The 57,671-nt window shown below is 52.3% G+C and carries 34 protein-coding genes (1 of these 34 running past the window's edge); 21 read left to right on the top strand and 13 right to left on the bottom strand.

Features of this window, described 5'->3' with window-relative positions; genetic code table 11:
• Positions 1-158 carry the beginning of a uridine kinase gene (udk, locus tag ACAN56_RS22615; protein ID WP_038584819.1) on the bottom strand. Its footprint begins 484 nt before the window's first position, so 158 of the gene's 642 nt are visible here — the first part of the coding sequence; it begins with the start codon at positions 156-158; the stop codon falls past the left edge of the window.
• 192 nt (positions 159-350) lie between these two features.
• Between udk and ACAN56_RS22610 the strand changes: the two genes are divergently transcribed.
• Entirely contained in the window at positions 351-1,442 is a 1,092-nt protein-coding gene (locus tag ACAN56_RS22610) for a threonine aldolase family protein (protein WP_379145829.1), read from the top strand.
• 158 nt (positions 1,443-1,600) lie between these two features.
• On the opposite strand, the gene ACAN56_RS22605 is transcribed toward ACAN56_RS22610, so the two are convergent.
• From ACAN56_RS22605 to ACAN56_RS22585, 5 genes are all read right to left on the bottom strand, one after another.
• A complete protein-coding gene (locus tag ACAN56_RS22605; protein WP_379145827.1) occupies positions 1,601-2,917 on the bottom strand; it encodes a glycosyltransferase family 2 protein in 1,317 nt (438 codons plus the stop codon).
• A 423-nt stretch (positions 2,918-3,340) separates the two neighbouring features.
• Positions 3,341-4,876 carry a lipopolysaccharide biosynthesis protein gene (locus ACAN56_RS22600; RefSeq protein ID WP_038584826.1) on the bottom strand — a complete coding sequence of 512 codons (1,536 nt, stop codon included), beginning with the start codon at positions 4,874-4,876 and terminating at the stop codon, positions 3,341-3,343.
• Complete coding sequence (locus ACAN56_RS22595; RefSeq protein WP_379145826.1) at positions 4,866-6,008, bottom strand: polysaccharide pyruvyl transferase family protein; 1,143 nt, start codon at positions 6,006-6,008, stop codon at positions 4,866-4,868. Before ACAN56_RS22595 ends, ACAN56_RS22600 begins: the two co-directional genes overlap by 11 nt.
• Positions 6,005-7,060: a glycosyltransferase family 2 protein gene (locus ACAN56_RS22590; RefSeq protein ID WP_038584831.1), complete on the bottom strand. Its 1,056-nt coding sequence runs from the start codon at positions 7,058-7,060 to the stop codon at positions 6,005-6,007. The genes ACAN56_RS22595 and ACAN56_RS22590 overlap by 4 nt, the downstream gene beginning before the upstream one ends.
• Before the next feature lie 30 nt (positions 7,061-7,090).
• Complete coding sequence (locus ACAN56_RS22585; protein WP_038584833.1) at positions 7,091-7,996, bottom strand: glycosyltransferase family A protein; 906 nt, start codon at positions 7,994-7,996, stop codon at positions 7,091-7,093.
• 335 nt (positions 7,997-8,331) lie between these two features.
• On the opposite strand from ACAN56_RS22585, the gene ACAN56_RS22580 reads away from it, so the two are divergent.
• Positions 8,332-14,634, top strand: coding sequence for a cadherin-like beta sandwich domain-containing protein (locus tag ACAN56_RS22580; RefSeq protein WP_379145917.1), 6,303 nt, complete (start codon positions 8,332-8,334; stop codon positions 14,632-14,634).
• A 146-nt stretch (positions 14,635-14,780) separates the two neighbouring features.
• Here ACAN56_RS22580 and ACAN56_RS22575 read toward each other — a convergent pair whose 3' ends face one another.
• Entirely contained in the window at positions 14,781-15,656 is an 876-nt protein-coding gene (locus ACAN56_RS22575) for an aldose 1-epimerase family protein (protein WP_379145825.1), read from the bottom strand.
• 215 nt (positions 15,657-15,871) lie between these two features.
• Between ACAN56_RS22575 and ACAN56_RS22570 the strand changes: the two genes are divergently transcribed.
• The 4 genes from ACAN56_RS22570 (at position 15,872) to ACAN56_RS22555 (ending at position 20,893) form a co-directional block, all read left to right on the top strand.
• Entirely contained in the window at positions 15,872-17,098 is a 1,227-nt protein-coding gene (locus tag ACAN56_RS22570) for a Zn-dependent hydrolase (protein WP_379145824.1), read from the top strand.
• A 315-nt stretch (positions 17,099-17,413) separates the two neighbouring features.
• Complete coding sequence (gene ald / locus ACAN56_RS22565; RefSeq protein WP_379145823.1) at positions 17,414-18,547, top strand: alanine dehydrogenase; 1,134 nt, start codon at positions 17,414-17,416, stop codon at positions 18,545-18,547.
• A gap of 245 nt (positions 18,548-18,792) precedes the next feature.
• Positions 18,793-20,061 (top strand): PucR family transcriptional regulator, encoded by a 1,269-nt coding sequence (locus ACAN56_RS22560; RefSeq protein ID WP_052091746.1) that lies wholly within the window; start codon positions 18,793-18,795, stop codon positions 20,059-20,061.
• 109 nt (positions 20,062-20,170) lie between these two features.
• Positions 20,171-20,893: a protein-glutamine gamma-glutamyltransferase gene (locus tag ACAN56_RS22555; protein WP_379145822.1), complete on the top strand. Its 723-nt coding sequence runs from the start codon at positions 20,171-20,173 to the stop codon at positions 20,891-20,893.
• Between the two features lie 5 nt (positions 20,894-20,898).
• On the opposite strand, the gene ACAN56_RS22550 is transcribed toward ACAN56_RS22555, so the two are convergent.
• A complete protein-coding gene (locus ACAN56_RS22550) occupies positions 20,899-22,524 on the bottom strand; it encodes a response regulator (RefSeq protein WP_379145820.1) in 1,626 nt (541 codons plus the stop codon).
• On the bottom strand, positions 22,499-24,352 hold the full coding sequence (locus ACAN56_RS22545; RefSeq protein WP_038584849.1) for a cache domain-containing sensor histidine kinase: 1,854 nt from the start codon (positions 24,350-24,352) through the stop codon (positions 22,499-22,501). Before ACAN56_RS22545 ends, ACAN56_RS22550 begins: the two co-directional genes overlap by 26 nt.
• Before the next feature lie 148 nt (positions 24,353-24,500).
• On the opposite strand from ACAN56_RS22545, the gene ACAN56_RS22540 reads away from it, so the two are divergent.
• The 11 genes from ACAN56_RS22540 to ACAN56_RS22490 all read left to right on the top strand — a co-directional run bounded on the left by ACAN56_RS22540 (position 24,501) and on the right by ACAN56_RS22490 (position 44,427).
• A complete protein-coding gene (locus tag ACAN56_RS22540) occupies positions 24,501-25,967 on the top strand; it encodes an ABC transporter substrate-binding protein (protein ID WP_379145818.1) in 1,467 nt (488 codons plus the stop codon).
• A 401-nt stretch (positions 25,968-26,368) separates the two neighbouring features.
• Positions 26,369-28,453: a collagen-like protein gene (locus ACAN56_RS22535; protein WP_379145817.1), complete on the top strand. Its 2,085-nt coding sequence runs from the start codon at positions 26,369-26,371 to the stop codon at positions 28,451-28,453.
• Positions 28,454-28,664: 211 nt separating this feature from the next.
• Complete coding sequence (locus ACAN56_RS22530; RefSeq protein ID WP_038584853.1) at positions 28,665-29,651, top strand: ABC transporter permease; 987 nt, start codon at positions 28,665-28,667, stop codon at positions 29,649-29,651.
• A 23-nt stretch (positions 29,652-29,674) separates the two neighbouring features.
• On the top strand, positions 29,675-30,568 hold the full coding sequence (locus ACAN56_RS22525) for a carbohydrate ABC transporter permease (RefSeq protein WP_038584856.1): 894 nt from the start codon (positions 29,675-29,677) through the stop codon (positions 30,566-30,568).
• A gap of 55 nt (positions 30,569-30,623) precedes the next feature.
• Entirely contained in the window at positions 30,624-32,174 is a 1,551-nt protein-coding gene (locus ACAN56_RS22520; protein WP_052091748.1) for an ABC transporter substrate-binding protein, read from the top strand.
• Between the two features lie 140 nt (positions 32,175-32,314).
• Positions 32,315-35,836, top strand: a complete 3,522-nt coding sequence (locus tag ACAN56_RS22515; RefSeq protein ID WP_379145815.1) for a carbohydrate-binding domain-containing protein — start codon at positions 32,315-32,317, stop codon at positions 35,834-35,836.
• Between the two features lie 184 nt (positions 35,837-36,020).
• On the top strand, positions 36,021-37,748 hold the full coding sequence (locus tag ACAN56_RS22510; RefSeq protein ID WP_379145813.1) for a glycoside hydrolase family 3 protein: 1,728 nt from the start codon (positions 36,021-36,023) through the stop codon (positions 37,746-37,748).
• Complete coding sequence (locus tag ACAN56_RS22505; RefSeq protein ID WP_052091749.1) at positions 37,735-38,805, top strand: glycoside hydrolase family 88/105 protein; 1,071 nt, start codon at positions 37,735-37,737, stop codon at positions 38,803-38,805. Before ACAN56_RS22510 ends, ACAN56_RS22505 begins: the two co-directional genes overlap by 14 nt.
• 60 nt (positions 38,806-38,865) lie before the next feature.
• Positions 38,866-40,581: a DUF8769 domain-containing protein gene (locus ACAN56_RS22500; RefSeq protein ID WP_379145811.1), complete on the top strand. Its 1,716-nt coding sequence runs from the start codon at positions 38,866-38,868 to the stop codon at positions 40,579-40,581.
• A 40-nt stretch (positions 40,582-40,621) separates the two neighbouring features.
• Positions 40,622-43,414 (top strand): alpha-mannosidase, encoded by a 2,793-nt coding sequence (locus ACAN56_RS22495; RefSeq protein ID WP_379145810.1) that lies wholly within the window; start codon positions 40,622-40,624, stop codon positions 43,412-43,414.
• Complete coding sequence (locus ACAN56_RS22490; protein WP_379145808.1) at positions 43,411-44,427, top strand: HAD family hydrolase; 1,017 nt, start codon at positions 43,411-43,413, stop codon at positions 44,425-44,427. Before ACAN56_RS22495 ends, ACAN56_RS22490 begins: the two co-directional genes overlap by 4 nt.
• Before the next feature lie 579 nt (positions 44,428-45,006).
• Here the strand turns inward: ACAN56_RS22490 and hflX are convergent.
• The gene (hflX, locus tag ACAN56_RS22485; RefSeq protein ID WP_379145807.1) at positions 45,007-46,275 is read right to left on the bottom strand and encodes a GTPase HflX; all 1,269 of its coding nucleotides are present in this window, start codon (positions 46,273-46,275) and stop codon (positions 45,007-45,009) included.
• 706 nt (positions 46,276-46,981) lie between these two features.
• Between hflX and ACAN56_RS22480 the strand changes: the two genes are divergently transcribed.
• Positions 46,982-47,776 (top strand): hypothetical protein, encoded by a 795-nt coding sequence (locus ACAN56_RS22480; protein WP_379145805.1) that lies wholly within the window; start codon positions 46,982-46,984, stop codon positions 47,774-47,776.
• 24 nt (positions 47,777-47,800) lie between these two features.
• On the opposite strand, the gene ACAN56_RS22475 is transcribed toward ACAN56_RS22480, so the two are convergent.
• The 3 genes from ACAN56_RS22475 to ACAN56_RS22465 are packed head-to-tail and all read right to left on the bottom strand — an operon-like array spanning position 47,801 to position 52,597.
• Entirely contained in the window at positions 47,801-47,935 is a 135-nt protein-coding gene (locus ACAN56_RS22475; protein ID WP_379145803.1) for a hypothetical protein, read from the bottom strand.
• Positions 47,928-50,966: a DEAD/DEAH box helicase gene (locus ACAN56_RS22470; protein WP_379145801.1), complete on the bottom strand. Its 3,039-nt coding sequence runs from the start codon at positions 50,964-50,966 to the stop codon at positions 47,928-47,930. The genes ACAN56_RS22475 and ACAN56_RS22470 overlap by 8 nt, the downstream gene beginning before the upstream one ends.
• Positions 50,963-52,597, bottom strand: coding sequence for an SWIM zinc finger family protein (locus tag ACAN56_RS22465; RefSeq protein WP_038584881.1), 1,635 nt, complete (start codon positions 52,595-52,597; stop codon positions 50,963-50,965). Before ACAN56_RS22465 ends, ACAN56_RS22470 begins: the two co-directional genes overlap by 4 nt.
• A gap of 181 nt (positions 52,598-52,778) precedes the next feature.
• Here ACAN56_RS22465 and ACAN56_RS22460 point away from each other — a divergent pair, with 181 nt between their 5' ends.
• The 3 genes from ACAN56_RS22460 (at position 52,779) to kdgT (ending at position 57,453) form a co-directional block, all read left to right on the top strand.
• Positions 52,779-55,097, top strand: coding sequence for a helix-turn-helix domain-containing protein (locus ACAN56_RS22460; protein ID WP_379145799.1), 2,319 nt, complete (start codon positions 52,779-52,781; stop codon positions 55,095-55,097).
• 255 nt (positions 55,098-55,352) lie between these two features.
• Complete coding sequence (locus tag ACAN56_RS22455; RefSeq protein ID WP_231578447.1) at positions 55,353-56,285, top strand: tripartite tricarboxylate transporter substrate binding protein; 933 nt, start codon at positions 55,353-55,355, stop codon at positions 56,283-56,285.
• A gap of 163 nt (positions 56,286-56,448) precedes the next feature.
• Positions 56,449-57,453 (top strand): 2-keto-3-deoxygluconate transporter, encoded by a 1,005-nt coding sequence (gene kdgT / locus ACAN56_RS22450; RefSeq protein ID WP_076113900.1) that lies wholly within the window; start codon positions 56,449-56,451, stop codon positions 57,451-57,453.
• Positions 57,454-57,671: the final 218 nt, after the last annotated feature.

Raw genomic sequence — 57,671 nt, 5'->3', positions numbered from 1 at the left:
ATTGCTCCGCGCTCAGCCATGCTGAGGTAAGAATGGTCTTTATAGTAGTTATCCTGAGATATGAACGTCACTTTGTCTGTTCCCAGACGGTCAATGACGGAGCGAGCTACTGTCGTTTTGCCGGAACCGGTCCCGCCGGCGATACCAATAATAAGCATGGTGTTATAATAAACCTCCCTAAGCGATTGCCTTTGCAATTTCAATATTGTAGCACAGCGGTCAATTTATTTCATCTCGGTACGGGGAATAAAACGTGAACATTCAAAAAATTCAGGAGTTTTGGCCTGAAATGATATAATTTAAGGTATTCGATGCAGATGTAGGTATAGATGAAGGGAGAATTTACCGGGATGAGTGAGACAAAATCACTGCTTGAAGCCTTTAACGCCACGGCTATGAAGTTGGCCGGACACGGGAAACGCGAGATTGAAGTGTTGAAAGAGGCCTTTGCCGGAGTGGATGGACAGACGGACAGCGATATTTACGGAGGGGGCGGGCTGATCGAGGATTTCCAGGCCGAAATGGCGGAAGTTCTCGGGAAGGAGACGGCGGTCTTTTTTCCCAGCGGGACCATGGCCCAGCAAATTGCTCTAAGAATCTGGTGCGACCGTAAGGGAATGAAGACGGTAGCATATCATCCTTTATGCCATCTGGAGATTCATGAGCAGGACGGGCTTAAAGAGCTGCATCATATCGAGCCGCTGCTTCTTGCGGATAAGGACAGCTTAATTACACTGGATGATGTGAAGAACATCGGAAGGGACATTGCTTGTCTGCTGCTGGAGCTGCCGCAGCGCGAAATCGGCGGCCAGCTGCCCGAGTATGCCGAGCTTGAAGCCATCTCCGCCTATTGCCGCGGGCAGGGCATTATTCTGCATCTCGATGGCGCGAGATTGTTTGAGGTGCTGCCGTATTACGGGAAGACGGCGGCTGAGGTATGCAGCCTGTTTGACAGCGTATATATCTCCTTCTATAAAGGGATTGGCGGCATCGCCGGTGCCATTCTCGCGGGCAGCAGGGAGTTTACAGAGGAATCGAAGATCTGGAAACGGCGGCATGGCGGCGACTTGGTCAGCCTCTACCCGTACATTGTCCCGGCCCAATATTATTACCGGCAGAGAGCCGGCAAGATGGGACAATACTATGAGGAAGCCAAGGAGCTTGCTGCTTTGTTGGGTGGCTGCCATAAGGTGTCTACACTTCCGCAGCAGCCGGTCTCGAACATGTTCCATGTCCATTTTGCCATGGCCAAGGAGCAGCTTGAGCCGATACTGGTTACAGTGTATGAGCAAACCGGAGTGGGGCTGACTGCATCGCTGAGGGAAACAGGGGAAACCTCCTGCTTTTTTGAGATGCATATCGGTGACCGCTATGGCAGTATCCCCAAAGCAGAGCTTGGCGCAGCGGTAGAACTGCTGGATCAGCTGATAAAACAAGCGTAACAAGGTTCAAATGGCATCCTCCCGATGAAGGAGGGTGCTGTTTTTTGTCTTGCAATAGTTTGTTTTTGTCTTATACAGGGTATTGGTTACACGAAAAAAAGACACCCTGTGAGGTGTCTGGTTACTACGTTACTACATTAGTATGGGCGCAGTCGAAGTTACCGGTTGAGCAGCGAACGAACGAAGGATACCCGCAACAGCTGCTTTTTCATCAGCTTGGTGCGGAATTGGCGTTTCAGCTGGCTGTAAGCTTTGGGGGAATGGCTGCTGGCCCAGTTATACATGAACTTAAAGTCGGTATGACTTTTGGCCGAATTCATCAGGTAGTAAGAGATCGTGTCATACACATTGTGGTTGAACCACTCGTTCATTTCCTGCTTATTGTAGCCGTAGCGTTCAATCGCCATATTGCGGATAAGCCGCTTCTCCTCCAGGTTCTCGATCAGGAACGACTGGCTGAGATGAAAGGTGATGTTATTGCCATGAATCCGGTACACCCCGGCCAAACAATCAATGAACCCGGCATCGCCGATCAGCAGGGCACGCAGGTAAATCGACGCATCGTTGACCATGTTCATGCTCAGAATGTCCATGCTCATCAGCGCTTCGCGTTTGAAGACTGTGGTTAGTGTAGAGGCAGGCTTGGGATAACCCTTCTGCTCGAAATTCATGAAATAATCCTTTTTGCCGGTAATGCTGGCCAGCTGCAGGCTGGAGATCGTGAGCTTCCGGCTTTTGGAGTATTCCAGAAATACGTTTGCGGCCACAAATGATGCCTCAGGATGCGTCAGGTGAAAATTCACAGCTCTGCTTAAATAACTGGAGTCAATCAGATAGTCGTCATCATCGAGGAACAGAATATATTCACCGTCTCCATGAGCGGCAAAAGCCTTGCGCCGGTTATTCCCCGGCCCGCTGTTGGTTTCATTCTGCATGAAGATGACACGCGGGTCACCGCCAAAATTCGTGTGCATCATCTCGTCCGTGCCATCGCTGGAACAGTCGTCAATGACGGTAATTTCTTTATGGGGATAATCCTGCCGCAGAATGCTCTGAATCGCCTGATGCAGGAAGTCTTTTCTATTATAAGTAGTGATAATGACGCTGACCTTCGGATAAACAGCCGGATCGGCGGATTCAGGCAGCAGGTTCTCTGTTTCTCCGGTTCCGCTGCTGAGTCTGGCAAGCTGCGTAAGCAGTCCCTCAATCGTATTCAATTCAATATGAAATTGGCGCAATAAATAGTACTCCAGCGCATCCTCAGCCGCTCTCCCCGCCAAATAAGCCTCGATCACTTCAGTCAAGGTTGCCAGATGTTCCTGGATCGCGGGTGCGCTTTCCTTGCTGCTAATCTCCCGGCCCCGGCGTACAATGGCTTCGCGTGACAGCTCTTCGGCGGAAAAATGCTGAATATCGTCATGGAGCTGATGCAGTAATCGGTAGCCGGCCTGTTGCAATTCCTCGCTGTGATCCATATTCAGCCCTCCTCAAAGTTTTGTTAGCATCTGCTTCATTGATGTACTTCGTGCAAAACTTGCTACGGAAGCATACGCTTATGTTTTGTCATAAATATCGAACCGGAGGATAATCCTGCAGCGCCGCCGCCGTCTGTATAAGTGTATTTAGTGCAACTATAGGGTGCTTACACAGGGACTTTTGAGTAATAACTGCATTTTGTGCAGTTAAAACTAGCGATGCGGTTCGTTTTACCCGAAGTCAGTCTATTTAAGTGTACGGAATACAACTACTTCTCTTTTCGCCCCAAAATACCCGATTTTAGTTGTATAAAGTGCGATTAAAGCGTGGCATTCAGTAAATTAGCGCTCATCTTACGCAACTCCCGCATCCTGCGCGTCCCCACACATCACACATCACACATCTCATACATTCCACTCTGCTTAAGCCTGCCCGGCTGTAACTTTACGCTTCAGCTTGAGCTTCGTACGGAAGCCTTTGAGATAACCCCAGGTATAAAGGAATACCTCGCGTTCCATCAGCGATCCGACCAGGAAATAGATGGGCAGGATGATGATGCCGAGCAGCACGGCCCACAGAATCACACCGGTGTATGAGGTAATGCTGAGGTTGAGCTTGGTGGTGACAAAAACGATGGCAGCGAAGACCGCAACATTGGTCAGCCATCTGCGGAAAGTGATCCATGGACTGCGCTCCAGCAATACCCGGCTGGCATAGACGACAATATCAATGGAACGGTACAGCAGCGCGGCGATGGTGCCCATCAGCACGCCATAAATTCCGAAGAAGATGACGAAAATGATCGAAGCCCCCAGATTGATCGCCGACTCCATAATAGAGCGGAACTGGGTGTTTCTGAAATGTCCGGCAATCGTAATGATATTGTTGGAGGTGGTGCGGGCATTGGTCAACAATTTAATCACCACGAATAGAACCGGCAGCCAGGCATTAATATAGTTCACATCGTTGACGCCGGCCGTGTACAGTTTCATGAACGGCAGGATGATGATATAGACAACGGTCAGAATGGCAAAGATGAGACCCATGAAATAGACCTCGTAAGCATCATAGAACTTCACGAAGGCCTCTTTGCCCTCATGGTAGCTTTGGCCCAAGGCGGCCTTTATGCTTCCGTTGACCGTCTGGACGATATTGTCGACAATGGTGAAGATCATGTTGTACATCACGTAGATGCTGACGATCTTCAGGTTCGTAAATATAGTCAGAATCAACACGTCCGTATTGCGGAAGATGAGATAGGAAATCTCATGCACCATAACCGAATTCTTCTGGCCAATGGCTGCAAAATCCGGCTTGTGGCTGAGGTCGATCCACTTATAATATTTCTTCGAATAGAAATAGAAGGCGACGATCTGCAGCAGGGTGAGCACGAAGAACGAAGCCTGCACGGCAATGATGTTCACGCCCTGCAGCAGCAGGATGATCCGCACGACATTGTTCAGAATATTTGCGATGGTGACGATGGACGTCTCCACATAGCTTTTACCCTCGGCGATCAGCAGAATTCTGAATTTGCCCTGGAAGTAATAGTTGATGGCTCCGCCCAGACCCGAGAATAAAATAATCGCCATGATGCTCACTTTGTTGATCTCCGAGTGGATGACCAGCGGATAAATGACTGCAAGCAATACGACGGAGATAAAATAGTACATTCCCGTTTTTTTATAATAGCTGGAGGTTGCCGCGAGAATCGAATTGATATGACCCCGGTCATTGTTGGCTATCGGCTTATACAGAGCCTGCAGCGAAGCTGCACCGACCCCGGCTTCAAGCAGGGCGAAGTAACTGATGATCTGCACGATGGATGCAATGAGACCATTGGCTTCGGAGCCGTAGTTGACCATAATCAGTCTTGGAATGAAGAAGCCGAGAATAATTGTGATCACCTGGCTGGTAAGGCCAAAGCCGAGGTTCAGCAGACTCCGTTTAGCTTTCATAGCTTCTTCTCCCTTCCATCAACGGTGCCGGTGACAGATAAGCGTCCAATTGTTCAAAATGCTTTTCTGCCTGATTTGCCTGCAGCGTCACGTCAAGCCGGTTAGTGGCCATGCTGTCATACACCTCTTCCGGCGTAAGCTCGGCCAAATGGGCGAAATCGGTGTATTTTCCGGTAAAATAGGCATCCTGCATGACATTGACCATCTTGCTGCTGTAGGCCACCGGGAACACAGGCTTGTCAAACACCCAGCCCAGAATCATCGCATGGAACCTGGAAGCGACAATACAGCTGGCACCTGCCAGCGCGGCGAGGATGTCATCTATGTTTGTTTTATAGAGGTGAACATGGGTCTGCTCCTGAAATTCTGCCGGAATCAGACCGATAATCTGCCCAATGGCTTCCTGGTCGCCTTCATGCTGGCAAAATGACATGAAATGCACGGCATAACCCTGCTTGATGAAATAGATTGCAACATCTTTCATTTTTTCATAATAGAGGTTGTCAAAACCGCTTAAGTTCTTGGACGACGGCTTAATCACCGAAATCGCAATCGTTTGGCCCGCTGGAGGTTTTTGTCCGGATGAGGTTTCGTTTGCGTTATATTTCAGCTGGAAGATAATATCCGGAGCCATTCGGACATTGCCCAAATCCTTAAATAAATCATAGGAGTATTGCTCTCTGAAAGAGACGTCGGTATATTCCGGAAAAATCCGCCGGTGCACCTGGTAATACTCATCATCCGTAAAGGGACCGAAATTGGCGCCCATCAAATAATACGGCTTGCTCTTGTTGCGCATGGCTTCCGCGTTCGCCACATATTCCGCCCAGTGTTCTCCCTGCATAAAAATAGACCCGCCGATATGTACGGTTCCATCTGACTGATCACCCAGAAATCTCTGCAGAAAGTTGTTATGCAGCTTTAATTTTCTGAAGACATAATTAATTCCCCGGAACAGGACGGAGTCCGAAGCGTAGACCTTGAGGTTCTTGATGTCCTTGAATACCAGCTTGTATAGACGGGGAGCGATGATCATAAACCGGGTATCCGGATACCGTTCGCAGAGTACCTTGATAAACAAATCATCGCCCAAATTGAATTCTGTATATGCGCTTATCATCATCTTCTTCATATCTTAATTTCCTTTCTGGTGATCATGGTTTTGAGCTTATGTTTGAACTGGAGCCAGCTTCTGTCCATGTGGATCAACCGCGCATATAAAGGCGGGGAAATTAAGAAGGCTTTGATTCTAAAAGCGAGCTGTCTGTCATCCCCGCTGTAGCGTTTCATAATGAGCAGCATCTCGTGGTTCAAATGAGGGTAGGTCTTCTCAATGTCATGAAGCAGGTCACGCATGCGGATTCCCGAGGTGCCGTTCAGGCAGGTCTTGAGATTGTAAAAGTAGTTCTCCGTCATCTCCCGGGTCAGGAGGAGCTCCGAGATGGTGCTGGCCTCACTGAAGGGATGGGCTTTGAAGTATTCATCCACCCGCTTGAAGGCAGCGACGACATCAAATTTGTTCACATTATACGTGCCTGTAATGGATGACGTCCTTTGCACATAATAGGATAATACGTCGGGGATCGAGATCACCCGGGACGCTCTGGATAAGGCTTTATAGATAAATTCCTGATCCTCTCCGTTCACACAGCGCTCCGTGTAGCGGATGTCGTTCTCCAGGAGAAAGCTCCGCTTGAAGGCAATGCTTCCGGTCCAGATTCTCAGGCTTTTGTGTACAAAAATATTCTGCAGCGCCTCGCTTCCCGTAGTGTCGGACTGACCGGAAGTGAAGCTTACAATTGTCGACTGATCCTCCCGGACGAGGTTGTAGCCCCAGCAGACCACATCGGGATCCGTGGTCCGCGTGGCGCCCTCAATACTCAGCACCAGGCTGCTGTCGGCGTAATCGTCTCCGTCCAGGAACAGCACGTAATCTCCTGTAGCTGAGGCCAAACCGGTGTTTCTTGCGGCGCTCACTCCGGAATTGGGAGTGCGGATCAGCTTCGAACGCAGATCAGGATGCTTCTCCAGGAAGTCAGCGGCCACCTCATACGTCCGGTCTGTTGAGCCGTCATCGACCATAATCAGCTCGAACCTCTTCCCGCTCTGTTCCAGGAGTGAGAGCAGCAGAGGTGTTAAATAACGTTCTAAATTGTACATGGGCACTACAATGCTCACACTCATGCGGCCACTCCCTTCCTGAGGTTTGATGGATTAACCGGCGGTTTGCCTGGAAAATATTTCTCTCAGCCCTTTTTTGTAGCCGCTGATGGCAGCTGTATTCTTCTTGGGCTGTTCCCGCAAAATCAGATAGAGCGTCGTCCAGACCAGGGCGAGATAACCGACAGGTCCCGAACGTTTATCCTTGAGCAAATGCACATGGTTCAGCACTCTCATATAAGCTACATTCTCAAGATTGTCTCTGGAGGCCGGGGACTCATGATGCAGAAGTTTAAGTTCGGGATTGATATAAAGGGGGCCGGAACCTTGCGCGATCCGGGACATAAGAATGTCTTCACCGACGCTGTAGCTTTGGAGCCAGGGGACGGGTTTGAGGTCTTGAATGGCCTCTTTCTTGAAGGACATGTTGCAGCCGTGCTGGAACTCTGTCTTGAAGATCTTCCGTGCCTTATGCCAATTGTACATGGAGCCGGCCTGGCCGCTTAAGGAAAGCTTGCCGCTCGATAGAGATTGCTGGAAGGAGAGCAGACAGCGGATCGTGCCGAGGAAGCTGTTGCGCATCCCGATGGCGACCCCGCCGACACCTGCGCAGTTCGGATGGTCGAGGTAGGTTTGGATTAAAGTGGCCAGATAATGATCGGGGATTTCGACGTCGTCATCAAGGAAGAGGATCTTGTCCATAGTAGACAGCTCCACCGCCTTGATTCGGGACAGCCATAATCCCCGTTCAGTTTTGCTGTGGTACAAAAGGGGATAACCGCAACCGGCCAATAAGGCTTCGAACCCCTTGAGGGTTCCTTCGGGAATCTCTCCGTCATCAATGATAATGACCTCTATAGGATACGTCCGGCCTATGCTTTGTTTAGTTATAGAATGAATGCACCGTGTCAGGTCCTGTACCCGGTTCCTCGTGCAGATAGCCACTGACAATCCTTGCATATACTCCACTCCCTTATCCGATTCTCCCATCTATATTAATCATAATAATCTTGGGATTATAAGCTAACTTAAGCTTACTATTGGCAGAGAAAGGTTGTATATACTACTTTAGTTTACTTATTGACCACCATGGAGCAGTAACAATTTTTTGAATTTAACAATAAATTCTATAAATTCGACATAATCAGCGCTACCTAAAATTCCGATATATTAGATTATAAGCGTTTTCCAGACAAAGCCAGGGAGGGCAGAACAGACATAGTTGAACAGCAAGGACATCTTAGAAAAATGGGGCTGAATTTGTGGGAATAAAAAGAGGATCAAAACACTTGATCATGGCTTTGGTTGTCATCCTGATCATTAGCAATTTTTACGGTATACCCTATGTTGCTCAGGCACAGACTTCAATACCGCTGGATACCATTCTCGAGGACACGCTGGAACCTGCGGGGAAAAACATTTCAGATTTAAATCAAAGCGGAGTTGGCATCACCGAGGTGGATAACACCAACGGGCAATGGCAGTACAAAAACAACTCGGGCGTATGGCTGTCGATTGTAGCTCCTGATCCGGGCAAGATTGTTGTGTTAGGCAGCGGTGTAATGATCCGGTTTGTTCCGAAGAAGGATTGGAACGGAACTGTAGGCATCAAGTACCGCGACTGGTTGATTCCAGCGGAATCCAGCGGAAATCCTCCAAACTATGTAAATGTGAATGAGGCCTATACAGGAAAAGAATCGGCTTTTGGGGAATTTGAGGAAACCGCGCAGGTCAAAGTGCTGCCTGTTAACGATACTCCTTATATTTCCGAGTCTGGGGGCAATGATTACCTTGATTTTGACGGAAGGGGATACGTAACCCTTCCGGATCTGGACATATATGCTAATTCCCTCACGATTGAAACGTGGGTGAACGCCAGCAGTGCTCCGTCATGGGGGCGTATCTTTGATACCTCTCACGGTCCTGATAACTTTAATTTGCATTTTACGTTTGAAGGAAATACAGGGAGAATAGCACTTGAAGCGTTGCCGCAAAAGGGTACCAGAGTTAAAGCTTACCTGGTGCGGACAACGGAGCGATTGCCCTTGAATCAATGGGTCCATGTGGCCGCCGTATATAATCATGTGGAGAAAAAGGCTTATATTTACTGGAACGGGATTCTGAAAGGCAGCGGATTTATGGATCTGACGGACATGGCTAAAGCCAAGGCGCAGAATTCCAATCTGCCGAGAGCTTATAACTATATAGGTGAGAGTACATGGTCCCAGGATGCCAATTATACGGGGGGCATGAGAGACTACCGGATATGGAATAAGGCAAAGACCCAGGCGGAGATTGAAAGTCAGATGAACACCAGTCTGAGCGGATCTGAAGCGGGGCTGATGGCCAACTACAAATTCAATAATCCAAGTGATGGAGCGGTCGCCAAGGATTCCTCCACGGGAGCAAGAAATGGCAGCATCGTAAGTGGCAGATGGCAGTCCGACACAGGGTTCAACACCAACGTGGTAACACCGGTGAATACCCCTGTATCCAAGCCGTTTAAAGTGACCGATGTGGATGACGGCGACATGCTGACGCTTTCTGCGGTCTCGTCGAATACGGCCCTTTTGACGAATGGCAATATTACCTTTTCAGGGGAAGGCCCGGAAAGAAGTATCCATCTTACTCCGGCAGCAAACATGACAGGCACCTCCACCATCAAAGTCACAGTAAACGATGGAATTACTTCAAGCAACAGCAGCTTTTTATTGAGTGTTGTGGCCGGGAAATTTGATCTTAAATTCATTTCGCCCTCTGTGGGTGTGATGGCACCTGCTTTTAACCGGGGGATTATCTACAATAAAGTGCATGTTCCCAACAAAAGTGGAAGCAGTCCGAACAACAGTATCGATATAAATGTAGGAGCGGTGAATCCCGCTGATGTAAATGTAACAGCGTACGCAGACAATGGATCTGGCGTCACGGTAACGGGCTCCTACCCTACGTTTACTGTCAGCGGCCTGACTGTGGGTGTATATAAGCCCATAAAGATTAAAGTAGCCGATAAATTCTCATCCAATTTCAAGGAATATCAGCTTGATATCATCCGTTATCCGGGAAATGATGCCAATCTGGCTGCGGTGAATGGACTGGCCTTGTCCAGCGGCGGACAAGCCATTGCGCTGTCCCCAAGCTACAGCAGTAATACGTCCAACTATACCGCTACCGTCGAAAATGATGTAAGTTCGGTTAAAGTGGACGTGAAAAAGTCGAATCTGTTCTCTACAGCGACATTGAACGGTGGAGCTATTGGTTCTACGGAATCTGTTGATGCCACTGGGAATGTCAGCTTGGCCTACGGGAAGAATCTGATTTCCGTTGTAGTAACGTCAGAGGACGGAAAAACAAAGAAAACCTATGACGTTGTGATTGTGAGAAAGCTGTTGGGGGATGCTTCTCTGATTAATCTGACCGCTTCCCCGGGCGGACCGTCGCCAGTCTTCAATACCAATCAGGCGGACTACACAATGGAAGTCGCAAACGCAGTAACGACTGCGGAATTTACTCCGACAGCCGCATTAGGTGCAAGCGTTAAGGTGAATGGCGTGGATCACCCAAGTGGTACGCCTTTTCTCATTACGGGTCTTGCAGCAGGAAATAACAAGTACTTGATCGAGGTAACGGCACAGGATGGAGTGACGAAGAAGTCTTACAGTCTGGTTATTCTGCGTGCACCTTCGGATGTGGCAGATCTTTCGGGATTGACCGTCTCTTCGGGAACGTTGTCGCCGGCCTTTAATAACAACGAAACGGGATATTCGGTTGAGGTTGCCAATGAGGTGTCCTCGCTGGAGCTTACTCCAAAGCTTCTGGATGCTGCGGCAAGCCTTGTAGTGGACGGCAATATTCATATTGATGATAATGCCTATACTAAGAACTTAAATGTTGGTCTGAACACGGTTGAGATCGTGGTTACTTCACAGAGCGGTGTCCGTGTAAAAACAACCCTTGTAAATATTATCAGAAAGGCTTCTTCCAATGCCGATCTGTCCAGCTTGGTCCTTTCAGAAGGAGTAGCCGATCCTTCTTTTGACAAAAATCAAACCGGATATGGTGTGACTGTGGCTAACAGTGTCTCTCAGCTTACGATTACTCCTACTCCTGAGGATGCAAACGCAGAGGTCAGCCTGAATGGAAATGTAGCGGCGAATGCTCAGCCAAGACTGGTAAATCTACAGATTGGTGTCAACGAATTCAATATTTTGGTCAGGGCTCAGGATGGGATAACGTCAAAGAATTATGTTTTGATGATTGTCCGTGAAGCTTCCTCCGATGCGGATTTGACCAATATCACTTTGTCCGGCAAAACATTATCGGGAGGTTTCGACCGCGGAACTTCAACCTATTATGAGTATGTGCCGAACAATGTTACCAGCATGGCAGTTGCAGCAATTACAAGTGATGAACAGGCAACCTATACCATCAATGGGCTGGAGTCGGCAGGGGGAGTGCCTATTCCTTTGAATGTAGGAGAAAATGTAGTTACAGTAGTTGTTACGGCCGCTGATAAAGTGACTACCAAGGAATACACGGTAACTATCGTCCGTGCAGCTTCGTCAAATGCGAATTTGCTCGAGTTGACGATGACTGACTTATCGGATAATGCGATCACCCTTACATCCGTTCCGGGTACTTTCAATTATAGCGGCACGGTCGAGGATGAAGTTTCTGTAGCTAAGCTAAGTGCAGTTGTTGATGATGCAAATGCAAGCACCTCCGTATTTGTGAATGGGGTTTGGATCGAAGACCTGAACGCTGTGCCTCTGACCACAGGCTTGAATGTTATTGAAGTTAAGGTCACGGCTCAAGACGGAAGCATGCAGGTATACACCATTAATCTGGTGCGAAATCCAAGTAAAGATGCAACTCTGCTGAATATGACGATTTTCCCTGGCGAATTAACACCGGTTTTCCAGGCAGGCATCAGTGATTATTCAGTCAATGTGGACAACAATGTAAGTGACGTCGATTTTTTAATTAGGACTAATAATGAGCTGGCAACCTACATCTTGAAGAAGAATGGAACCTCTACCGGCGTAACAGGCGACCGCGTAGCACTGGATGAGGGCACGAATCAAATTACAGTAGAGGTTACGGCTGGTGATGCCAGCACTAAAAAAACCTATTCCGTTACTGTGAATCGTGCCGTTCTGCCGAAGGATTCCTCTCTTACTGATTTGACCGTCAGCTCTGCAAGAGGAACAGAAGCTCTGAATCCCCAGTTCTCCGCTGAAGTCTTCAAGTACTTCTTGTCGGTACCCTATGAAGTGGATCGGGTTGAACTGGATGCTGCCAAAGGGGATATGAATGCACAGATAACCGTAAATGGTGTCACGGTAGATAGTCCGATGCCTATTTCGCTGGTGGAAGGGCTGAACATCGTAAACCTGAAGGTTACAGCACAGGATGGAAAGACAGAAAGTGTGTACACGGTGGAAATCACCCGACAATCACGTTCGTCCGATGCTACTTTGGGGAGTATTAGTGTAGATGTCGGAGCTTTGGACCCGGCTTTTGATCCTGCCGTTTCCGATTATACGGTAGAGGTAGGAAATGATGTGAACTCCATCGTCCTGAGTCCGATAGTGGCTGATGGAAAGGCGAAAAGCCAAATCACTGGAAGAGACGGGGCCTCTCTAGATAATCTGATTGAAGGGGACAACGTATTTGATATTCAGGTCACTGCTGAGGATGGGACTGTAAAGATATACACAGTTAAAGTTGTTAAGGCCCAGCCTGTAGCTACACCAACACCAACGGTGACACCAACAGCAACGCCGACGGCAGAACCGACAGCTACGCCAACGGCAGAACCGACGGCCACGCCAACGGCAGAACCGACAGCAACGCCGACGGCAGAGCCGACAGCTACGCCAACGGCAGAACCGATAGCAACGCCAACGGTAGAACCGACGGCGACGCCAACGGCAGAACCGACAGCAACGCCAACGGTAGAACCGACAGCTACGCCAACACCGGCTACGCCAACACCGGCCACGCCGACACCAGCTACGCCAACACCGGCCACGCCAACACCGGCCACGCCGACACCAGCTACGCCAACACCGGCCACGCCGACACCGGCCACACCAACACCAGCCACGCCAACACCGGCCACGCCGACACCAGCTACGCCAGCACCGGCCACGTCAGCACCAGCTACGCCGACAGCTGAACCGGCGGTACCTGTCGCACCAATTGCGACAGCGTCGACAGAGCGGATAACCGTGAAGGTAGAATCAGGACAGTTGGGTCAAGGTTCTGTGCTGGCTGAAACGGTTATCCAACGCACGCGGGATTCAAGTGGAATCCTGCATGATGTAGTCAACTTCACCACGGATCGGGTAGAGGAGGTTGTCCGGAAAATTGCCGGATCCTTGGATAATACGGCCCGGATCATGATCCCTGATGAGAAGGATCAGGTTGCGGATATTAATGTAAATGTTCCTAAAGATGCGATTAAGACGCTCGGCGGCTCCAACGTGAACATGGAGATCTTCACGGAGAACGTAAGAATTCTCATATCACAATTATCACTGGATAATTTCACTGAAGACCTATATTTCCATGTAGTACCGATTAAAGACCAGACGTTGCGCAAAGAGGTTGAAGACCGGGCAAGAATCGAGCGGATTGTCAGAGAAATAGCAGCTGACAAACAAATTGATGTCGTCGCCCGTCCGATGACAATCGAGACTAATATGCAGAGCAGACCGGTTACATTAACGCTCCCTCTGCGTGACGTGCAGCTGCCAGCCAATCTCTCGGAAAGAGAAGACTTCCTGTCCAATCTGGTCATCTTTATCGAGCATAGTGATGGCGACAAGGAACTGAAGAAGGCAAAGGTTGTTGATTACAAATCCGGCGAGCTTGGCTTGCAGTTCGAGGTGAACAAATTCAGTACCTTCACCATTCTGAACATGGAAGGCTGGGAGCAGTATTTGGCGGCAACAGAGGCAGCGCAGCAGCAGCAACAGCAGCAGCTGAACCAACATAAAGCCTTCATCAACGGCTTTACAGATGGAACCTTCAAGCCGAACCATTCCATTACCCGTGCGGAAATGGCCGCAATTCTGGCGAGAAACCTTGGCTATGACGCCGCTGCACCGGCTGCTTCCACTTACCCGGATGTGAAGGACAGTCACTGGGCGAAGGGTGCGATTCAATTCGTCAAGGAGGCAGGGTTGATGCAGGGTAACGATAAAGGCCTATTCCTTCCGGATGCCCCTATCAGCCGCGGAGAAATAGCTGCCGTTGCATCGAGATACAAGAAGCTGGAGACTACGGCTATTACATCCGGCGGATTCAAGGATACGGCTAGCCACTGGGCCGCCAGAGAAATTGAGGCCGCAAACAAGGCTGGTATTCTCAATGGCTATGAGGACGGTACGTACCGTCCAACCGGCAGCCTGACACGCGCTGAAGCCGTAAAGGTTGTCAATCGTCTGTTCGGACGCGGACCGTTATACGGTGTCACCACACCAAGCTGGCCTGACGTACCAACGACACACTGGGCTTATACTGAAATTGAGGAAGCCTCCAATAACCACACGTTCACTGTGCGGATTGAAGGTGGAGAAACGCTTAGTCAATAAAAACATGTAAGTACGAAGAAGGCCGTAGCCCATCATGGGCTAACGGCCTTCTTTTTTTAAAATATAGAATTTATATGCTTCACGCTATAAATTATCCTTCTATTTCTTGCTGAAAATACGGAAAGGTGTTATGAAGCATGCGGGTATTAATTAATTTCTATCGTCAGGGAGCTGGCGAAATGTTCTCCTGGCGACAGGGTGACAATGCCTTCTTTTTCCGAAAGCTCGCCTTCGAAGACATCCCTGTCTGCGAATCCCTGCCAAGGCTCGATGCAGACAAAAGGTGCATTCAGCGGCTGCCAGATGCCGAGATCCGGGAAGCCTTCGAAGGATACAGCAACGCTTTTTCCGGTAAGTCTGCTTTTCAGCGAGATCTTCCGGGAGGTCACATTCTGGAAAATAAGCGCGCCGTCCTTGAACATTTCATGGGATAATGGAAGGCTGCGCTCTTCCCTCAGCACAGGCTCCGATTTACCGCTGATCCGAAGTCCGGCGTCATTCAGGAACTCCCGGTCGAGGTTTTCGGCCTCGGAGAACTCGAGCACATAGTCGCTGAAGCTTCCGTTCTGATCCAGCGGGCAGTTGAATGCAGGATGTGTGCCGAGCTGGAAGGAAATGTTGCCTCCATCAATGTTCTCCACCCGGTAATCCAGCTTAAGAGTGCTATCGTTCAGCGTGTATGTAATATACAGGTTGAACTGAAACGGATAGCTGGACAGGGTATGCTCGCTGCTGGTGAGAAGGAAGACCGCACGGGACTCGTCCGCTTCAACGACTGTAAATTCGCTGCGTCTGGCAAAGCCGTGGTTGGCAAGCTTATACACTTGTCCACCAACCTTGATCTCTCCGTTCCGGACAGCTCCGATAATCGGGAACAACACCGGAGAACGGCCTGTCCAATAGGCGGCATCGCCGCTCCATATATATTCAGTGCCTGTGTCTTTTCTGGTGAAGCTGACAAGCTCCGCTCCGAGGGTACTGATCTCAGCCTGTGCTGAGCCGCTGCGCAAAATGGTGTTCATAAGATTACTCCCCTTTCACAATGGTTGGCCAGCCCGTCTTCCTTGCTGACAGCTCATATTCTAACAGACTTCCTTAGCGGCGTTGTAACACATCGTGAACAATTCAGAAAAATAATTATTACAGTGTGTAAAATGACAATCTGACGCAATGGTATAACATATATAGAAAGCAATGAATCTGTATAAGTATGCGTTCAAAATGGAGGGATAGGCCCATGCAGCTTAAGCAAATATTCGTGAACGGTGAGAGATTGAAGGATACGATTGAGGCCTTTGCCGATTTTGGGCGTACGGACAATAACGGGGTTACCCGGTTGTCATTGTCGGAGCAGGATGTGAAGGTGCGGAATTACTTCGCTGCGTGTTGTGAAGAGCTGGGTATGATGGTCAAAGTGGATGATATGGGCAACATGTACGCCACGCTCGCAGGAACGGAAGCAGGGCCGCCTGTGGTGATTGGCTCGCATCTGGACACGGTCAAGAAGGGCGGCCGCTTCGATGGTGTGCTTGGCGTCATAGCCGGCCTGGAAGTAGTGCGGACCCTGGTTGACCATGGCATCAAGCCCCGGCTGCCGGTGACGGTGATGAATTTCACCAATGAGGAGGGGGCACGCTTTGAGCCTTCGATGATGGCCTCCGGCGTATTGTCCGGGAAGTTCGGCAAGACGGAAATGCTGAAGAAAAAGGACCCGGAGGGGGTGACCTTCGGAGAGGCATTGGAAGCGAGCGGCTATGCGGGAGAGGCTGCGAACCAGATCAAGGAAGCGGCTGCATATCTGGAGCTGCATATCGAGCAGGGACCTGTGCTGGAGAGAGAAAATCTCGCCATTGGCCTGGTCGACTGTGTCGTAGGCATGGCCTGCTATGAGATTGAAGTGACGGGTGAATCGGATCACGCCGGAACTACGCCGATGGATATGCGCAAGGATGCCTTGTTTGCCGCCACCGACCTGATTGCGGAGCTGCGGAGCAAGCTGGGTGTGCTGGATTCGGAGCTAGTCTATACGATGGGCAGAATGAACGTGTTGCCTAATATTCATACGGTCATTCCTAATAAGGTGATTTTTACCGTCGAGGCTAGACATAAGGATATGGATATTGTTCGTGAGGTTGAGCATATTATAGGCGGCCTGCCCGAAGAGCTGCTGGAGTGTTCGGTGTCCAAGACCAAGCTATGGGGACGTGATACCGTGTGGTTCGATCCGGAGATCTGCGCTTTGACTCAGCAGGCAGCATCGAGGCTGGGTTACAGCAGTAAAAAGATGGCCAGCGGAGCAGGGCATGACGCGCAGTTTGTGGCCGGATTTCTGCCATCGGCAATGATTTTTGTGCCCAGCGTGAACGGGAAAAGCCACTGTGAAGAAGAGCTTACCTCCTATGAAGATTGCGAAAAAGGAGTGAATGTTGTACTGGAAACGGTACTGGCTGTATTATCTAAGTAACTCATGTTATTAAACATAACATTCGATTTGAATTTCTCTTAAATCCATCCTATGACCGGCATGTTACCCATCTTCTTAAAAAAATAATTCAGTACGAAAGACACCTGAGCTGGTGTCTTTTTTTGTGACCGGGATTCACCGGTTTGCTATATACACCAATGCTTTGGTAAAATGATCAACGGGTGTCCAACACCTCCATTGTGTAAAAACACAATCATGGCAGATAAAGTTTTTATTTTTCACCAAATTGTCTTGAGAAATCACATGTTATAATTCTTTACATAAGACAAACGCATAAGATGGGAGCGATTAACGATGATTATTGGTGTACCCAAAGAGATTAAAAACAATGAGAACCGCGTAGCCATTACCCCTGCCGGAGTAGTCAGCCTGGTAGCCGAAGGACATAAAGTGCTGGTGGAAGCCGGAGCTGGAGCAGGCAGCGGATTTCTGAATGAAGAATATGCTTCCGCCGGAGCGGAGCTGATCACCGAAGCTTCTGCCGTATGGGCAGCCGCCGAAATGGTGATGAAGGTGAAAGAACCGCTGGAAAGCGAATATGGCTACTTCCGCCCGGGCCTCATCCTTTTCACTTATTTGCACCTTGCCCCGGAACCGTCCCTCGCCGCCGCATTGAAAGATAGAGGCGTCTTCGCCATCGGCTATGAGACAGTTGTCCATGAGCGCACCTTGCCGCTGCTTACGCCAATGAGTGAAGTGGCCGGACGGATGTCCGTGCAGCTCGGAGCACAATTTCTGCAAAAGAACTACGGCGGACAAGGCATTCTGCTATCTGGTGTTCCCGGCGTCAGCAGAGGCAAGGTCAGCATTATCGGCGGTGGGGTAGTCGGCACAAACGCAGCCAAAATGGCGATTGGCCTGGGCGCGGAAGTGACGATTGTTGACCTCAGCGCGGACAGACTCCGCCAGCTGGACGATATCTTCGGCGCACAGATTAATACGCTAATCTCCAATCCTTACAACATTGCCAAGGCGGTTGCTGAAGCGGACCTGCTGGTTGGCGCAGTGCTGATCCCGGGTGCGAAAGCTCCGAAGCTGGTCACTGAAGAAATGGTAAAGTCGATGAAAGCGGGCTCGGTCATTGTTGACGTGGCGATTGACCAAGGCGGTATCGTTGAAACCATCGACCGGGTCACCACACATGATAATCCGGTATTTGAGAAATATGGCGTACTGCACTATTCGGTAGCAAATATGCCGGGCGCTGTAGCCAAAACCTCAACGATTGCATTAACCAATGTTACAGTTCCTTATGCGCTGCAAATTGCCAATAAAGGGGTATTCCAGGCGATTGAGGACGATGCCGGCCTGAAGAGCGGTGTCAACGTGGCCAATGGAAAGATCACCTGCCAGGCCGTGGCGGAAGCCCTCGGGGAAGAGTACTTTACGGTAGAGAAAGCATTAGAACAAGAGTTCACTCTGATCTAGTATATAGAACCGAAAAAAGAGCAGAAGGTTAATCTTAAGCAGTCCGGTGAAATTGCCGGGCTGTTTTTGTTGCCGGGTTTGGGCAGGAAATCAAGAATTTGAGGGGAGTTAGCGATACGCTCATCATTTACTTCAGGAGATGTTAGGTTTTCTTTCATCACCCTATAGTCAGCCGCTGCCCGGAGTACTATAATGTAATCACTCTATAGCGGAAATTCGGCTATTCTTCAGGTTGGGGTGGGAATATGACAGATTCAGAGCCAATATTTGACCGTTTTTTTGACAGCATGGAATCCCTGGCGGATACCCTCAGCGAATCCCTTCAGTCCCAGGTAACGATTGAAGACAGCAACCACCATGTCATCGGCTACAGCTCCCATGAGTTTGAAAGCGACCCGGCCCGCATCTCCACCATTATCGGCAAACGTGTTCCGAACACAGTCATTATTGGCCTCCGGAAAAAAGGCGTGATGCATCAGCTGGAGAACGCCGCACATCCTATCCGTATTCCGGCGGTTATGGAGGTTGGGCTGGGGCCCCGGCTTGCTATGTGCATCAAACACCAGCAGGAAATTCTCGGTTATATCTGGGTTGTGGACCGGGGCAATCTGGCCTCAGGCCATGCGGAGAGCATCGTGGAGAAGGCTGCCGGCATCGCCGGGCGTTATCTGCTGAAGCAGCGCGGATGGAAGATGAAGCAGGACAAGACACATGAAGATTTCTTCTGGAAGCTGCTGACCTCGCACTATGAAAATGAGCCGCGCATCCGTCAGGAAGCGGAGAACGGGTCGATCCTGTTGCCGGAAAGCTATTATATTGGTGTGCTGGAGAGCAACCGGGTGATCGACGAGCATTTTCTGCTGAGGTTTCGCCAGATGATGGACACCTATGCCGGGCAGCGCCTGCTGTTTTTGACGGCGGAGCAGAACCGGCTGATTATTTTGTTTTCGTTTCTTTTTCCGGTAGAAGGGACAGAGAGGCTGGCTTCATTCGTGCACAAGCTGATCCGCGATATGGGCAAAAGCGAAAGCTGTACGCTAGCGGCAGGCTGCAGTCCGGGATACCGGGAATATACCTCGGCAGCTGTCGCCTACCGGGAGGCACTGTCCATTCTGGAGCTTAAAAAGCTGCTGCCCTATCATGCCCGCGAGCTGCTGCTGTATGAGGAAATCGGCTTCTGGGCGTATATTCCGGCCATTATGGAGCAGAAACGCAGCATGACCCGCCGAAGTGCACTGCTGTATCCGCTGAAGGAGCATGACCGTGAACACAAAAGCGATTTTCTCAAAACGATCGCCGTCTACTTGTCGTTGAACGGCAATCTGAAGGCGTCTGCCGCATTTCTGCATATCCATACCAACACATTGATGTACCGGCTGAACCGGATCGCCGAGATTACGGGCAAAAGCCTTAAGGAGACCGATTACCGGACCTCCATCTATCTGGATATTCTGACCGAAGAGACCGCACGGGTGAACCGCTGGTTTCTGGAGGAAGCCGGCAGCTCCGAATAAAGTGCCTGAAGTTTATCTCGATAATTTTCAGTTGCCCCGCACCAACCGATGTCCCGACACGTACAATAACCTATATTTTGTGAACTTAAGATGAAAGGGGCAGTGCAGAATGGGGATTGGATATGGACCCGGAGATCCGTCGTTTGAACGGAGCATGCGGGCGGGGATTATCGCGGCGGCGGAATCCATGAATGACGGCGGAACTGAATTTTCCAACTTTAAGAACTCCCGCTGCAATCCAAGGTATTGGACCCGTACGGACAACGGCGGATTTCAGTTGAAGGAAGGTGTCGCACCCTCGGCGGCAATCAATGATATTTTTGAGAACGGATCTCTCTATGCATTCGAATGTGCGATGGCTATGGTGATGATTCTTTATAAAGCGACGATCGGGGCGATCGGGGACGCCGCCTTTGACCGGCATTTCGGAGACATCTTCCTGTGGGACTGGAATTATGACAGCAATCTGCAGATGATTACTACCTTCGAGAAGTCTGATATGCTGCCGGGAGATGTGGTCTATTTCAAGAATCCCGACCATAACCCGGATAAGCCGGAATGGCAGGGGGAGAATGCGATCATGCTTGGGGATGACCGCTACTACGGGCATGGGCTGGGCATCAAAAGCTCGGCGCAAATGATTGCCGCACTCAACCGGCACAGAGTGCCGGGAAGCCGGATTTCTGCTTATTTTACCGACGAGGCGCTGCATCCCAACTTTGCCTATATTAGTGGATTGGCGATGAGGGCGGCTGTCCCTACGCCGGAGAACAAGGGTGCCAGAAACACCATTTTCTCCAGGATAGGTGTGAAATCCTATATTTATAAATAGCAGGCTTACGGCGTCTCTTCCTGGTCGGACCGGTATTTGAGCGGGTGGACGCCCACGGTTTTCTTGAACACGGTGCTGAAATAATGGGGGTTCTCATAGCCTACCCTTTCGGAAATTTCCATCACTTTCAGATCTGTAGTCTGCAGCAGCTCTTTGGCTTTGCCCATGCGGATCTTGGTGATGTAGTCCGTGATCGTTTCACCGGTTTCTTTTTTGAAGATCAGGCTGATATAGTTGGGGGTCAGAAAGACCTCCTCTGCAATCCTGGAGATGGACAGCTCCTGGGCATACCCTTCCTGCACGATACTCCGGATTTTGTTGATGGCTCTGCTGTTCTTTGAGGTGTTTTTGCCTGCCACATATGCGCTTAAATCATGAAAAAGAGAGAGCATGTAGCTTTTGAGTCCGGAAATATTTTTCTGGATATAGAGTGTATCCATGATGGTAATCCGGTCATTCAGCACTCGTTCGATTTCCTCATCAATTTCATACAGGGCTCTTGCAGAAGTAAAGATGATCTCCGCACAGATGCTCTGTACATAGCCGATTTGCAGCTTGGGCCCTTCAAGCATGGTGAACAGGGTTTCCAGCAGCTCCATTACTTTGTCCGTATGGCCTGCCTTGAGCTCATTCATCAGCTGGGCATGGAATTTATAAAAAAAAGTGCTCTGCAGCGTTTCCGTATCGGGCTGAATATCCTTGATATGGAGAATGGAGGCATGGCCGGTATAAAATTTGTAAGCCAGCGCGGCCAGCGCATCTTTATAGGAGTTCTCGATTTGTCCGGCGAGCATACAGGTTCTGCCGATGCCAATCGAGGCGTCAAGACGCAGATACTCTTTGATACTGGCGATAATCTGCTCGCAAAGGCTTGAGATGGAGTCTGATGCAGGCTCCTCCCCCGGACAAAAGATCATAATAAACTCATTTTCGCTGGCTACAAAGCCGATTCCGCAGGGGTGGCTGTTCAGACACTCGCTCATAATATTCTGGATGGAGAAATAGAGCAGCTGCTTATACTCCTCCGTGAATTTGTCTACTGCCGCCCCGTAATCGTCAAGCTGTAATACGCCTACCATCAGTGGGTCTTTTCGTTTAAAAGGAAGGGCGAAATAGTCGATCTTCTCCCAAATCTCCCCTTCATTGCGGTATAGTCCGGCGATCAGGTTCTGCAGGAATTTCTCGCGGATCAGCGGCATATTGTCGTGCAGCTGCTTCTTCAACTGATTCAAATTCAGCTGGTTATCTCTTTCGTGGTGAATCCGGGCAATGACTTTATGAAAGATGTCTTTGACTTCGCCCAGTTTAACCGGCTTTAGAATATAGCCTTCGGCATTAACCTTCATCGCACTTTGGGCATAGGAGAAATCCTGCGCGCCGCTGATGATGATGATTTTGGTTGGACAACCGGCGGCCTTCAGCTTCTCGGCGACCTGAAGGCCGTTCAGAAAGGGCATCATAATATCGGTGAACAGAATATCTGGAGTATGCTTCATACATAATTCATAGGCCTCCTCGCCGTCTGCCGCCTCACCGATGACCTCAAGACCGAACTCCTCCTGCCACTTGAACCCGTGGATCAGACTGCGGCGGATAAACGGCTCGTCATCCGCTATGATCATCGTCAACATCTTCAATCACCTCATCCCAAGTAGTAACGACCGGAAACCGGATCATAGCCAGTAGGCCTGCCTGATCTTCGGTGTTGGCATAATAACGGATGCCGTAGGACTCGCCAAAAAACTGCTGGATTCTCATATGCACATTGCGGATGCCATAAGACTGGTTGCCTTGCTGATCGGTAAGCAGCTGGTTCAGCCTCTCCGGGTCCGCCCCTACGCCATCGTCAAAAACTGATATGCAAAGGACATCATGTAAAGAGTCCACCCTTATGCGGATTGTACCTTTCCCCCGCCGCTGCTGGATCCCGTGAATAATCGCATTTTCTACGAGCGGCTGGATACTCAGCTTCACTACGAGGCATTCCTCCAGCAGCCGGGGGTCGGCTTTCTCCAGCTCATAGGCGAGCTTATCCTGAAAGCGGAATTGCTGGATTTCCAGATAGCTCTCCACCTGCTTCAGTTCATCCCGCAGCGGGATGATGTTCCTCCCCTTGCTGAGGCTGTACCTGAAGAAGTCGGATAAGGAGGTCACCATATGGCTGATCTCGGGGACATCATGATTGATGGCCAGCCAGTTGATCGAATCCAGGGTGTTATAAAGAAAATGGGGATTGATCTGGGCCTGCAATGTTTTTAGTTCGGCTTCTTTCTTGCGCAGCTCAGTGACATAGAGCTTGTCGATCAGTGCCTTGATTTGCTGCAGCAGCTTGTTATAACGGTTGAACAGATAGGAAAATTCGTCCTTGCGCCGGTAGCGGATAATGATGTTGAAATTACCGCTTTCGGCATGTGACATTGACTGGATAAATTTGCGTATAGGAGCAGAGATATTCTCCGACAGCAGCAGAGCCATCATCAGGGATACCAGCATGCATATGCCGATAACGACATACATCACCCGCCGGAACGAGGCCAATTCTCCATTCAGTTCGCTTATGGGCGAGATGGAAAGAATGGTCCAGCCGGTGGCTTTTATTTTTTTGTAGCTCACGAGCATATTTTCGCCCTGAATCACATGATCGAAGGAATGAAAGATGCCGGGGTCTGCGGGTTCGGCAGCCATTTTTCCGTAATAATCCTGTGTGCTGATGTTCTGCCCGATCAGGGTCTCCTCGGGGCTGATGGCAATGGTTCCAGTCTGGTCTGCAATATAAATCCTGCTGCCCGTCGTTGGCTTGTAGTGCTCCAGCAGTGTGCCGAATTCTGTCACGGGAATATCGATGGTGAGCAGTCCGACATAAGGCAGCTGGGCATGCCGTATGCCAAACAGACGCTTGGCGAATTTAAGCGTAAACCGGGAGTCCAGTGAGCTTAGGCCGACGACGGTGAAATCGGATCTGGCCGGTATGCCGAGATACCATGGCTTCAGTGAAATCTGGTCGATATTAAAGACCCGTCTGGAGAAGTTGTATTGGGTATATTCCGGGCGGTTCAGCATATACAGCATAGGGACAAAGCTGCTTCCCGAGGTCCCGTTTGCAGGGAAGTTCTCCAGCATTTTGTTCAGGGCAGCCAACTCATTGATAATGCCGGTGCTGTCGGTAGGCCGGTTGGAAGAGATCAAATCTGCGAATTCGGTATTGAGGTAAAGGGAGACCATGGAATTGTTGGCGCTCTCGAAGCGCTGTGCCAGATTATCCTGTACAAGATTAAGATTGTTCTCAATCGATGTATTGACATTTCGGGTGATGATATCCGCCGATTTATTGTAAACGGTAATGGAGATGATCGTAGTCGGGAGAAGGACAAGGAAGAGAAAGTAGAGGATGAGCCGGCTGCGGATGCTGAAATTGTACAGGAAGAGGGTTTTGGAAAGAGTATCAAATAGTTTTTTCATTTGAATCCTCCTCTGGCCCTGTGAATATTCTTTGCTTGCCATTTAACGGATATTATTGGAATATATTAAATACTGAACGAGTTTAACCCAATAGTTGGTATCCATTGTAAAACGCGATAAGTCTTGATGTCAACGCAGGAGGTGCACGGTGAAACGAATCCTCTTCCTTGGAATTGCCTTGGTCCTTTGCGGGCTTGTGGCCTATGCTGTCGCTTATGACCGTCCGCTGCTGGTTGATTTCGCTTCCGAGCCTGCGCCTGAGGCAGTTCCGGTTACCCAGATCAGAATTGCACTATATGACTGGACGGAGAACCTGGAAGTGAAGAATGCGATCCATCAATACAATAAGAGTAATCCGGACCATATTGAGATTATAATCATGAATCTTTCGACGGATGTCTATGGGGATACACTGAACATGCTGATGACATCAGGCCAAGGGCCGGATGTGTTCAGCGTCGATAATGGCTGGCTGGCAACGTATGTAGAGAAGGGGTATCTGGCCGAATTATCTTCTTTTCTGAATCCCGGCGATTTAGACAGGTTCCCGGTTTGGGCGAGAGACTTTGCGGACAGTTCGCTGTATAAGGGCGGTATTTATTTTATGCCCTCCAGTATTGAGACGGTACGGTTGATTTACAACAAGCAGCTGTTCCGCAATGCCGGTCTTGATCCGGAGCAGCCGCCTGTTACGTTTGCGGATATGGAGCGGTTCGCCGGGAAGATCAGCCAGGCCGGGGTCGGCGTTAATAAATACGGATTTGGCCTCCCGGCGGGAGACAGCCAGTATAGTCTGCAGACGGGACTTGAGATGTCGAGTACCTACAGCGGGACTTATCTTTATAATTACCGCACCGGCCGCTATGATCTGAGCGGTTATGCCCCATGGCTGCAGATGCTGCTGGATATGAAGGCGCAGGGCAGCCTGTATCCGGGAGAAACCCTGCTGAAGCGCAACAGCGCCTTGCGGCAGTTCGCCGATGGCAATATCGGGATGATGTATGTAACGAGCAAAGATTATGTGAAATTGCAGGAATATATGCCAAAGGATGACTGGGCAGTGGCTTTGCCGCCGGTAACATCAAGAGCCCAAAAGGGTGCCGGAGCTTTGATGATGATTCCACATTCTCCGCTTGTTGTGAACAGTGCCGCCTCTAACCGCGAGGCGGCGGTGAAGGTCTGGGAATTTCTGCAATCGAAGGAGTTTTTGACGATTTTATTCAAGCAGGCACTGGCACTGCCGGTGGTTGACGGCATCCTGGATCTCCCCAACATGGCTCCGGGGCTGGGGCATTTTTCGGAATTTTATCCTACCGCAGAAGATTCAATATATCCGCTCGCACCGCAAATCATGGACCAATATGATCCCAATACGGTTTCGATCGAGCCGCGGGACTCGGGCGACCGCCCGCGGATGCAGTTGTACCTGCAAATCCTCTCCGGGGAGAAGGATCTGAAAGAGGCGCTGCGCAGCGAGACGCAGCGGCTGAACCGGATGCTGGATATCGCGGCTACCGGGTATTCTTTTAAGCATGAGGAGTATATTTATCCCGAGTTCAACCCTAAAGACCCGCTGAAGGGTAACAGTCTGGAGAATCTGTTAAGTGAGGATTAGGATGGATAGAGTAAGCTGCTGACGGGAGTACGCAGCAGGCCGGAATGTATGTGAACTGAAAATGTGCTGTATTGCGATAAGAGACTGTGCTGAAGCCGAATGGGGCTGCGGAACAGTCTCTTTGTGGTTTCAGCCGGAAGCGCCGCAAGTCCTTGTAGGTGGCTTTGGGCGGACACCTCCTTCGGTGGAATGCCAAGCCCTGTTTATGAAGAGTGCAGCTTACGTCCACACCGTCAGGAGAGGGCCGGAATATTAGTATATAAATCACTCAGTATGCGCTGGATTGAATAGTCCAAGCCATAAAATTATTGGGCTGCGAGACCGGCGTATTTCTGGGAGAAGGGGGAAGCAGCGGCAGGTAGTCAGGGTGGGAAACTTATTTTATAAGGAGTGGTAGAGTAATGGTTTTATTGTCTACAGGACCGATAGAAAATAACTTGGTTGGCGGTGTGAGACCGACTCAGCGGGTTACCGTCAGAATTGATAACCGCAGCGATGTCCAGGCTTCCACAGTGTCTGTTCAGGGTTATTACATGCTTGGCGGAGTGCGGAATCTGTATGTTAGCGAATCTATCAACGTTGCTGCAAACCAAGTGATAACTACTAGCTACTATGCTGATTTGGATGCTTTTGAATTCATTTTCATTACCCCAAGTGAAAACCCGGCGGATGATCCGATCCAGGTTTCGTTGTGGGGGAAAAACAGTGCCGGCCAATTAGTAACCGCGCACCGGCTGGTATTCGCTGAGCTGTCGGGAGGATTTGCAGGAATAACCGGAGCGACCGGGCCTGCCGGTGCGACAGGAGCTACTGGTGCCCCTGGTGCAACAGGAGCAACGGGCGCTGGCGAGACTGGGGCAACGGGTGCCACAGGGCTACCAGGAACAACCGGAGCTACCGGAGCTACCGGCGCAACAGGAGCAACGGGCGCGGGTGAGACTGGTGAGACTGGGGCAACGGGTGCGACAGGTGAGGCTGGAGAAGCTGGCGTAACAGGGGCAACAGGGGTAACCGGAGCAACGGGAGCGACGGGTGCTGGTGAGACTGGTGCGACTGGGGCAACTGGTGCGACAGGTGAGGCTGGAGAAGCTGGCGTAACAGGGGCAACAGGGGTAACCGGAGCAACGGGAGCGACGGGTGCCGGTGAGACTGGTGCAACGGGTGAGGCTGGAGCTACTGGCGTAACAGGGGCAACAGGGGTGACTGGAGCAACAGGTGCGACAGGAGTTACCGGAGAGACTGGAGCGACAGGGCTACCAGGAGCAACCGGAGCTACCGGCGCAACAGGAGCAACGGGCGCGGGTGAGACTGGCGCGACTGGGGCAACGGGTGCGACAGGTGAGGCTGGAGAAGCTGGCGTAACAGGGGCAACGGGAGCGACAGGAGTTACCGGAGAGACTGGAGCGACTGGTGTAACAGGACCGACAGGGGTAACGGGAGCAACCGGAGCAACTGGTGAGGCTGGAGCTGCTGGCGTAACAGGGGTGACTGGAGCAACAGGTGCGACAGGGGTAACAGGAGCAACGGGTGAAGCTGGAGCTGCTGGGGTAACGGGTGCGACTGGTGCAACGGGTGAGGCTGGAGCTACTGGGGTAACGGGAGCGACCGGAGTAACTGGTGAGACTGGAGCGACCGGAGTAACAGGAGCCACTGGAGCAACAGGAGTCACAGGTGAGACTGGAGCGACTGGTGTAACAGGAGCAACCGGAGTTACCGGAGAGACTGGAGCGACAGGGGTAACGGGAGCAACAGGTGTTACCGGAGAGACTGGAGCGACAGGGGTAACGGGAGCAACAGGTGTTACCGGAGAGACTGGAGCGACAGGGGTAACGGGAGCCACTGGAGTTACCGGAGCAACTGGCGTAACTGGAGCAACAGGAGTCACAGGTGAGACTGGAGCAACTGGGGTAACGGGAGCCACTGGAATTACCGGAGCGACAGGAGCAACTGGGGTCACAGGTGAGACCGGAGCTACCGGTGTAACAGGAGCAACGGGAGCGGGTGTTGCAACTGAAGGCTTCTCGGCGTTGCTGCCGGCACTTTCGGTTACGACAAGTACCCAGCTCACAGGCTGGACTGTGGCGTCGCCATATTATGATAGTCCAACATTCAATGAAACTACAGGAAACTATACCATACCGGCAACAGGCAGATATTCCATTGAAGCGACTGTCAATTATTCTACAACTGCAGCAATTTCGGTAGCTTTGGGCGCAGGAGTCGATCCGGCCTTTGTGGTACGGAGAACCTCGCCTGTAACAACAGATTTGGTAAGCGGGTTATTTCCGCTGCTGAATGTAAACATTGCACTTGTGTTGTCGCTCCGCACGATATTAGGTAACGGTACAGTAACCTTGGCAGGAGAATTCGAGTTGACGGCAGGCGATGTGATCGGCCTGTTCTATGAATCCGATGGGTTGACAGTTCCTTTGGATCTGGGCAGCACATCTTCAGGCATTGTGTGGTCTGTTCACAGACTCACTTAAGAATATCTATTTTGCAGTATTCACAAAAGAGTGGCCCAGTAGGCTGCTCTTTTTTGCATGCGTGGTTTTTCAAGCCCTCTCTTTTTCTACACAAAAGATTGTAGGATTTCGAACTTTTATTATAGATCACCTTATTTAGAAGCCGCCGCTCTCCGGCTAAACTTAAGTCATGGAAGAGAGAGACTGCTTAAGGAATCAGGAGGCGGAAGTGATGATTACTCATGAGAAGAGGAGCGCGATCAACACTGGACAAAGCTCACCGGTCCGGCCGGGAGCCAAAAAAGGGTCCGTATTTAAGCATTTGCTGAAACATAAGGTGCTGCTGCTGATGCTGCTGCCCGGTTTGATCTTTCTGCTCATCAACAATTATTTGCCGATGTTCGGAATCATCATTGCATTCAAGAATATCAACTATGTTGATGGGATCCTGAGAAGCCCGTGGGTGGGGATGGATAATTTCAAATTTTTGTTCGCGACCTCGGACGCATGGATTATTACCCGAAACACGGTGCTGTACAATTTCGTGTTTATTATTCTCAATCTGGTCATTGCGGTTTCGATTGCGATTGCCCTGAACGAGCTGAGAAATAAGCTGGCCGCGAAATTTTATCAGAGTATAATGTTTTTTCCTTATTTTTTATCTATGGTCGTTGTAAGTTATCTGGTGTTCGCCTTTCTGAATGTTGAATACGGTTTCATTAATAAAGGTGTCTTGTCCCTGTTTGGATTGAATGAAATCAACTGGTATTCGGAGCCGAAATACTGGCCGTTTATTCTGCCATTGATTAACCTCTGGAAGGGTGTGGGCTACGGCTGTGTCATTTATCTTGCGGCCATCATCGGCATTGATTCCGAATACTATGAGGCAGCTCTGATCGACGGCGCCAGCAAGTGGAAGCAGATTCTTCATATCACAATTCCGCTCATCCGGCCGGTCATTATCATCACGACCATCCTGGCGATCGGCGGCATCTTCCGCTCTGACTTCGGGCTGTTCTACCAGACCACGCTAAACTCCGGGGCGCTGTATCCGACAACGCTGGTCATTGATACCTATGTATACAACGCGCTTATCAATATGGGCAATCTGGGCATGTCCGCAGCGGCAGGCTTATACCAATCGGTGGTCGGCTTCTTCCTGGTCCTGGGCTCGAACTGGATCGTGCGCAAGGTCGATAAAGACCAGGCCGTTTTCTAAATTTGTGAGAGGAGGGAGAAGCTGTGACCAATAACGAAATATCCAAAGTAACGAATATGATACTCCATATTATTTTTATCATCCTGACGATAGCCTGTCTCTTGCCGATTGTGCTGGTCTTTATGATCTCGATTACCGACTATGATTATATTGTGCTCAACGGTTATCAATTTTTCCCGGAGAAGCTTAGTCTGGAGGCGTATGCCTATATCTTTAAGGATTACACGATCATTGCAAAAGCCTACGGCGTATCCATCTTTGTGACGGTTGTCGGTACACTGCTCAGCGTATTTATCTCTTCACTCTATGCGTACCCGATCTCACGGACGGATTTCAAATATCGCGGCTTCTTCGCCTTTCTGATCTTCTTCACGATGCTGTTCGGCGGGGGGCTGGTGCCGTGGTACATGGTGTACACCCAGGTGCTGGATCTGAAAAACTCCATATGGTCCTTGATCATCCCGATGCTGCTGTCTCCTTTTAACGTGCTGATTATGAAAACCTACTTCCAGATGTCTGTGCCGCCTGCGCTGATTGAAGCCTCCAAAATTGACGGTGCCGGCGAGCTAAGAACCTTCTTTCGAATTGTGTTCCCGCTCTCCCTGCCGGTCTTTGCCACCATTGGATTGTTCAACACCCTGCATTACTGGAATGACTGGTTTAACAGCATGATTTTTATTACTGATACCAAGCTCTATTCCCTGCAATACCTGATGTATAAAATGATCTCGCAGGCGGATTATCTGAGCCGCAACAGTGCCTTGATTCAAGGCTCGGCCACAGAACTGGCCAAATTGCCGGGAGAAACCATCCGCATGGCGATGGCGCTGATCGGAATCGGTCCGATTGTGCTGGCGTATCCGTTCTTCCAGCGCTATTTCATCAAGGGCTTAACGCTCGGGTCCATTAAAGGCTAACCTCGGAATCCACCGATTTAGCATATATTTTCAAGTCAAAGGGAGGAAAAGAGTAATGACAGGTAAAAGAGGCACGGGTCTACTGCTTTCACTTGTACTTATGATTGGAATGACACTCAGCGGGTGCTCGGGGAATAATAATAACAATAAAACCGCCGCCCCCGAGAAAACCGCGGAAAGCACAGCAGCCCCAGCCGCCACTGAAACTGCCAAAGCAACCGAAGCAACTGAAACAACGAATGAGCTGGAGCAGGTGGAGCTGTCCCTGTATCTCCCGGGCGGTCCGGATAAGGATGTAGCATCTGTTGAGCAGGCCATCAATGCTTATTTGAAGGATAAAATTAATGCCACGATCAAGATTAACCAGCTGAGCTGGGATAAACCGGCGGATAAAGTGAATCTGATGATCCAATCCGGTGAAGTATTCGACATGGTCTTTACCTGGAACTTCATGACCAATGCTGCCAAAGGTGCGTATCTGCCGCTGGAAGAGCTGCTGGATAAATACGCCAAAGAAACCAAGGCACAGATCAACCCCGCTTATCTGCAGGCGGCTACTGTAAACGGACATTTGTATGCGGTTCCAACGGAAAAAGAGCTGGGCCAATCGGTAGGGTTCGCTTTTGACAAGGCGATTGTCGACAAGTACGGCTTCGATGTCAACAGCATCACCAAACTGGAGGATATTGAGCCGATGCTGAAGACCATTAAAGAGAAGGAGCCGACCATGTCGCCGCTGTTCATGAACCATACAGACAGCCTAAACTGGTTCACGGTGTATCCGGAAAGTGAAGATCTGGACGGAAGCAATGAAATTCCAACACTGCTTGATTACAAAACCATGAAGGTGTTCAACGAATATGACACTCCTGAAATTGTGGAAAGACTTAAGCTAATCCGCAAGTGGTATCAAGCCGGATACATTAACAAGAACGGGGCCACTGACAAGACTGAGCTTAAGGATGCGGTGAAAAGCGGCAAAGCCTGGTTCGTGTACGGCAATATGAATCCTACATCCACCAACGACTGGACCCGGCTCGCTGAGAAACCGATGATCATCAAAACGCTGCTTCCGGTTCAAGTAAGCACCAAAAGCTTGCAGGGCTCGATGCTCGCCATCTCCAGAACATCGAAGAATCCGGAACGCGCTATGATGTTTATGAACCTGATTCATACAGATCCTGTCCTCTACAACTTGCTTACCTTCGGTATTGAAGGCAAACACTACAACAAGGTTGGCGAGAACACTGTCGATTTCATTGCGGACAGCGGCTACAACTCCGTATCCTCCTGGATGATCGGGAACGTGCTGCTCAACTACCTGAACAAGAATGAAGACCCGAAACGCGTGCAGCTCTACACGGACTGGAACAAGAACTCCAAAGTTTCGCCGGTCATCGGATTTGTGTTTGATTCGACGAAGGTGCAATCACAGATTGGGGCACTGATCAATATTACGAAGCAGTATAAGAATACCTTGTACTCCGGGGAGCAAGATCCGGAACCTATCCTCAAAGAAATGAACAGCAAGCTGAAGGCTGCAGGACTGGAAGCTGTGATTAACGAGATTCAAGCGCAAATGGATGCATTTTTGGCCGCCAAATAAGGAGCCGCAGCAGTAGCAGACCCGATATCCGGCAAACAGCCTGGCCGTAATGGCCGTTTGCCCGGATTTCGGGTATTCATATTCGCCTAGCCAGCACTTGGGGTGCCCCGAATCTACCTTATTAGAAGAGGGTGTTTATTGTGCGAATTCAAAAAAACATTGCTTTACTGCTCATTCTGGCGTTGATGCTGATGACCTTCTGGATACCGGATGGGTCAATGGGTTTGGCATCGGCCGCTGCTAAAGATGAAATTGCTACAAGTCAGGTGATTGGACAACAGGCTGATTCACAAGAAGCGGCCGCGGATTCCGTACACAATAGCACGGTGACTGCATCAACCTATGAACCTCCGATGACCTTGTTATGGCAGGTCGGCGATTCGGATAATAGCTCCGCAGAATTTACTGTCTTTAACAATGTCTACAGCAAAACTCTCCAAGTCCCCGTACCCCCGGGCCACTGGGATAACGTCCCCAAGGGCATGAAGGCAGATGCCAACGGATTCATGAATCTTTCCTTCCATTTGAGCCAGGTCCCAGAATATGGAGTCCAGTTTAGCCTCAAAGTTATCGATGCAAGCACAGCTATTCCCCAGCTTGCTGTATTTACAAACGGTCTCATGAGCGGGCTTATTCAGATCACCGGCCTGAATGACGGTGAGAAGACGCTGGAGAATACCTGGAAACAAACCTACAGGCTATACATTCCCAAGGAACAGCTGAAGACCGGGCGAAATGCAGTCCGGCTAATCGTGGATCGCGGATTGTACGCGGATCCGCAGGCTCCCGGTTATGACGGAGACAAATATTTATGGTTCGAGTGGGATTACTTCAAGCTGGAGTCACTGAATGCACCGGCTGTCGAGCCGATCCATGGACGGTATGTCCATCTGGGAAGTACAATTGCCGCGGCAACCTTCAAATACGACGAGCATGCGATCCGCCATTTAGGGCCTATGGCCAAGTGGATGGGCATTGCCTACAGCGGCAACTGGATGCGGGCCTCTTTCTGGTCTGACACCAGCGCTGGCTGGGACCCGCAGGGGCGAAACTACCTGGCAACGCTGCGTGATCTGAACCTTGAGCCGATGGTCAACATCATCGGAGGCAACTGGAGGAATAACAGCGAGCTAAGCAGCGGCACAGTCCCGGCAGCACTCCGGAGTTATTACGCTAACTTTGTCAGCAAGTTCGGTGATTTGTACCAGTATGCCGAAACCGGAAATGAACCGGGGCTGTTCGGCTGGGCCCAGAAAGCCGTGGTAGCCACGCATGAGCTGATGGATGAAGAACGGGCAACGAACAGTCAGCCCTATCTCAAGATTGTTGCGCCGGGTTGGGCGTATTGGCCTTATAACGGCACGCCTGACGGCTGGGAGCGGGATGCGGAGCAGCGCAGGGAGATCGAGGAGCTGTCCGATGTGACGAATGGGCACAGCTATGGCGGAACGGGAGTCCAGCCGCTGCCGGGCGGCAGCCTGTATGAGAATCTGCGGGTCTATGGCGACGCGGATGACGGCTTCGGCAAAGAGATGGCGATGAGCGAAACGGGCACCAATGACAACCATTCCGACAACACAAAGTATGGAACCTATGCCTACAGGTTCGCCGCTGCTTTTGACCGGGAGATGCGCGGAGATATTGGATATGTAGACCATATTATGCAGCATGCGGCGTTCTTTAACGACGGCACTGAATTTGGGTTGTTTGCTTCCGGCATCAATTGGAATACGCACCGTTATGAAGATACAGTTGCGGTACCGGCCAATAGCAGCGAGGCAGGAGAGACGCGGCTGAAGACATTCCGCAGGCTGGCTGCCGCGTACGCTACCCATGGCCGTCCGCTGAGCTACGAGGTGCTGAATACATGTGGATGCAGCTCGAACATGAAAAAGGTATACTTCCGCGCGGTAGATACATCGGCACTGGGTACCTCGGCTATCGGGGCGAAATCGGATAAAATCCTGCTGAACTTCGTCAATTTCGAGAAAAAGCCGATGACGATGAAGGTTCGGGTAACGATGCCTGGCAGCGGGCAATATGCCGGAGAAGTGTTCGGAGCGGGCAATTCCTATGCTGCCGCACATTCCACCGTACAGCTTACGGCAACGCCGCATATCACCCTCACGGTTACCCTGGGAGCCGGCGAAACGGTCCAGTATATTCTGGATAAGCTGGAGACAGAAGCGCCATCTGTACCCGGAAGTCCTGCAGCGGTGGCGCTCAGCCATGAGCAGATCAAGGTGACCTGGAATGCCTCAACCGATAATGATGCGGTAGTCAGCTACAACGTGTACCGTGACGGCGGGGTTACTCCGGTGATGACGGTTCCGGGCCGGATAACCTTTTTCAGCGACTATAGTGTGGCCCCGGAAACGCAGTACAGCTACAGGGTTCAAGCCGTGGATGACTTCGGCAATATTTCGGCATTAAGCTCAGCCGTATCGGCAACTACATCAGCCATGCCGATCACGCCGCATGTCCCGGGAGATCCCACCAAGTTTGAAGCGGAAGCTGCCTCCTTTGCCCTGCCACTGCGAATCGGCAACAACAGCAGTGCATCGGGAGGAAAGGTTGTGGAGCAGACCCACGGCGGCGGCATTTCGATTCAGGGATTGTATTCGGAATTGGGCGGAAGCTATACCCTGACTATTGCATACGCTTCCAATCAGGACTCGAAGAAAAATATCGTCGTGAATGGACAAAGGCTGTCCACGGTTACCTTGCCTTCAACGGGCAGCTGGAACAGCAACATTACTGCCAGACAGTTCGGCGTTACGCTTCAGCCGGGCTATAACACGATCAGCTTCACTTCCGCTGGCAACGGAGCGAATCTCGATTATTTCAAGCTGGAGGAAGGGCTTTATGTTCCAGTATCCGCCTGGTACACGGTAGAGCATGACCATGCCTACATTGACTATACCGGGTTTGAAACGGCGCCGAACGGGGTGTCCCATGTAACCTACTCACCGGATTCGTCGGCGGTGTTTAACTTTAACGGAATCGGTGTCCGCTGGAGATCGGATATTAAGAGCAATATGGGCAGCGCGGATGTGTACGTCGACGGGCAATACAAGGAGACCGTTGTCATTCCCCAGGCCGGGCTGGAAGGTGACAACAAGATCGTCTATGAGCTGAGGGGTCTGGACTATGGGCTGCACCGGATCGAGGTCGTCCATAACACCGGAACGATAATGGTCCACGGCTTCGAGTTCGAGGGCTATGAGTCTACACTCCCGGCTCCGATGGCGGATCTAACCGTCACGGAGGTCGGCTGGAATATCGTAAACAGCGACGGCACACCTTCCAGTCATGTGACCCCCGAGCTGGGTGATTCCTTAATCTTCTGGGCCAAGGTTAAAAATATCGGCGTGCGTCCTACCCCGCTGAACAATTCCACCGGGCTGGGACAGATTACAGGCGGTGCCTTCTCCGTCAACGGCGGGGTCGTATCCTGGTCGGACACCAATAACACGGTCATCCAGCCGGGCGAGGAAATTACCCTTACGGCCAACAGCAGTGCCCAGGGAACGCCAAGGTGGACAGTGCCGACCATCGGAGACTTCACTATCAGCTTTTTTGTCAACGATATCTGGCGATATGAGGAGATGAACAAGGAGAATAACAAGTTAAACAAGACCCTTCAAATCAGCCTGAATTGATCGAAGGATCGGCCAGCCTCCCCCGCAGCTTTGGATCACGAAGCTGCGGGGTTTTTCAGTTTGCTAATTGTAGAAGATTCTAGATGTTTATAGAATTTTGAACTTATTTTGTAGTTGCCTTTATTTAGAGTGGCGCCGGGTTTCGTTACACTGGGGTTAGAAACTACCGGGAGGAATCGTGACCATGCGAAAGGCATTAGCTAAGGAAGAGCGGGACTGGGTAGAGCGCACCTTACGATCCATGAGCCTGCGTGAAAAGATCGGGCAGACGATGCAGGATCATGCGGGCAGGCTGCCATTCCAAGGGATGGACGAAGGGACTATAAGGGCGTATTTGGAGAAATATCCGGTGGGCAGCTTCTTTATCGGCGGAGAGGTGATTCAAAAGGCTGCCGGAAAAGCGGAGGAATACCGCGAGTGGGTGGAGCTGCTTCAGAAGGTCAGCAAATATCCACTGCTGTTCTCGGGCGACCTGGAGTTCGGGGCTGGCTCTGCAGTCAAAAGCTTAACCGCTTTTCCTCCGCTGCTTGCGCTTGCCGCAGCAGATGATGAAGCGCTGGCCTACGAGTACGGCAAGTATACAGCAATCGAAGGACGTGCGGCCGGGTTTACCTGGGCGCTGGCGCCAGGTACGGATCTTTTGCTGAACTGGATGAATCCGGTGATTACGACCCGCTGTCTGGGTGATGATGCGGAGCGCGCACTGCGCCTGTCCAGCGCCGTGATGCGGGGAATGCAGGACTACGGTATTGCCGCTTGTGCCAAGCATTTTCCGGGAGACGGGGTGGATTACAGGGATCAGCATATCATTACCACCATCAACGGTTTGTCCGAAGAGGAATGGTTCGCCACTTATGGCCGGGTGTCCCAGCAGATGATTGATCAGGGCGTGATGTCGTATATGACAGGACATATCGCCCTTCCCTGGCTGGAGGCGAATGCGCAGGGGAATAAGCCTGTTCCGGCTACGGTCTCGGCACGCATTACAACGGAGCTTCTGCGGAACCGCATGGGGTTTGAGGGAGTTGTCCTGTCGGATGCGCTGGATATGGGCGGATTTCTGGCCTGGGGTGATTATGAGACGCGGATTGTGGATTGTTTCAACTGCGGGACCGATGTGCTGCTGTGGCCGGGTGTGAACTATTTTGAAGTCATGGAACGGGCAGTCGCCAGCGGCAAGGTAACGATGGAACGGCTGGACGCAAGTGTCCGGCGGGTTCTGGAGATGAAGGCAGAGCTGGGTATGCAGCATCTGGATGCCGAGGGCCGGGATCACTCCGCTGCGCCGCTGCTGAATGACAAATTGCATCCTGAGCTGGACCGGGAGGCCAGAGAACTAAGCACGACACTTGCCGGGCGGTGTATTACGCTGGTCCGCAACCGGAGAAATCTCCTGCCCCTGAATCCGCAGACGACCCGCAGAGTTCTCGTCATTATGCTGAACAAAGTGACAGAGGGACGCAAATATGACCGCATGGAGCTGTTTGTCGGGCACTTGAAGGCCAGAGGGCTGCAGGTGGATATTCTGGATGAATTCGAACCGCTGAATACGCTGCAGAAGTGGGAACAATCCGGGATTCGCTGGGATGCTGCGTTTACGCCTTATTTTCTGCCGCTCCACGGCATGATGAACACGGCTCGTCCAGTGGGGGAAGCGGCCAAGGCGATCTGGGCGATGCAGCATGCGGAGACGATCCACCCGATCGGGATCTCTTTTGCCACGCCGTACCTGCTCCGGGATATACCGTTTCTCGACACGCTGGTAAATGCGTATTCACTGCATGAAGATACGGTGGCGTTGACAGTTAAGGCGTTGTTCGGGGAGATTCCGTTTCAAGGGGGATCACCGGTGCAGGCAGATCCTGAGGGAATGAACACCATTCCAAGGGGGCTTCAGCATGCCCGATACTAAGCAGTTATTGGAGGGAAAGCTGGATCTGCTGTTCGAATGCATGATTTCCCCCCGGCACCAGGGAAATTGGGGAATGGACATGGATCACTGGGACTGGGTCCCCGGGGTCGGACTGATTTCCATACTGGATTATGGAACGGCTGGCGGACAGGACAAGGCCATGAATTACCTGCTGCAATGGGTGGAGCGGAATAAGCAGAAGGCAGAAGGCGTGAAAGTCATTAATTCCATGGCTCCTTATGCTGTGTTCCCCGAATTGTTCCGGCGGACTGGGGATAAATGGTTTCTGCACAAAGCGCAGGAAACCGCCGCCTGGATGCTGGAGGATGCACCGAGGACCCGGGAAGGCGCGCTGGAGCATACCGTCACTGAAGCGGCCCTGTTCCCTGAGCAGGTATGGGCAGATACGGTATATATGGCTGTGCTTTTTCTGGCGCGGCTCGCCAGTCTGACCGGAGACCGCGGCATGGCCGAGGCTGCGCTGCAGCAGACTCTGCTTCATCTGCGACTGCTGCAGGACCCGGAGACGGGCCTGCTGTTCCACGGCTGGAACTGCCGGGAGGGCAGCCATATGTCGGCTGTCCGCTGGGCGCGGGCCAACGCCTGGATTACCCTTGCTGTCCCGCAAATTGTAGCCGGGATCAAGGGACTTGTACCGGTCCCCGAAGAGCTGTACAGCCGCTATTCGGAGCTTGCTTCAGCGCTGAGGTCCTGCCAGGGCACAGGCGGACTCTGGCATACGGTGCTCGACAGGCCGGACTATTACCAGGAAACATCGGGAAGCGCGGGCATCGCCTGCGGCTTCATTCAGGCAGTCAGGCACGGTATGCTCGAACCTTCTTATCTCGGCAGCGCCCGGGTCACCCTTGAAGGCATCCTCCCGCTTATCCAGGATAACGGTGAAGTGCAGGGTGTGTCGGGAGGCACCCCCGTCATGCCGTCGGAGGAGGCGTATAACGAAATTGCGCTGTACCCGTCGCTGTACGGGCAGGGGCTGGTCATGCAATTGCTGGCGCAGGCACTGAATCTGGATCTGAATTTGGATCTGGGTCAGTGATCCGGCCTTGGCCCAGTAGGATCAGCCAAACCGTTTTACCAGAGAAAGGCAGGGAGATCGATGAACAAGAGGACCGGCAATACCAATCAAGGGATAGACCAGCAGCAAATGCTGATCCGTAAAATGCGCATGCTGGAGTCCCGTTATGATCCGGAAATTTGCATGCTGCGCTCGCCGTTCAGCAGCCCGGGTTATCATACAACTCTGAAGCAGGCGGAGTTTATCCATTCCACCAGAGATTCGCTTTCGTATGCACTCGGGCTGCTGGATACCGAACTGGCTGAGATGGAGCAGCGGGCCTTTGATATTATCAGGCAGGTGATTTCCCTGCAGGATACGGACCGAAGCCATGCTACCTTCGGAATCTGGTCATGGTTCTACGAAGAGCCGCTTGCGCAAATGTCGCCTCCGGACTGGAACTGGGCCGATTTCTGCGGCAGCCGGCTGATTCAGGCGTTGTCGCGCCATGGCTGGCGCTTTCCGGAGGCTCTGCGTGAAGATGTCATACGCTCCATTGATTATGCCTGCGAGGCGATTATGAAGCGGAATGTCGGTCCGGATTACACCAATATTGCCATTATTGGAGCCTTCGTTACGAGAATTGCCGGGGAGCAATTGGGCCGTGAGGATTATGCCGAGTACGGCCTGAAGCGCCTGGAAAAATTGTATGCGTATACACAGCAGCGCGGGGCCTTTCAGGAGTACAACAGCCCGGTCTATACCTATATTGCTATTCTGGAGCTGTCCAAGCTGCGTTCCGAGACTACAGACAGCACGGTAAAAAGGCTCAGCGATGAGCTGATCGAGCTGACCTGGCAGACGGTCGCCGGGTATTATCATCCTGCGACCGCCCAGTGGTCCGGGCCGCATTCACGCTCCTATCAGACGCTTCTGAATGATCAGAGCAAGGCTTTTCTGCAGGTCGCAACTCAAGGGGAGGTTATGTTTTTTCCTTGGGAGGAGCTGCCTTATGAAGAGGAGTGGTACAAGAGCGGATTCTATTGCCCGGCCGCTTATCTGGATGCATTTAAGGTTAGGGGGACCAAAGAAGTGCGGCAGCTCTACGAAGGAAATGCGGGCGACGGCAGCGGCAAATGGGCGGTCACCTTTATGAACCCGCAGGTTAGCATCGGTTCCTTTACAGACAGTGACCTGTGGAATCAGAGAAGACCGCTGGTGGCTTATGTGGATAATAACGGTTCACCCTCCTATATTCAGCTCCGCTGTCTGCATGACGGCTATGACTATTGTTCCGCCCGTTTCAAAGCAAGACAGGATCAGGGGCATCTCCTGTTTGGAATGGATTTTCTGACCAATGGGGGAGATACCCACCCCAACCTGGACCGCATCGACGGTGAGATTGAAGCCGGGGATTTCCGGCTGAGACTGGAGATCGGGGGCAGCCTGGACGGCATCTTTACCGAAACTGTAGAAGACGGGGCTGTGATCAAGATAGGAGAGACCGTCTTGCGTCTAACCACATGGTTCGCGGCATTCACGGGACATTCAGGAGCCAAGCGGAGCTGGGGCTGGGAGATTCACACGGGCGAGGATGCCATCCTGGTGGATATGGTGCTGTATTCCGGCCTGCGTAAAAGCATTAATTTCACCCATCTGCGGCAAGCGGCGTTTGTATTCTCTCTGGATATTCAGGAGGGCGGGGACATTCCAAGGCCGCTGGTGGAGATGACCAGCAGCGGCAGGCTGCGGATCAGCGGGAGCATAGAGGAGCCTGAAGCTTTCTCCCTGACCCTGCGCCCGGGTCCCGCAGAATGAAGTTCCCCGAGACTGGAATGACAAAGGAGATAGGAAGCTCATGAAACCAGACACCTCCCATATCAAACAAATCAAGGTTGTCTCTAATACACACTGGGACCGGGAATTCCGGCGGTCGTTTGAGCGGACCCGCCGGAATCTGCTGACCATGCTGGATACGACACTGGATATTCTCGCCGCTGATCCGGACTATGCGTCCTTTACGCTGGACGGCCATTCCATTCTGCTGGAGGATTATGTGGAAATGCGGCCGGAGCGCAGGGGACAGCTCGAACAGCTGATGCAGGAAGGGCGGCTGATCGCCGGCCCGTATTATACACTAGCCGAGGAGTTCAGCATCTCGCATGAGGCGCTGGTCCGTAATCTGATCCTGGGCCGGAGCGTGGTGGAGAAATTCGGCGGTAAGACAGGAACGGTCGCCTACACCCCGTCCTCCTGGGGGCAGACCGGGCAGCTACCGCAGATTCTCCAGGACTTCGGACTTGATAAAATGATGTTCTACCGCGGCATCTCCCACCACGAGGCCGATGCAGAATGGATCTGGAGCGCGCCTGACGGAACGCAGGTGCTTGCCAGCCGTTTTGGCCTGTATGCTCGTTATAACTGGTATTACCAGGTTCACCGTGCAGTGACCCGCGGTACGGTTTTTGACAAGACCTATCAGTGGGGCAAGGAGAATGACCTGCCTTTCCGGCTGTCGGATGCCTTGTCCGGAGAAGATCAGGCTTACGAGATTAAATCTCCGGTTGTCCAATACGACAAGGAGAAGTTGAAGCAGGCAGTTGAGGACATGATTGAGCGTGAAGGCCGCCACTTCACGACCGAAGTGTTTCTGGCGATGCATGGACACGATATTTCGGTAGCCCATCCTCTGGAATCGCAGATTATTGCCGATGCCCGGGAACTGCTGGGGGATAAATATAACATCGAGCAGACAGATCTGGAGGGCTTCTGGAAGGAGGCGCAAAAATATCTGGACCGGGAGCATCTTCCTGTCCTCACAGGGGAGCGCCGGTCTTACCTTAAGGAAGGGATGTGGACATTCCTGTTCCCGGGAACGATCAGTGCGAGAACCTACCTGAAGCAAATGGACTTCTCGGCCAGCAATGCGCTGGTGTATTATGCAGAGCCGCTCGCCTCTTTGGCCTCGGCGCTGGGGTCTGCCTATCCGGCAGGATACATGGAGCGGGGATGGCGGTATTTACTGTCCAACCATACCCATGATGCTAACGGCGGCTGTGCGCCGGACAACGTCTGCGCCGATATGGAGTACAGATACCGGAAAGCCGGCGACATCGGGGATATCGTTACGGAGGATGCGATGGCGTACATCGCCTCGCAGCTGTCACCCGAAGGCATGGAGCAGGATGAGATGCAGCTGGTAGTTTATAATCCATTGCCGATGGAACGGAATGCAGTCGTGCTGCTCGATTTGGAGGTGCCGAGAGTCAATGGGGCCCTTTCCGTCAGCCTAAGCTCGGCACTGGACCCGCTGGTAGAACGCCAAGCCATTGCCAGCGGCAATTCCAGCGTGTTCGTGGACAGCATTTGGGATGTGCCCACGATCCTGGAGAGCCGCCGCATCCGGTTGTTGGCCAGCTTGACCCGTCTGCCCGGACTCGGCTACCGGACGTACCGGATTGTGCCGGAGGCGCGCGAGCTGCGCAGCAGCGGCACACTGATTACAGGACCCGACACAATGGAGAATGAATTTCTGAAAGTGAAGGTGAATCCTGACGGGACGCTGGATCTGCACAATAAAACGACCGGCAGAAGCTACAGCAGCCTCAACTATTTGAGCGATCAGGGAGAGAACGGAAACGCCTGGAAGCATGTGTCTCCTCTGCATGACCGCAAATACAGCAGCCTTGGTGTGCCGAGCCAGGTGGCGGTAACGGTAAGCGGTCCCCTGAGCAGTACGATTGTAGCGGAGTATGAATTTGCGGTTCCGGCAGATTACGGGGACGGAGAGTCGCGCAGCCGGGTAATGGCAAAGCTTCCGGTAAAGGTAGCCTATACGCTGGAAAAGGGCGCCAAGCATGTACTTGTGAAGCTGACGGTAGATAATAGGGCCAAGGATCACTGGCTGCGCGCCAATTTCCCTACAGGGCTGCGCACCGGGGTCACTTGGGCCGACAGCCATTATGATGTGTTATCACGGCCCATTCCGCTGCCGGATTCCACGGATTGGGCGGAACGGGCCGAAGGTACACATCCGCTGCGCACCTTTGCCGACATGACGGACGGAAGAGATGGACTCGCGGTTCTGCCCAAAGGGATCTATGAATATGAAGCCTTTGAGGATGAGCACAGCACCTTGGCGCTGACCTTAATCCGGGCCTGCCGGATCAAGCTGGCAGTGAGCGAAGAGAAGCTGACGGAGCTGCCCGATCAGGGCATTCAGTGCCCTGGCCTGCAAAGCTTCGAATACGCCATCCACGTACATGAAGGAGATTGGCAAGAGGCAGATCTGCTTGCACAGGCAGCGCAGCTGTACACTCCTGTACGGATCGCAGCCTCCGGCCGTGGGCAGGGCGCGCTTCCGGTAGAGGCCAGCTTCTTTACGCTGAATAACCCTGCCCTTCATGTCAGCTGTGTGAAGCAGGCGGAGGATGGCAGCGGAACTATTCTCCGGCTCTTTAACGGTTCGGATACGGAACAGAAGGCGGACATCACCTTCGGCATCGCCCCGGAGCAGGTGCAGTGCTGCCGGATGGACGAAACGCTTCTGGATGAGCCGGAGCTGCAGCTGGCTGCCAATCTCTTGACAGTGACGATACCGGCCAAGAAGATCGCCAGCTATAAGATCTCTATGGGGGCCTGGGCGAAATGACGGAGAAGAAACTGCCTGGATTTGGTCTTGGAATGTCACAGCTGGCCGCCGGCTTCTTTGAGCAGGAGAGCGGAGGAGATGGGTTATTCCGCAGGGGAGTTGGCGGTGTTGCCGCTATTCTGACACCGAAGGACCGTAAGACTGAGTTTATCGTATACGAAGACAAAACACTTTGTTATGTAAAGTCTTCGATGGGTTCCCCAGCGCTGTATCCTTTTCACGATGCAGCTTTCGAGGGTCCGGCAGAAGCGGTGCTGATGGATCTGGACGGAACCAGTGTCCACAGCGAAGGCTTCTGGATGTGGATTATTGAGCAGACGGTAGCCCGGCTGCTGGGAAATTCCCGCTTCGCGCTGCGCCCCGAAGATGAGCCGCATGTCTCCGGGCATTCCGTGTCGGAGCATCTGCAGTACTGCATAACCAAATATTGTCCGCAGCGCAGTGTAGAGGAGGCCCGGCAGCTTTACTTTGACATTACCCATTATGAAATGAATGAGATTATGCAGGGCCGGGGGAAGCCGGGGGCGTTTGTTCCTGCACCCGGTCTGGGAGAGTTCCTCCAGACCCTGAAATCTAAGGGCGTAAAGATTGGACTTGTAACCTCGGGACTGTACGAGAAGGCTTGGCCGGAAATTCTGTCAGCCTTCCGGGCGCTGGATCTAGGTGATCCGTTCGGCATGTACGATGCGGTCATTACGGCCGGGCAGACATTTCATCCCGGCCAGGCGGGCACCCTGGGTGAATTGTCGCCGAAGCCGCATCCCTGGCTGTATGCCGAGACGGCAAGGATCGGCCTGGGCCTGAGTACGGAGAAGCGCCGCCGGGTGGTCGGCATTGAGGACTCGGCGGCGGGTGTCATCTCGATCCGTCTGGCCGGATTTGCAGCGCTCGGCGTGACCGGCGGCAATATCCGCAGCAGCGGTGTGCTGCCCTTGCTGCAGCAGGAATTTGGCAGCCTGACGGAGATGCTTCCGCTGCTGCTTGGCGAGGCCGGTCCGGCAGCGGCCTTTTGAGGCTTAGGGAGTGCATGCTGCGGGCGAAGAGTAGGAAGAGGAATAGGAATAGGAAGCAGCAGCAGCAGCAGCAGCAGCAGAAGGAGAAGGAGAAGGAGAAGGAGAAGGAAGAGTACATCTGATCTCCAGGGAAGGCAGCTTCAACGAAGATACTGGCATCTATGAGGAAAGCGGCAAATGATGATTGCACCGGGAAAAATGCCCGCTATATTTGTGCAGACAGCCCTTTTGAGGGATATACAGGGAATACATGCCGCTAATATGGACTTATTCTTCAATAAAGCCTTTTTGTAAAATATTAGCGGGCACAATTTCCGTTAGGTATTTGATTGTCGGAGTAATCTCTATATAGCGGCAGTAAATCCCGCTAATGAATCCGTGAGCTGCAAGGTAGCAGGGTAGCAAGATAGCAAGGTAGCGAGGTGGCAGCGTCTTACGCATCACAAGGTGAAATTTGATCAGGGACTCCGAAAATATAATATAGAATGGTCTCCTCCATAGCTGTATTTAGTTAAACCACAAAGGAGCTTGCCCCTGGTCACCGGACCTGAGGCAAGCTCCTATTCTGTGTGCACCTTTTTATTGCGGAAGCTCGATGAAATCCCCGCGGAATCTTTCATAGTCGGCCGTTCTGCACTCCAGCTGAAGTTTTGTGCCTTGCTCTTCATAGCTAATCTTCTGAATATGCGCATGCTCGTTGAAGTACGAGACGACGCTGCCGCGATCGAACGGAACCAGAATTTCACACTGAATATAGTCATTGAAGACATGCCCCCGGATCAGCCCGGTAAGCTCGGCGATTCCGCTGTTCTGTTTAGCCGAAAGAATAACAGAATTCTCTTGGACAACAGGATAGGGTTGGTCCGTCAAATCCGCCTTATTGTAGGCATAGATCGTTGGAATGCCGTCTGCGCCCAGCGCCTTCAGGGTCTCGGTAGTTACCGCCATATGCTGCTCATGCTGCGGATCGGAAATATCGACGACATGAATCAGCAGGTCGGCCTCAGTCACTTCCTCCAGCGTGGAGCGGAACGCCTTGACCAGATGATGGGGAAGCTGGCTGACAAAACCTACGGTGTCCGTAAGCAGGAACGTTTTCTGGTCGGGCAGCTTAATGCTGCGGACCGAAGTCTCCAGCGTGGCAAACAGCATATCCTTGGCAAATACCTGCTTGCCTGAACCCGGATGATACGTCTCTACTATGACATTCATCAGGCTGGATTTGCCGGTGTTGGTATAACCGACAAGACAGATCACCGGGACTTCATTCTTGTGGCGCTGCTTCCGCTGAATCTGGCGCCTGGATACCTGGGTCTGCAGCTCCGTCTGCAGTGCCGAGATGCGTTCTTCAATTCTTCTGCGGTCCAGCTCCAGCTTGGTTTCACCGGCCCCCCGGTTCTTCAGGCCCGCCCCGCCGCCCTGTCGGCCGAGGGACTCGCGCATTCCGGTCAGACGGGGAAGCATATACTGCAGCTGGGCAACTTCCACCTGCAGCTGAGCCTCCTTGGTCTTGGCCCGTTCGGCGAAGATATTTAGAATTAGAATCGTGCGGTCAATAACCTGGCGGTCCAGCGACGATTCCAGATTACGGATCTGCGAAGGGGTCAATTCATCATTGAAGATAACAAGGGTATCTTCATCCTCCAGCATAAGGGACAATTCCTGAATCTTTCCTGTACCGATATAGTGGGAAGGATTGATCCGGCTGGCTTTCTGGCTGAGTTCCCCGATCACTTTGATGTTGCAGGCGGCGGCCAAATTGCGCAGCTCCTCCATGGCATAGGCGAAATTAGTTTCATTCTGCAGTTGAACCCCGACAATTACTGCGTGTTGTGGTGTGGATTCCATATATTTATCAACCTCCTAAAAGTTTTGTGAGCATAACCTCATTGAATAAGCTTCGTGCAAAACTGGCTTCGAAAGTACACACCTAGTTTTGTGAGTATAACCTCGTTGAATAGACTTCGTGCATAACTGGCTTCGAAAGCATAAAAAAGCACAGGCAATCAGCGGCCTGTGCTTAATATCGTAGAGGAAACAGAATAGGACTGGGAGAGCATCACAAAAGGATTGCAATGCTTCTTCCAGCTGGGCATAACCATAGAAGGTAAAGGGAAAGAACCGGCATCGGCAAAGGGGAATAGCTGCCTATTCCACCGCTGGTGCATGCGGTAATTCCTTGGCTATGGCTGTGCGAATTTCTAAAGGCGAATGCGGCGGAGCGTTCCCGGTCCGCTGGTTAAGCTGTGGGTTGCCTTTAAAAATGGATAGACCTATCCTGAGTCCTCTGCACAAGGCAGAGCTTTAGCGCTATTAAAAGCTGATTAGCCGCGTAAAGTACGAATCCGGATATAATCTATCACATTCATTTGCAACCCTCCGTTCCTAAAAGTTGTGTTCATTTTAGCACATCAGTAATTTTATGGCAATCCAGATCCTTTGCAAGCACCTTCTGGAATTTGCGGCTTTTTGGCCACTTGCCATTCAACCAGAAACTTCCTACCTTGTCTGCATATAATATACTAATTGTCTTAATAGGAAGGAGGGATGAGCCATGGCAGTTCTAACTACAAATACAATCACCAGGAATCCTACCGGCGTTTTAGGACCGATCAGCCAGGCTGTTATAAAAATTGTAAATAGCGGAACAGCTAAAGCAGTGGTCTATATAACGGGCCTCAACAATGATGTAAGTCCGGCAACCCTCTTTGCCCAGGAATTGTTCGAGGTGAACTACAGGGAAGTGGTGAGCAAAACCTACAATATCACCGAAAACTTTTTTCAATTTAATGTGCTTTATTCTCAGGAAAAGCTGGGTGTTCAGATTTTTCTTGTGGATAGTGGAGGGAAGTGGTTTCCGGTCAGCCTGACGCAGCTTGCGGTCAGCCGGATTACCTCGGAGTTTCGCGATAACATCGCCGTAACCAGTACTGATTTCGCCGCAATCAGCTTCCGCAGAAATGGGGCGCTGACGATTCCGGAAGGGGTAGCCGCCGAGATCCGGCCTGACGGTGTGGAAATTCTGGCGTCAACGCCCATCCGCTACAAAATCGTGGCTGGCGGTACCGTTAACGGCAGCTTTGTTAATTTTCCGACACCGACTACCGATATTTCCGTGAATGACACGGCGCTGCAGGTGAATTATACCTGCTCGACGGTTACGGGCGGCAGAGTCATCACGCAGGGCCTGGGCTCCGGGATTTCCGGTGCTTATCAGGATGTGGTGGTCAATCTTCTGAATCAGCAGCTTTTTTATGATCTTCAGGAGGAAGCGATAACGCTTGTGGTCAGCTCGCTCGCCGGGGAGGATAATCTGGCAGCCACCTTTAGAATGGCGGAGCAATGGTAGGATTGGCTGCACCGGACAGCAGTCTTACTCCATAATCCGGGCATACAAAAAGAACACCGGCGCATGCAGCATGCAGCAGATGTTCTTTTTTTGCACGTTATAGGTGATGCCTGCTGCTTCAAGAGCTTGAAGGAAAAAGGAGAGGGCCGGGTCAGCCAACCCACTCCTGCCGCAGCGTGAACAGATCTTTTAGCGCATCTGTAGACAGCTCGGTAATCCAGCCCTCGGAGCCGGAGATCACATCATCGCTGAGCTGCTGCTTGCTCTCCAGCATCTCATCAATACGCTCCTCCAGCGTGCCGAGTGAAATGAATTTATGCACCTGCACATCCTTGGTCTGGCCCATGCGGTAGGCGCGGTCGGTGGCCTGGTTCTCCACAGCCGGATTCCACCAGCGGTCAAAGTGGAACACATGATTGGCCGCTGTCAGATTGAGGCCGACGCCCCCCGCCTTGAGGGAAAGAATAAAGACGTTCGGCTGATCGGACTGGCGTTCGCCTGCCGCCAGCAGGTCCCCGCCTTCCTGCGGCGGCGTCTGGAATTGTTCGATCATCCGGTCGCGTGCCGTTTTGGACGTGCTACCGTTCAAGTAAAGGACCGGCTCCTGCAGCTCCTGCCGAAGCACGGCCTGCAGCATTTTGCCCATGCCGACATATTGGGTGAAGATCAGGCAGCGTTCGTTCTCTTCACGCAGCTCCCGCACCATCGCCAGCAGCCGTTCGAGCTTCGAGGAACGCTCAATCAGGGACGTGGTATCCAGTTGGCCCTCGCCATCCGGATCAGGCAACGCCTCCTTCGTCAGCAGCATCGGATGGTCGCAAAGCTGCTTGAGGCTGGTCAGCGCAGCAAGAATCGCCCCTTTGCGCTCAATGCCCTCCAGCTGCTTCATCCGTTCCAGCAGCCCGGTTACGTTCTGGTCATAGAGGGCGGCCTGCTCTGCCGTGAGATGAACATAGGTTTTCATCTCGTTTTTGTCGGGCAGATCCAGCTGGATGGCCGGGTCTTTCTTCTTGCGGCGCAGCATGAACGGCTTTACAAGCTTCTGCAGATCCGCCGTGCGCTCCGCATTGCGTTCCTTCTCAATCGCATTCGCGAACCGGTCCTGGAACGCTTTTGGACTGCCGAGATAGCCGGGTGTGATGAAATCGTATATCGACCACAGCTCGGACAGCTTGTTCTCGATTGGTGTTCCGGTCAGGGCGATCCGGTGCAGGGCAGGGAAGCTGCGCACCGCTACAGATTGCTTGGTTCCGGCGTTCTTAATATTCTGTGCCTCATCCAGGCAAACCGTAGCCCAAGTGAACTGCTTCAGCAGTTCCTGGTCGAGCGCGGCCGTGGCGTAGGAGGTGAGGACCACGTTGGCCTGGGAAGCGGCGCCGTAGAAGTAACCGGCATCGAGGCGCCTGCTTCCGTAGTGGAGCATGATGTTCAGGGACGGAGCGAACCGCTGGAGCTCTTTCTGCCAGTTGCCGAGCACCGAAGTCGGACAGATAATCAGCGACGGCCAGTCCGGCGGGTCGGTCTGCCGCCCGGGCCCCATTGCTGATGGGCCGGCTTCGCCCTGCTGTTCCTTCAAGTGGAGCAGGTAGGAGATCAGCTGCACGGTTTTGCCGAGGCCCATGTCATCGGCCAGGCAGGCGCCGAGTCCGAAGCGGCGCAGAAATACAAGCCAGGCATACCCTTCATGCTGGTAGCTTCTCAGCTCGGCATGCAGGCCAGCCGGCACCTCGGGCTTTGGCCAATCCGAGCGGTGGCCGAGCTGGCCGATCAGCCGGACCAGATGCTCGTTCAGCTCGACCTCCAGCCGGAAGCGGGCGGCATTCTCTTCCGCCTGCTCCGCCTCGGCCGCCTCGTTGTCCTGCTCTTCGCCGCCGCCCAGCAGGTGCAGCTGGAGCACATCCTGAAAGGACAAGCCCTGGGACTTGTCCATCCCGGCCATGGCCCGCTGGATCTGGGCCAGCAGAGCGGGGTCAAGCGGAATCCACTTGCCCCTGAACTGCACGAGCCGCTCGCCGCGTGCGACCAGATCGGCGAACTCCGCCTCGGAGAGTTCGGCGTCGCCGATGGAGATGCGCCAGTCGAAATCGACCAGCGAATCCAGCCCGAACAGCGACTGGCCGCCGCTGCTTCCGCTGCCCTCGCCGGAGCTGATCTTGGCGCGCAGGCGGGGTTTCTTCCGGCTGGCGGCTTCCCACCACGCCGGAAGGAGCACCTGCCAGCCGGCTTCCAGCAGCAGCCGGCTGTCCACGGTCAGGAACCGCCAGGCGTCCCCGTCGCTGAGCGGTTCACCAAGCACATCGTCCCCGTGGCCGATGTGCTCCCCGGCCAGGCTTTCGCGCAGGCGCGAAAGCCACCCGGACGCGCGCTCGTGGACGTGGGGCGTCCACGCTGCCGGCCACAGGCCATGCGGCTCGCCGTCCCCGGTGAGCCGCAGCGGCACAAGCGCGGATTCATCGCGCTTGTCCTGCAGGAGCAGCTGGAGCCGCCAGTACGACTTCTCGTCGTCCGGCTCCAGCAATTGCAGGGCCGGCCGGAACGGCGCCGTGTCCGCTTTCCAGCCGATGGACATCAGCCAGCTGTCGTCGTCCATGCCGGCAGTTGCCGCGCCCGCGCTGCTGCTGAACAGCAGCGGGTATTCGCTGCGCAGATCTGCGGCTTCGGCCTCGGTGCCGTAATACTGCTGGAACACCGCCGCCGAGAAGGCGGCGCGCATTCCGTCCGCAAGGTTCCGGCGCCCGGCAAGTCCGCGCAGGGCAGACTGTGCGCTCCCGCTGCCTTCCGCAGCCAGCTCCAGCGCCTTGTCATCCCAGTCCCACTGCAGCTTGCCTTCGCGATAGGCGGACAGGCTCGGCGCATACTTCTTCTCCGCCAGCAGCCCGGCGATGGCGGGCGCCAGCCCGGTCAGCAGTTCGGCGTCGCCCTGCCAGCTCCAGCCGACATGCCGCAGCAGCCTGCGCTCCGCAAAGAAGGGGATGACCTGCTCGGCAGGCAGAACCACAAGGTCAACCCCATCGGCGTTCTGGAGCGTTAACTCCGTTCCATAAAAAGACTCCTCATGCCAGGAGAACAGCTTCTGCTTAAGCTGAACACCGGGCACATAATCATCCCTGTCATCCACCCCGTAGATCAGCGCATCGCCATATTGGGTTAAGGCAAGCTGGACAGTAATATTTCGCATATATTTGCTCATGGGATCAGCTTTCCTTTCCGCAGCTCTTCCTGCAGTGCGCGCAGCCGGCTGTACCGGAAGGTGAAGGAATCCAGAAATTGTTCCCACCGCTCCTCGCGTTTCAGCTTTTTATAGAGCTTGGACAAGCGCTTTAACAGTTTTACAGCCGCTTTGTAGCCGTGCCGGTTCTTCTCCAGCACGAACCGTTCTGCCGCCTGATGATAGAACGGGAGCAGCAGCTCCGGCGCGTTTTTCTCGATCGGCTGGAGGTCGCTGACACGGAAATCGGCGGGTTCCTTGCCGGAGGAGAGCTGGTAATCCATCCATTCCTGCCAGCGCCCGTGGTCCAGCAGCATTTCTTCATAAATCTCCCGGGACAGCGGCAGCATGCCGATCAGCGTATCCCACATCCGGGATTCGGTCTCCGGCAGGCGGCGGACGGCTTCCTCCCAGTATCCGGCATAGTTCTTCAGGTTATATAGGCGGCTGGTCAGCAGAGGGCCGATTTCGGCCAGCCACAGAGCAAGGCGGGACCAATGTCCGGCCTCCGCCAGGGGAGCCAGAAAGCTCATCAGCTCGTCCGGGTAGAGACCCGGGCGTTCGGAAGCTTTGCCAAGCAGCTCCCAGGCGCCTTTGTCATCGTTCAGATAGAAATACATCCGGCTCTCCGCCAATTGCTGCGAGTGGCGCGAGAGTGATATGCCGGCTTCCTCGCCGGTCTGGCGGAGCGCTTCCAGCTCTTCCAGGTACATAGCCGGGCCGCTTGCATTCGGTGCAATCCAGCCTCTCCAGATCAGATCGTAGCAGAGGGAGTAATAAGGCTGTTCCCGTGAACGGTCGCGCGGCTCATTCAGCATCTCACGCCGCAGATAGGCCAGCGTTTCGCTGACCCGGGGCCAGGCTTCCGGCTCTGCGGCGAGCGGCAGGCTGTTTTTCATGAGATCTGTTACCGCTTTTTGCAGCTCGGAGACAGCAACAGAGGTATAATAACCCAGAGAAGCACCTGCTCCCGGGACGTGAGGGCCTGCCGGTTTCAGTAAGCTTTCCAGCACAAAGAGATGGGCATGAAGCTTATATAAGAGCCCGGAGGCCGGAGGGAGCGCTGGAGTGGCCTCGGAGATGGCTGCCAGCGCCCTGTCGGTGTATTGGGAATTCCGCACGGTAGGCGCCAGCGGTGCGGTGAGCAGCGCTAAGTATTCACGCCACTGCTCCACATTTCCGGATGGAACCAGGGCAGCCAGCTCCTCCAGCTGCTCCTTGCGGCGGGCGGAGCCACCGGCAACGGGAGTCTCCTTGACCACCGGATTGCGGATCCATTGACTTGTCGTCTTGGCATTGGCCAGCATATGCACCAGCCGGCCCTGCTGCTCGGCATACTTCATTAATACAGCAGCCATATGCTTGCAGGAATGCTGTACCGGGCAGCTGCAACGGCTGGCGGACAGGGTATCCAGATCAATAGTTACGCTGTAGTCTTCCCCGCCTTCCACGAGCGCCAGAATGCTCCCGACTGAGATCATTTTGAACGCATGGACACGGTCCTGCTTATAATACTGAAATCCCCGTTTGAGGGTGATGTCACTGAATTGATAGGCTACGTCTGAAATAAGCTTGTCCCATTCCTGATCGGCCATGTAGAAATTTCGCTGCATCGCAATTGGTCTCCTGTAGCAAATTGGTCTTAACTCATTTTCTCATTATAACATTTGTGACGATCTTATCCTTAACTCCCTAAAATCTTAAAGAATATGACATGCTCCATATTGCCGTATAGGCGAACATGCTACTCTAAGGTCTGAACTAAGCGAACTGCGGAAGGATGAAGCTGCACCCATGCTGCGATTTAAATTAAAATACTTGCTGAACAATAAGCAGACCCGGCTGATTCTGATGCTGACATTCAGTGTATCTCTATTAATTACTCTAATTGGCCTGTTCTCCTATAGAGAGTACAGGAATGCGCTGGATACTGAGCTGAACACGCCAAATGTAGAGCTGCTGCAAATTAACATGGATGTGACTAACCGGGCATTCCGGGAGTCTGATAATAAAGCGGTCGATCTGGCGTTTCACCCGGCCGTCCTTAAATATATGGATGCCGATCCGGCGGATAATGCGCTGGCGGCTGCAGAGCCGCAGAATTTCCTGAAGACGCTCGCTACGGAGCCGGATGTCCATGCCATCAGTGTAATCAAGTTCGGGGATCATTCCGTCGTCTCCAGCAGTTACGGGTATAGAGCTCTTTGGGAAGAAGCACCGGAGCATGCCTGGAACTCATGGATTGATGAAATGAAACAGAAGCCGCTGCTGATTAAAAGAAGAGTATATACCGGCACGGATGCCCGGCTGACCGGCACGGAGCTGCTCTCGCTGGCCCGGCCGATTGTCCGGAACGGGGACGTCACAGGCGCGGTATTGATCGATCTGGACTATGACATGCTGTTCTCCAAGATGTACACTCATTTATCCAGCTATCAATTTGTATATAACCTGGAGGGAGAGCTGATTTACCCCAAGCTCAATCTGCCTTTCCCTCTGGCGGACATGAATAATGTGCTGTCGGACATTGATGTAAGTCCGTTTGCCCATGTGAAGCTTCAAGGAAAAGCCTATATGGCGAACCAGACGTTCTCGAATGTCACCGGCTGGCGGCTGATTTCCCTCGTTCCGATGGAGCAGCTGCTGAAGAATGTGAAGACGGCACGCAATATGATGCTGATGCTCTCGCTGATTTCGATCGCTGTTGGCTGCTCCGCGATTTATTATTACAGCTTTGCCGCATTCCGGCCGCTGAAGCGGATCAATAAACTCTTGATGCCCGATCAGAAGCTGGCCGGTCATGGAAATCTTTATGATTTGGAGCCGGTCATCGGCAAATTGGTCGGTGATTTTCAGAGCAAGTCGCTGGTGGCCGAATGGAGCCTGCCGGAGCTAAGGTCCAAATTTGTTAGCGATCTGATTACCCGGAGCATCGGGACGCAGGAGACGTTGACGAAATGGGAGCACTACTTTGGAGGCTGGAAGGAAGGGCCCTTCGTAATTCTGACGATCTCTGTAGACCGCCATTCTAAGTGGACCTCCGCATATGTGGAAGAGGATCAGCTGCTGCTTAAATATGCGATGAACAACATTGTATTTGAGTTCTTCGGGCCTGCCTGGCGGACGGTTACGGCCACTCCCCGGAAGGACAGCCTCGTGGTGCTGCTGCAGCCCAAAGATGATAACAGCGGCCATCTGCGCGAGGATGCCGGTAAGCTGATTGCCATTCTGTCCGACGTCTTAAAAATATCGGTATCCATAGGCATCGGCGAACCGGTCTCCGCGATTTCACAGGCAGCCCGGTCCTACTCGGAGTCCGAGCTGGCTTTATCTTATCGTCTATATGAAGGCTACGGTCATGTCCGTGAGTTTTCGGCGAAGGAGAGCAAATATGAGGAAGGCGGCGCAGCGGCGGATGATGCCTGGCGGCTGGAAGTGCTGCATGCGCTGAAGTCTTTTGATGCAGCGACTGCCCTGCAATGGGTCCGCAAGTGGTCGGCTGATACCCGCAAGAAAGCCGTGCAGCCGCAAAAAGTTGTTCGTGTTGTAGATGATTTAATAGGAGAAATTCTAAATATGGCGACTTCCGGGGGTCATCCGCTGCCAGCCGAGCTGGCGGATTATACGTGGCATCAAGTGATGACGATGGATTTGTCCGATATTGAGGAGATGCTCTGCAGTATTGTTATTCATATGTCAGGTGTACTTGAAGTGCACAGACAGTCCAAAGAATATCTGATGGTACAGGAACTGATCCGGTACATGGAATCTCATTTGCAGGATAACATCGGACTGCAGGATATCGCTGCCCATGTCAAAATGGGCGTTTCCTCCGTAAGCACCATATTCAAGGAAGAGACGGGTACGACACTATATGATTATTTGACCAACCTGAGAATAGATAAAGCCTGTGAACTGCTGCAAGGCAGCAGCCTAAAGATTGCCGAAATTGCTCTTCGGGTCGGATACCAGAATGAGAACAGCTTCATCCGTGCTTTCCGGAAGATCAAATCGGTTACACCGGGCAAGTTCCGTGAGAGCAGCAAATATCCCAATGAATATGCAGATCGGCCAAAACCGCGCCATTCCGGCGTTTCTGACGATTCAGAATAAGATTATACGATTGATGGCAACCCCCCGTTTACGTTAAAGTTCTATTTGAGAAAACTTTCACAGATTCGTGAATGAGACTGTGATTGAAGAAACTTGGGGGGTGAAGCGGCGCACGCATGGCAGTAGATCCATTGTGGCCTGCGGCTCAATTGTCATTATTAAGGAAGAGGGATGGTCTTGAAACGGACAACAAAAATAGGCATTTGGACGGCATCCGTCCTGGCGGTTTTGACGATGGTATGGGCCGGAAACCGCATGATAACCAGCGATAACAGCCGGGAGAATGTAAGCGGTGATTTTCCGGTGAAACCGATTACCTTAATCGTGCCTTATGCAGCGGGCGGAGGGACGGATACCACAGCAAGAGCTTTAGCCAAAGCAACAGAGAAGGTACTGGGCCAGCCGATTATCGTGCTCAACCGGACAGGCGGCGGAGGTTCCGTCGGACTCATGGAGGGTGCCAATGCCAAGGGCGATGGGTATACGGTCACATTTCTTCCTGCCGAGCTCACCATCCTGCCGCATCTGGGATTGCTTCCGATTACCTATGAGAAGTTCAAACCGATCGCCCAAACGAATTTTGATCCTTCCGCCATAACCGTAAGAGCCGAAGCGCCGTGGCAAACCGTAAATGAGTTTCTCGACTTTGCGAAAGCGCATCCAGGTGAATTGAAAATGGGGAACGCAGGAACGGGGAGTATTTGGCATTTGGCTGCCGTAACATTGGAGCGGGAAACCGGTGTGAAGTTTGCACATATTCCTTTTGAAGGGGGAGGCCCTGCCGTCTCCGCCTTGATGGACGGTTTTGTCGATGCAGTGCCTGTAAGCCCTGCCGAAGTGAAAAAGTATGTGGATGAAGGGAAGCTGCGGACGCTGGCGGTCAACGCCGACAAGCGCTCGGAGGCAATGCCTGGCGTACCCACGCTGGAGGAAGAGACGGGGATACATGTCAATTTCACAGGTACATGGAGGGGACTTGCTGTACCGAAGGATACGCCGGACGCTATTGCCGAGCTGCTGGCCGGAGCCTTTATCAAAGGGACAGAGGACAGGGACTTCCGCGAGTATATGAAAATCAACGGGTTAGGGCTACTGGTCACGGACGGCAAGGCGTTCTCCAAGCAATTGAAGGAAAGCGACGATTTATTCTCCGGGATGATCCCGCAGCTAGGGCTAAGCCGTAAGTAACATGAAAGCGCCGTCAGGCAAATTTTCTCAGAATCTGCTGTTCACTGATGATTTACCTTTAGTGGACAGGTAAGGTCTTGGGGCTGATTTGCTGCGCCTTCTTCAGGTAAAATCATCAATTTATGCAAGAATTAAGAATCCGACATGAAAGGTCTGATAAGATATGAAAATTAAAAAAGCGCTGGACAAAATTCCCGGCGGTATGATGCTGGTACCGTTGTTCCTCGGGGCGATCATTCACACCGCTTTCCCGAATGCGGGCGAATATTTTGGCGGCTTCACCAAAGGGCTGATGACGGGGACTGTACCGATTCTGGCGGTTTGGTTCTTCTGTATGGGGGCGGCTATAGATGTACGCGCTACAGGAAGTGTGCTGCGGAAATCAGGTACATTGGTACTGACCAAAATTGCCGTGGCCTGGGTAATAGCCCTGATCGCGATCCAGTTTCTGCCGGAGGGCGGCATTCAAAACGGCTTCTTCGCCGGATTGTCGGTGCTGGCTATTATCTCTGCGATGGATATGACCAACGGTGGACTGTACGCCTCCATTATGCAGCAATATGGCACCAAAGAAGAATCCGGCGCATTCGTGCTGATGTCACTGGAATCCGGCCCGCTGGTAACGATGCTTATCTTGGGCAGCACCGGGGTAGCTGTATTTGAACCGCATGTCTTTGTCGGTGCTGTGCTTCCTTTCCTGATCGGTTTTGTTCTGGGCAACCTGGATCATGATCTCCGTACCTACTTTGGCAAAGCGACACAAACACTTATTCCGTTCTTCGGTTTCGCACTGGGCAGCTCCATCGACCTCGGCGTCATCGTAGATACCGGACTGCTCGGCATTCTGCTGGGTATCGTAGTCATCATTATTACAGGGATTCCGCTGATTCTGGCCGATAAGTTTATCGGCGGCGGCAACGGCACTGCCGGACTTGCGGCCTCCAGCACCGCCGGGGCAGCCGTAGCCAACCCTATGCTTGTGGCCAATATGAAGCCTGAACTCCTGCCGGCTGCAGAATCAGCCACGGCACTTGTTGCGGCTTCCGTCATTGTCACCTCTATTCTCGTTCCGATCATTACCGCATACTATTCCGACTATATGCGGAAAAAGAATCCCCCGGCTGCCGATGGCCCTGTGGATCTGAAAACTCAGAAAGCTGCAATCTAATAACATCATATAACAACGTAAATACTTTACAATTAATGATTACAAAAGCTAAGATTAGCTTTAAAAAGCTGGGATCCTCCGGACGCCTAATAGGCGGTGCCGGAGGGTCCTTTTTTAAAAGATAAGCGTACTATGTCAACAAGCTAAAACTGACTATAAAAGCAACTCAAACACACCTAACTCTTTGTTTTCCAAAAAATAGTTAGCAACTGACGAAG

Source organism: Paenibacillus paludis (genome assembly GCF_042610515.1).
In the GTDB taxonomy this organism is placed as follows: Bacteria; Bacillota; Bacilli; order Paenibacillales; family Paenibacillaceae; genus Paenibacillus_AQ.
This window is presented reverse-complemented; position numbering and strand designations above follow the sequence as displayed.

What these genes read in the sequence shown, in the direction of transcription:
- ACAN56_RS22530 (WP_038584853.1), top strand. Translation starts at nt 28,665, where the DNA reads ATGATTACTCATGAGAAGAGGAGCGCGATCAACACTGGACAAAGCTCA.
- kdgT (WP_076113900.1), top strand. Translation starts at nt 56,449, where the DNA reads ATGAAAATTAAAAAAGCGCTGGACAAAATTCCCGGCGGTATGATGCTG.
- ACAN56_RS22535 (WP_379145817.1), top strand. Translation starts at nt 26,369, where the DNA reads ATGGTTTTATTGTCTACAGGACCGATAGAAAATAACTTGGTTGGCGGT.
- ACAN56_RS22520 (WP_052091748.1), top strand. Translation starts at nt 30,624, where the DNA reads ATGACAGGTAAAAGAGGCACGGGTCTACTGCTTTCACTTGTACTTATG.
- ACAN56_RS22555 (WP_379145822.1), top strand. Translation starts at nt 20,171, where the DNA reads ATGGGGATTGGATATGGACCCGGAGATCCGTCGTTTGAACGGAGCATG.
- ACAN56_RS22490 (WP_379145808.1), top strand. Translation starts at nt 43,411, where the DNA reads ATGACGGAGAAGAAACTGCCTGGATTTGGTCTTGGAATGTCACAGCTG.
- ald (WP_379145823.1), top strand. Translation starts at nt 17,414, where the DNA reads ATGATTATTGGTGTACCCAAAGAGATTAAAAACAATGAGAACCGCGTA.
- ACAN56_RS22465 (WP_038584881.1), bottom strand. Translation starts at nt 52,597, where the DNA reads ATGCAGCGAAATTTCTACATGGCCGATCAGGAATGGGACAAGCTTATT.
- ACAN56_RS22480 (WP_379145805.1), top strand. Translation starts at nt 46,982, where the DNA reads ATGGCAGTTCTAACTACAAATACAATCACCAGGAATCCTACCGGCGTT.
- ACAN56_RS22575 (WP_379145825.1), bottom strand. Translation starts at nt 15,656, where the DNA reads ATGAACACCATTTTGCGCAGCGGCTCAGCACAGGCTGAGATCAGTACC.
- ACAN56_RS22505 (WP_052091749.1), top strand. Translation starts at nt 37,735, where the DNA reads ATGCCCGATACTAAGCAGTTATTGGAGGGAAAGCTGGATCTGCTGTTC.
- ACAN56_RS22585 (WP_038584833.1), bottom strand. Translation starts at nt 7,996, where the DNA reads ATGCAAGGATTGTCAGTGGCTATCTGCACGAGGAACCGGGTACAGGAC.
- ACAN56_RS22550 (WP_379145820.1), bottom strand. Translation starts at nt 22,524, where the DNA reads ATGTTGACGATGATCATAGCGGATGACGAGCCGTTTATCCGCCGCAGT.
- ACAN56_RS22510 (WP_379145813.1), top strand. Translation starts at nt 36,021, where the DNA reads ATGCGAAAGGCATTAGCTAAGGAAGAGCGGGACTGGGTAGAGCGCACC.
- ACAN56_RS22605 (WP_379145827.1), bottom strand. Translation starts at nt 2,917, where the DNA reads ATGGATCACAGCGAGGAATTGCAACAGGCCGGCTACCGATTACTGCAT.
- ACAN56_RS22460 (WP_379145799.1), top strand. Translation starts at nt 52,779, where the DNA reads ATGCTGCGATTTAAATTAAAATACTTGCTGAACAATAAGCAGACCCGG.
- ACAN56_RS22495 (WP_379145810.1), top strand. Translation starts at nt 40,622, where the DNA reads ATGAAACCAGACACCTCCCATATCAAACAAATCAAGGTTGTCTCTAAT.
- ACAN56_RS22545 (WP_038584849.1), bottom strand. Translation starts at nt 24,352, where the DNA reads ATGAAAAAACTATTTGATACTCTTTCCAAAACCCTCTTCCTGTACAAT.
- hflX (WP_379145807.1), bottom strand. Translation starts at nt 46,275, where the DNA reads ATGGAATCCACACCACAACACGCAGTAATTGTCGGGGTTCAACTGCAG.
- ACAN56_RS22610 (WP_379145829.1), top strand. Translation starts at nt 351, where the DNA reads ATGAGTGAGACAAAATCACTGCTTGAAGCCTTTAACGCCACGGCTATG.
- ACAN56_RS22455 (WP_231578447.1), top strand. Translation starts at nt 55,353, where the DNA reads ATGATAACCAGCGATAACAGCCGGGAGAATGTAAGCGGTGATTTTCCG.
- ACAN56_RS22595 (WP_379145826.1), bottom strand. Translation starts at nt 6,008, where the DNA reads ATGAAGAAGATGATGATAAGCGCATATACAGAATTCAATTTGGGCGAT.
- ACAN56_RS22470 (WP_379145801.1), bottom strand. Translation starts at nt 50,966, where the DNA reads ATGAGCAAATATATGCGAAATATTACTGTCCAGCTTGCCTTAACCCAA.
- ACAN56_RS22580 (WP_379145917.1), top strand. Translation starts at nt 8,332, where the DNA reads ATGGCTTTGGTTGTCATCCTGATCATTAGCAATTTTTACGGTATACCC.
- ACAN56_RS22570 (WP_379145824.1), top strand. Translation starts at nt 15,872, where the DNA reads ATGCAGCTTAAGCAAATATTCGTGAACGGTGAGAGATTGAAGGATACG.
- ACAN56_RS22600 (WP_038584826.1), bottom strand. Translation starts at nt 4,876, where the DNA reads ATGAAAGCTAAACGGAGTCTGCTGAACCTCGGCTTTGGCCTTACCAGC.
- ACAN56_RS22500 (WP_379145811.1), top strand. Translation starts at nt 38,866, where the DNA reads ATGAACAAGAGGACCGGCAATACCAATCAAGGGATAGACCAGCAGCAA.
- ACAN56_RS22560 (WP_052091746.1), top strand. Translation starts at nt 18,793, where the DNA reads ATGACAGATTCAGAGCCAATATTTGACCGTTTTTTTGACAGCATGGAA.
- ACAN56_RS22590 (WP_038584831.1), bottom strand. Translation starts at nt 7,060, where the DNA reads ATGAGTGTGAGCATTGTAGTGCCCATGTACAATTTAGAACGTTATTTA.